The organism is Chitinophaga pinensis (genome assembly GCF_007896845.1).
GTDB classification, from domain to species: domain Bacteria; phylum Bacteroidota; class Bacteroidia; order Chitinophagales; family Chitinophagaceae; genus Chitinophaga; species Chitinophaga pinensis_C.
On the sequence record NZ_VOHS01000028.1, the window covers coordinates 1 to 57,671 of the forward strand.

The following is a 57,671-nucleotide window of genomic DNA, read 5'->3' on the forward strand; positions in this document are numbered from 1 at the left end:
TCTGCGCAGACTCAAACTGGAGCAGATAGCACTGTATCAGCTTCACCGTATCGACCCTAAAGTACCTGCAGAGATCAGCTTTGACTTCCTGGCGAAAGCACGCAACAAGGTAAAATAAACACCTCGGATTATCTGAAGTGTCCGTGGATGAATTAAACTCGCTCAGCAACATTTTAAGGTAGTTTCTGTACAGAACCGCTATAGTGTACTGGATCGTCAATGGGAATCAGTATTAGAATATTGTAAGTCGAGAACATCGCTTTCATTCCATGGTTCCCGATAGGTGGCGGTATGGTGCAGCTGGAGAAAAACTGCAGAAAATAGCTGACCGTAAACAGATACGATGCATCAGCTGGCATTAGCGTGGTTATTACATCATGCAGATAATATTCTGTTGATACCGGTACATCCCATGTTGCTCACCTTGAGAGAACGTAAAGGCAGCTACTATAGAATTAACGGCTGATGATATGAAGGAAACGGTCTGGTTTAGTAAATAATATTACAAACTGATCAGACAATAAAGCTGTCATTACTGACAGCTTTATTGTCTGCATATCAAAATGTTATAACTTCTCAAAAATCCGATACTGATTCCTCTGAAACAATCATCTGCGCATCCATCCTCTACATACCCACAACTTGAGATCATCCCGTTATTCTTTGCTTCAAAATAATCTTCACATTATCACGCTTTTTTCAGCCAATCATTCTTTGCGCTACCATAGATATCATCCAATGTGAATAATCCCGCGCCATCAGTATGGGATCCCAGACCAGAAGCATCCTCCTCCCATTGTATACGGACCACCTGCTGAGAACTGCCCCATACGGGTTTCCTTATGCACATGAACGTCCTGTGACACTCCTTCCCGTACAGTAATAATAGTTTCAGATGCCGTACCTGTCCAGCTGCCCGTTGCTACCATATAACGGTAGGAATTACCGGAAGATGCTTTAAAGCTTGTCCAGGCTTTTCACTTTTGGAATAATCGTCTCCATACTCCATGTCTTTCTTACAGGATATAAACAATGAGGCGATTAACAGCAGAATAAGAGGGTAAATGTTGATTTTCATAACAATGCGGGTTTCAAAGTATAACGGGCAGAAGGGTGTAAAGTTACATTTAATGTGTAATCCTGTTTTGTGCCGGATCAGTATATTTTACATATATCGATTCCCCCTTTTTACTATTTTTACAGACAGTTTATTACAAACCAATGAAGAGAGTTCCATATATTCTTATGTATATCATACGGTGGCCGCGTGGTGCATGTTATTCTATCAATTCATGACCCCGGTAAAAGACGGGCTATATTGTCGTTACTCACCAGCTGTGCGTTCTATAGCTTAATCTGGGCGGTAATGGTATCTCTCTTTCAACGCCTGTTCGGATGGAGAGATATGGCATGTTATTGCTTCCTGTGGCAATATGATCATATTTCTGTTGGGAATGGACAAGTCTACATTCTTGTTTATGATCGGACTGATGTTGATCAGTGTGTTGGTCTCGCTGACGAAAATATTTGCGTACAGAAGAAAGAATCCCCGCTAGTCCGCATTCATCTTTTAAACACAAGAGGTCGTCCTGTTCTGGGCGACCTCTTGTGTTTAAAGATAAAAGACATTTACAAACTAAACGCATAGCCCACTACAACTACAGCAGCACCCGTTTTATTGGCGCCGTTCATTTTATCTTTCTGAATATCTATAAATCCGTAATTGCCGCCTCCTTCAATAAACCACTCCCCTTCCCTACCGTACAAGCGACACCTACTGGCCGCTGATACCAGCATTAAATCCACGCAGGTCGTCTTTTATATCCTCTGTATTATCAAATGACTGAGCTCCTCCAGTAGTGCTTGCTGATGCCTTCATCAAGGTACACCGGACTGGATCCTGTAGTTTTATTTTTTGCAGATAACAGGAAGCTGGCAAAAGGTCCTGCCGCCACATAGATATTCCGCGGCATTTATCGGGAAATGATATTTAGCGAGTATAGGTACCATCAGGTAATTAAACTTCGCCTCACTTTTATAATCCGCATACAAATATTGCGGTGCCTGTCCCGGCGGGAATAAAGCTTCCATTTGCGGAGGTACGGTAAAAGCCTGATTCCCATCTTTTTTACCTCCTTGTGAAGAGTATTCCAATTGTGGCTGAATAGAGAAATGTTTAGAAAGATGAATTCAACATGAATAGCTGCATCAGGGCCTAAGCGGGAACCATAACCACTACTGATAGGATTCTCTCCGTCGCCGGAAGTCAGATTGGGGATACTGAGTCCTGCCTTGATACCAATATCAATGCGGCTTTGTGCGAAAGAATGATGCATGATCAGAAAGGTGGTGCTAAACGCAAGCCAGTAGATAGCCTTTTCCATTCTTTAAGTTTTTGGTGTTAATAGTGAACGTTGAGAAAGAACTTATGGGGTTTCCTTTTGGAATTACAAATTATAAGTATCCGAAGATAGCAAAAAAGGGTAAACCGGACAGTACAATACACACTATACGAACCTGGATGTCTTAAAAATTCCTTATAATTTTCATGATCTGACCGGGAAATGTGGTTTTATGTACTTTTCTTTCAGTAATCCAGTATTATGGCAAACAGCAGTAAATCACCACATCCTCAATACGTCCACCAACCTGCTGGGCTTTTGTTTAATTGTGCTGACCTCCATCAAGGTCATGCACTTTAATCATAGTACACTGATTGATGAGTACCGGCATAGCAGCATTCTTTTAATGGCCAGCTGCTTTCTTTCCTTCCTGTCTATGCGTGCGGAAGGCAGCCGTAGCAGCGAGCGTATGGAAAAGATGGCTGATTATGTGTTCCTGATTGCATTGATCTGTGTAAGTGTGACCATTGTACTGGTCTCCTTTAACATTATCTCATAAGATCCTGGCGGTCTTTCTCTATTTATAAGTCTTGAAAAGGCGATCCCATATACTGGTGTAAAAGCCAAAATTGTGCTGTATATCCTGATGGTGATTGTGGTGAAAAGTAGAAGTACCCAGATATTTAATCAGCGGCATCCGCAAGATCCTTTCCGGTAGAGGCTCTATCCCCAGATGACCTGCCAGTCCGAAGATAACGTTGATGGTCAGGTAGATCACAATAGCGTAGATATTGAATGGATAGACTATCAATAATAGCAGCCACAAACTACCAAAACCAAATGTTTCAACAGGATGAAGCACGAACAGGTCTATCGGCTTTGGATCAACAGCTTCATGGTGCAGATGGTGCACCGCTTTATACAGGAATGTTTGTGAATAGCGATATGAAAAACATACATCACAGGTCCATAGCCATAAAGAGCAAAAGAAATCCAACAGTATACCCCATGAAATACCCATGGCAATCTTGATAATCCCATGTTTCCACAACCAGAAACCGACATAGGTGATGATGGTATTGATGATATTGGTAATAACGCAAATACCCCATTCTTTTGCCGTATAGGGGCCTTTATAGAAGAAACGGCCTATTAGCAGGACGCCACAGGTGATCATTACATTTTCCAGCAGGAAAATGAGCCAGACATACCGGTGGGTAATATAGCAGATAGTTGAGTAGTGTTTCGATATTCACAATAATGTAATCTAAACAAAAGCTATCTTTATGTATCCCTTTAACTTTTATTCCTATGAGAGATCTGTTGGCGCTTAGCTTTGGTTATCTCGGATGCCTTTTCACCGGATATGCATTTGCTATTATATTTTGCTGATCGGCGCCCGCCATATTGATTTCCTGCGCAACAATAAGATAAGACTGCTGGAAGCTTCCAATATAACTGCAGCCTTCATAGGTATACTGCTTGTTGTCATACTGATAGCTGAACTGATCTGGCACTATTACTATGATCCGGCTGATGGTCATGTGTTTTTCAGTTATCGCTTCAGAGCCTATCTCCCTGCATGATATTACTAACCGGCACAGCTATGCTGTCGCTCTCTGCCAGAATACGGCAAAGCATAGCGGTCACACTGTTGCTGATTGTGTTGTTCAATATAAGTTGGATGGTAGAAACTATCTGGAAGACAATCACGCGTTTCTACGGCGATCATCTTCCCGGTAGCTGGTCGTATTATGTTGCCCCCTGGTATGAATACGTCCTGTTTTTATTACTATACACTGTTGTATTCCTGATACCAACATTGCTGGTATTTAAAATACGGGAAGCCTGTAAAAAAGGCTGAGGCCTGCTTTATTTCGCAGATAGCGCAGCCAGTAATTTCTCTGCCGTAGGGGCAGCAGAAGCAGGATTCTGTCCGGTAATCAACAGGCCGTCCTGTACTGCAAATGGGCCCCATGGGGTTTCGCTTTTCTCATATTTAGCGCCACGCGCTTTCAACATGTCTTCCAGAGAGAAAGGCACAACGTGGGTCGTCTGACCGGTTTGTTCTTCATTGTTGGAGTAGCCGGTAACTGTTTTACCATTGATAAAGTAAGCGCCGTTCTTTGTTTTGATATTCTTTAAAGCTGCCGGACCATGACAGACAAAAGCAACAGGTTTTTGCTGTGCAATAAATGCCTGAATGAGGGCAATTGATGGTGCATTTTCGGGCAGGTCCCACATAGGCGCATGTCCACCGGGATAGAATACAGCATCGTAGTCTTTCGCGTTAACAGTGCTCAGTTTTACCGTATTATTCAATGCTGCCTGCGCCTGTGCATCCCCCAGAAATTGTTTTGCGGATGGCGTCAGAAAATCAGGTAATATGCTTCGGGGATCTACGGGCGCTTTACCTCCATTGGGAGAAGCAATCGTCAATGCAATATTATTTCTTTTAACAGGTAGTAGGGAGTTGTAAACTCTTCGAGCCAGAGTCCCATTTTAGTACCATCTTTCAGTGCGGAAAATGAGGTCACCACGATGAGTACTTTCTTTGTTTTCTGTGCGAATACGCTTGTTGTGTGTAGTGCCAGTAAGGAGAACAGGGCCATCAATGCTGTGACATATTTTATCTTCGCTTGCATATATTTATTTTTCACAAAGCTACATTTAGGTGCTACCTTGCGACAAGGACCTGCATCACAGATTTGATGTGATGTAGATCACATCAAATCTATTCACCATTGCGTTCAACTGAGCTTATGTATCCGGCGCTGAGAAAACATTTTGCTGAATTAGCGGATCTGACTGATGTCGAATATGAACGTATAGTGGCTTGCTTTAAAGAGAAGCGGTTTAAAAAACACGCCATCATTCTACATCAGGGCGACCCTGTCAATCATGAATACTTTGTAATGAAAGGCTTATTGAAAACTTTTCTGGTAGATGATAACGGCAAAGAGCATATCCTGCAATTCTCCATGGAAAACTGGTGGGTATCAGATTATCAGGCAATGCATACCGGTGCCCCCTCCTCTTTTATTATTCAATGTCTCGAGGATGTTGAGTTGTTGTATATGTCTTATGATGACCGGAAAAGGCTGTGTGACGAGATCCATCAATACGAGCGTTTCTGCAGACTGAAAGTCACTTCCGGCTTTATCAGTATGCAAAACAGAGTGATGGCCCTGTTGAAGAATGATGCGCAGTCGAGATATCAGCAGTTATTGAATCAGTACCCCACTTTAGTCCAGCGTGTGCCTAAAGCAATGATAGCCGCCTACCTCGGCGTAAGCAGAGAAACTTTGAGCAGGTTGCAGGTATAAACACTATTATTCTGCCAGTTGATCTATGGCGTCTTCCGGAATATCGAAATACAGATAGGTGATATTGATGTTCAGCACTTCTTTCATCGGGATGATCAGGTAATCTCCCTTCACAGGCATGGAGTCGCCTGTATGCTGATCATAAAAGCTGGACTTACCGGCTTCCACATGCGGTTTATCTGATCTGAATTCTTTTCGCAGATCTCTTTTCACAGCACGTTGCAACACGATATAATCCAGTTCAGTAGATTTTGGTTTATAGTAGTATTTCACAAGGATCCCCGAATACAAAATACTGGCTTCCTTTGTATTGGCCAGTACATCCAGATATACGAGGTCAATGTTGGATACATTGCTATGTTCACCGGAAATGTTCAGAATATCTCCTTCAAATGCTTCATACCATTCATTCCCCAGACCAAATAAACGGGATACCAGCTTCCATTGCAATTCCAGTTTATTGATGAGAAATCCCAGTACACCACCAAGAAAAATGGCCATCAGGTTATATCCCAAAAATTTGATGATATCCGGACCCAGTATGGCGTTATTCAGATTGAATCTTGAGTTGGAGTAAATGATATTGAGTATCAGGTCAAACTTCACAGTTACATTGAACAGACAGAAGCACAGCAGGATAATAATATGGATTACAATAGGTACCACTGTGAATACCCATATAGAATCAGTAATTGATAAAGTTGACAGCAGTCCTTTCAGATTTTCGAGGCGGTTTACAGCTAGTCTGAAGGATATTGCAGGAAGAAATAACAACGTAAGGATAAAAGCACCTAATGCTAAATTCATTTTTTGAGGCAGATATGGCTAAATATGGATATCGGGTTACATAGAAGTCACTTTGCGTACCCTTACTTCAAGGTCACGCTGAGATCTTCCATCATTGATGGCAACATGAAAAGGAATAGCAACGCCATTGGATAATTGTTTGAAATTATTCACAACAGCTGCAATTAATGCATTAGAAGCCTGTGTACTCTTTAAGAAGGCAGTACCCTTTTTGCTAATTTTTGCTTTCATGATACCCAAATATAAGGGTTTTTCCTGCAAAGCAGCAATCACCCACATAAAACCCTGTTTAACAATCAGATACAATAAATCTTTACCATTTACTATAACGGTATTTCTCCCCTTTTCTGATAGCACGCCACAAAAATAATTTCCTGTTTTATGTCAAACAAACCTATATTTGCGACAACACGTATCCGAATTATCTAAATTAACTCTTTATGAAGCATCTTATCATTATAGGTGGTGGTTTTTCAGGATTCTGGAGTGCCATGAGCGCTGTCAGACAAAGCCGGGAAATGGGAAAAACGGCAGATCTGAAGATCACCGTGATCAACAAAGACAATTACTTAACCAGTCGCCCGAGATTGTACGAAGCACATCTTGATACTGTACGAACCAATATCCAGCCCCTGCTGGAACCATTGGGTGTCTCACTGCTGACCGGTCTGGTAACAGATATTCAGCCGGCACAGCATAGTCTGACTCTGGAACAGGATGGTCAGCAAAAAACATTAACGTATGATTATCTGATCGTTGCAGCAGGTAGCAGATTAAAACGTCCTGATATTCCGGGAGCAGAAAGCATCCATCATATTGACGATTTTCAGGGTGCTACGCGGTTACACACGCATATTGCCCAACTGGCAGCAGGTGGTTTTAAAGAAAATGGCGCTGATACTGTTGTGGTAGTTGGTGGTGGATTAACCGGACTGGAGATTGTGACAGGTGTGCAGGATATTGTCAATAAATATGCTGACCGGCAGATAAAGGTCGTATTGATTGACCGGCAGGGTAATGTGGGCGGCGCCTATTCTCCTGAAGCCCGGACTTATATTAACGAGGTGCTGCTGCATCAAAATATTGAATTACGTCTCGGTACGCTACCCGTAAAGGTTGACAAAAACATCGTCTATCTGGCTAACGGAGAGCAGATCCCTGCGGGCACCGTGGTATGGACTGCCGGTCTGGAAGCGAGTCCGCTACATGCTTTCTTCAATGGCGACAAAGACAATATGAACAGACTTGCCGTTGACGAATACTTCAAATTACCGGGTTACAACAATATCATGGTAACAGGAGATGCGGCCCTCTCCAAACCAGATGGTGTGAACCATGCACTGATGTCTTGTCAGTATTCCCTGTTTCAGGGCAAGTGGTCTGGCCATAATGCAGTTGCTGATCTGTTTGGTGGAGAGAAACTACCTTATGTACAATCCTCTTATGTAACCTGCGTAGACCTCGGACCGGAGAAGGCATTATTTACGAGAGGATTCGAAAGAAAAATGGAAGCTAACGAAGCAGCGGGTAAGCAGATCAAAATGGAAATTAACACTGTATGGATCGTACCATCTCCTGACCCTGAGGCAAACGTTGCGGCTGCAATCCCGGCAGATCCTGCTTTTTAGCTATCTTTGGGGGATAACCAGCTTAAAATTGTATGCCATTACTGGGAAAAGGTGTTGAATACGCGATTCATTCAATGTATTATCTGGTGGACGCGTCCAGGGATAGTGCCATGACGATTGCGGATATGGCTACATTTCAGAATATCTCGGAAAGCTATCTCGCAAAGATCTTTACCCGTCTGCAGAAAGGAGGGCTTGTACGCTCAGCCCTCGGGGTGAAAGGAGGGTATGTACTGGCCAGACCAGCTGAGGATATCTCGTTCTGGGATATAGCCGTAGCAGTGGAAGGCAGAGTATCTCTCTTCGAATGCCATGATGTACGTTCCGGTTGTGTGATTGGTATGACCAATGGAGGTCAGACAGGTGTATGTACCGTACATGCGGTTTTTCTGGAAGCCAGTCAGAAACTAGAAGCCTTCCTGAAAACAAGGAACCTGCGCTGGCTGCATACAACACTTCAGGGTATCATACCAGACGAAACGAGAGCAGAAGCAGAGAACTGGTTTAATCTTCAAAAGCTCAGAAAGTAAGTTTACCTGCCATATAAAGGCTCTCCTCCCGGAGGGCCTTTTTTATTACCCCAGACGCTGTTAAAAAATTTCTTCCGCTCACATCAAAGTATACCTCCTCTCTGATTGTCATAATAGCAAAACCCTCATTTTTCCTTAAAGTAAACCATTAACTATGCACAAGTTCACGATGCTGATTGCTATCCTGGCTATATTCAGCAGCTGCGCCAAAGACGCGGCATCCACGACTGGTACAGATCCGGCCAACACAGTAAATACCGGAGACCGTAAACCCGCCGCAGAAGCAACCTATATCAGTTTCAGCGGCTATACCTGGGAAGTAAGGAATGAAGCCGGCACTTCCGGCCCGGGCCCCAACTACTGGAGCAGCGCCTCCAGCAACGTATGGGTGGACAGCGATGGCCACCTGCACCTGAAAATAAGAAAAGACCCTGCTACAGGCAGATGGCTTTGCGCTGAAGTAACCACTACCCAGTCTTTCGGCTATGGTACCTATGTATGGAAAGTAGAAGGCGCTGTAGACAAACTGGATAGAAACATCGTACTGGGTCTGTTCAATTACAAATCCGGTGATGACGGTCATCATGAAGTAGACATCGAATTTGCCCGCTGGGGAAATAACGCATGGCCTAATTATAACTATACAGTGTACCCTGCCACTGGTTCAGGTAATGTATCCCAGACTTATGAGCTGGCCCTGAATGGCACCTACACTTCGTATAAGTTCACCAGGACTGCGACGTCCGTAGCCTACAAAGGTTACCATGGACACAACCTTGTTGAAGCAAACTCATTCTTCCCATGGACGACGCCTGCAGGATATAATGTGAGTACGTTATCCCTGCCGGTGCACATGAATCTCTGGTTGTTCCAGGGTAGTGCTCCGTCCAATAATCAGGAAGTTGAAATCATTATACACTCATTCACATTTACGGCAGCGTAAGTGTTTTAAGTCTTGTAATGGAGAGGGTTACGCCTGGAAGGTTTCCACCTTCTGGTTAACCCTTTTCTTATTAAATTAAGTTAGATTTACGGCCAGCAAAGTTTACCCCAAAAACACCACATTATGGCCGCCCACACTATTAATGAAGTCATCCGGCAACTGGAAGACATTATCACTACCTCCACAGATACCAATAGCAGACTTGGTTTCTTCGCCGCCCTCTATCACAAAGTAACCGTCAGAGTACAGGAGGGCATCCTCAATAATGAGTTTGAAGACGGTCCCAGAATGGAAAAACTGGACGTCACATTTGCCAACCGGTACATTGAAGCCGTTCGCCAATATAAAAATGGTCAGACGCCTACCGGTTCCTGGCTGGTTGCCTTTGAAGGTGCCGAGCAATCGTCCGTGTTAGTTTTACAACACCTGCTGCTGGGCATGAATGCCCATATCAATCTGGATCTGGGTATTGCCGCTGTTGAAACATCCGGAGCGCAGGACATACGGCTTATCCGCAGAGATTTTAATGCCATTAATGATATTCTGGGTGCACTGACAGGAGAAGTACTGACAGAAATCAACCGCATCTCCCCTTTTCTCTCCCTACTTGGCCTGAATGCCGGCAACAATGAATCTATTCTGATACAATTTAGTCTGACCAATGCCCGTGACGGCGCATGGCGGTTTGCCGAAGAACTGTCGGAGAAAAAAGGAGCCGACTATACTGCCTGTATCGCAGCAAGAGATACCAGTATCCGGAAACTGGCAGTTGGATTATTACAGCCTGCCGGAAAACTGATCAAATTCACTATGTGGATCATCCGCCTGTTCGAATGGAAAAGTCCCCGCAGGATCATACAGGCGCTTTATACGGCTAAAAGAGCTTATATCCGCGTCTCTGCTCTGCCTGCCGTCTAATATAAAATATAGTTAGTACTGCTATTCTGACCAGTCAACATATCCATTGAAATTATTTTCAAAAAGATTATATAATTTAAGCGCTCAATAAGGATGTTTATAAATTATATCTCACTTATGGATGGCAAGGCTAAAATTATTTTTTTAGCAGATGATGACCCGGAGGACCAGGAGATCCTGAAAGACGCAATTTTAAAACAGGACCCGGCTGCAAATATCTACTCTGTTATGAATGGGCAACAGGCAATTGACTATCTGGTCAATTGTCCGGATAACTGTTTGCCCTCATTACTTATACTTGACTACAAAATGCCAATTTTCAATGCGGTAGAAGTATTGGAAAAGATAGCCAGCGTCCCGCAGCTACAGGATATCCCTAAAGTTGTATGGAGCACTTCTAATCAGGCTGATCACGTCCGGCATTGCCTCGACAATGGTGCAGATCTCTATTTTGTAAAACCTACCAAAACGGAAGACCTGAATAATATGGCCCGCAAAATGCTCAGTATCAGCAAAGACTAATATTTATTCGCAGGGAATATAGATGTCGAAGGTGGCGCCGATTCCGGGTATGCCATGTGCCTTGATCTGCCCGCGATGATTCAGTACGATTTTTTTGCAGATGGCCAGTCCGATACCTGTTCCGGTTATGTCCGGTAGTGTATGCAAACGCTGGAATACATCGAAGATCTTTTCTGCATGGTCAGGTTTGAAACCAATGCCATTATCTGCTACAGACAGCTTATAAGCATTTAGCTCCGGGCCGTTGATAACAAGGTCCTCAACTGGCATCTTCGTTTTTATAGCAGTGATAGTGATCTGAAGATTACGTTCCGGATGATGATATTTGAGCGCATTACTTATCAGGTTATCAAATAGCTGGCTGAACTGGAATGGAATGACGCGCATCACCGGCAATGGATCCAGATGGATAACCGCTTTCAATTTGTCTATAGTAGGCTGGTGAGCCTGCAATACCTCATCTACGATAATATTCAGATCCACTTCCTCCGGTTCTTTAGAAAACGAAGACGCCTTCGAATACATCAGCAGATCATCTATGAGTCCCTGCATACGGGAAGCTGCATTGATCGATCGGGTCAGGTATTCCCTTGCCTTTTCCGGCAATACATCTGCTGCATTATCATTGATATAATTATTGTAAAACTGCACCTTCCGGAGCGGCTCTTTCATATCGTGTGCGGCGGCGTAGGCAAACTGCTCCAGCTCTCTGTTTTGAAATTCCAGATCACTTGCATACTGTCTGATTCTGTCTTCTGCCAGTTTTCTTTCTGTAAGGTCGCGGGTAACTTTTGAAAAGCCAATGATCTGCTGATCCGCGTCATGTAGTGCCGTTATCACGATGCTCCCCCAGAAACGTGTTCCGTCTTTACGCATCCGCCATCCTTCATGTGCAGCTTTTCCGCTCCTCATCGCTTCCGCAATCAATTTATCAGGTAATTGTTGTTTACGGTCCTCCGGCAGATAGAAAACACTAAAATGCCGGCCGACAATTTCAGATTCGTGGTATCCTTTGATCTTTTCAGCACCTTTGTTCCAGTTCTGAATGATTCCTGATTTATCCATAGAGAGGATGGCGTAATCTTCGACCTCCTCAATCATCTTATAATATCTCTCCTCACTCTGTTGCAGCTGTTCATTCAGTTCTGCAAGATGACCAGCACGTATTTCCGCACCTGGCACGATGGTTACAGCCACTTCCTCAAAACAATGTATCAGTCCGATCACTGATCCATCCTGATCTTTTAGCGGAGCGATATTGCCTCTGACAATTACAGAGGTATCATCCGCATGATTGATCGTTGATTTCCAGTCATCTAAGGGTAATCCTTCCTGTAATACTGCTGCAATTACTGTACTATCATGGAATAGGGTCTCACCTGGCGAAGGAGTTCCTCCCCACAATTTTATGGCGCGTGCATTACAACAGATAATGCCACCATTCACATCACACATATAAGCTGCTACTGGTAATTGCTCCAGTAGTCCGGCAGACGAGATGCCGGCTTCACTCAGCAACCTGTTTGCCATTGCAGCGTTAAATCCTTGTTCCATGTCTTGAAAATATACAATCCTATGTTAATTTTAGTTGTGTCGGGAGAGCAATACCTATTTAAATAAACAGTAAGCGGGCCTATCAGTATAACTCGTTAACTTTGCGCCGTTTTTTCCATATAAAATACAAATACTCAAATACTATCACATGAGATTCAACATTGCAACAATGATCGCCCCTGTAGCCATTGCATGCTGCATGGCTGCCTGTAACAATCCGCAGGCTGGTTCTGAACACACTGCTGACAGCACAATTACCAAACCAACTATTACTGAAGAAGCTGTTACTATTCAGGCTGACAGCGTAACCCTCAACAGTGTAGTCGCTTTCAGCAGCGATACAACCGTTAAAAAACCAATCGTACTGATTGTACCTGAGTGGTGGGGACTGGACGATTATGTAAAAGGTCGTGCAAAACAGCTGGCTGAGCTGGGTTATCTGGCCATTGGTATTGACTTTTATGGCGGTGGTAAACATGCAGAAAATCCTGATCAGGCAAAAGCATATGCTACTCCATTTTATATGAACCCTCAGCTGGGCTTCAGCAGATTACAGGCAGCACTGGCAAAGGCAAAAACCTTCCCACAGGCTGATACTACCCGTATTGCTGCGATCGGTTATTGTTTCGGTGGTTCCATGGTGCTGAATGGTGCTAAACTGGGCCTTCCGGTAAATGGCGTAGTAAGCTTCCATGGCGGTCTGCAGACCGTTCCTCCACAACAGGGACTGACAAAAGCGCAGATTCTGGTATGTCATGGTGCTGCTGATCCATTTGTACCGGCACAGGATGTAGCTATTTTCAAAAAACAACTGGATTCCCTGAGCATTCCTTATACCTTTAAGGAATATGCAGGTGCGACCCATGCATTTACTAACCCGGCGTCTACTGCCAATGGCAAGAAATTCAATATGCCAATTGAATACAATGCTGCTGCTGACACCGCTTCATGGAATGACATGCGTGCTTTCTTCGGAGTGATCTTCAAATAAGCGTATTTAAGCACATTTTAATGGAGCGTCTTCAAAAGAGACGCTCCATTTGTTTTTCATGCCCTAACTTTGCAGCGTCAAAAACAAGGGAATGCTATGCGTAAGAAGATTATTCAGTTCAATTATGTAAAACTTTTTGTTGCTTCTGTTATGGCCGGTTTATTATCAGCTTTGCTGGCAAGCGTACTGAAGCATATTACTGAACATTACGAAGAGCATTTCTTTAAGACAATTTCTGCTTCCTCCTACCTTTTCCTCATATTTCCACTGATTGGTCTGGTACTGATACATGTACTTCGCAAATATGCTTTCCGGAAGAAGCCCAATAAAGGCATCAAGGAGATTTATCTGACCCTTGACACCCGCCGCAATGAATTACCCAGCTATAAAATACCATCTCACTTTATCAATGGTTTTCTGACAGTTATCTTCGGTGGTTCAACCGGTGTAGAGGTTTCTACGGTTGTATCTACTGCTACAATCGGGGCTATGACCAGACAAAAGGCATCCATTGCCAACCGCTATAAAACGGAGCTGATATGTGCCGGTGTAGCTGGAGGTCTGACAACACTGTTTGGCAGTCCATTGGTAGGTTTATTGTTCGCTGTTGAGGTAATTGCCCGTAAAGTAACCAAAACCATCCTGCTCAGCAGTATCTCTGCGGTACTGGCGGGATGGGGTTTATTGCAACTGTTACATGAAGAGCCCTTCTTAAAACTTAGCATTACTCACTGGCAGGTGAGCGCGATTCCTTATATCATCGGATTGAGTGTGATAGCTGGTATCATCTCTGTATTCTTCACCCGGACCGTGATTGGTATTAAACACCGTTTTGGTACGATAAAAAAAGATTCAACCCGTATTATTGTTGGTGCAACTATTATTGGCGTGGGTATTTTCATTCTACCGGCTTTATTTGGAGATAGTTATAGCGCTGTTACTGAAATGGTTGGACGTTCTCAACATGAAGTATTTACTATTCCTTTTGGGGTGACTCTACTGGCAATCGTGTTACTAAAACCTATTATTTCTTCTGTCACATTGGGGGCCGGTGGAGATGGTGGCGTATTCGCGCCAAGCATTGTAATGGGTGCTTTATTAGGATTATTACTGGCTACAGTCTGCAATCACTATTTCAATAGCCAGCTGATCGTCGCCAATTTCATTATCATGGGTATTGCCGCAGTATTAAGTGGCAGTATACATGCACCACTGACTTCAACTTCTCTCGCCTGCCGTTTATCCGGCGGCTTTATTCTCGCTGTGCCGGTACTGATCGCCAGTACAGTGGCCAGGTATACTGCCAAAAAGATCTATCCTTATACAGTGTACAGTTATAAAGAGCAACCGGCTCAATAACCGTATCCGAGATCATCGGAACGTCTGGTACCTAACACTTTATAATTCATTTCATCGAGTGCTTTTACCACTTTGGCCCTGTCTTTATACAGAGATCTGTGCTGGTAATTGAAAACACCCAGTCCGATGTGGAACAACACGCCACAGATGACAATGATTTTCAACAACTTGAGCACAAACGCTTTTTTCGTAATCAGCCATTCGTAGCAATAGAATGAATAAATCATTGGCAGCGGCAGCAGCATACAGAAAGTATGTGAAGACGGACCTTTGATAGAAAAGAAGAAGCTTGCGAATACCAGCAGATACGTAAAAAGGTTCAGCCATCTCATTTTCTTCCACTCTTCATTGTCAGTTTTAAAGAAATAAGACAGTATAAACAGGCCTACCTGTGCAAATCCCACCAGCAGCAGGAACAGGAAGAATGGCGCGATCCACATCTGTTCTTTCAGCAATTGCCATTTCTCTTCTGAATTACCCACTACATAAGGTATTTCGAACGCTGCAAATGACCAGTACCTTGTCAGAATGGTCACAGCGTTGCCTATATTTTTCCAGTTAAATACAATGTTAGCGCCCACATTACCCGCCTGCGGATCCGGATGCAGCCATGTCGGTATCAGGGTAAGGGTACCTATCAGTAGTCCTGCTATATAAGGCATCAGACACAACGCGGTTTTCTTAAATCCTGCTGTGCGCAGATAGAACAGAAACCCTATACCTGCATATGGCAGCAGGAGTATCCATGACATGTGCAGCTGCATAATCAGAGTAGTAACCAGTCCCATTACGCCAAAAGCGACCCATGGAGCGATGAATTTATCTTTTGTGATAGGTAATACCTCCAGCAGACAGATAAAGAAAGGAATGGCCAGCGCAATCGCATAGGAAGGGTTTACCACTCTGGTACTGTAGTACAAGGTCCAGGGAGTTGTCATACAGAGTACCCAGATAATCCATGCAGGTACCCCTTTGATACGGCGGGTGATATAATAAGCCAGCAGGGAAAGGCTGGCAAAAGAAAAGATATTCAGGACAATGGCCGGCATTTCCGGCAGTTTAGCAATATAAAAGCCGATACTTACCAACAGTCCCTGAAGCGCACCCGGGATTTGTGTATTGGTATACACGACATCCGGACCGTAAGTAGGCCAGGTACCGGTGGTATAAGATTTCAATCCAATCAGATAGATCTGGAGTTCGTCAGCGAACCAGAATTCGGAGCATAACCCATAAATCACGCGAAAGACAAATAGTGCAAGCAGGAGCAGAAACAGCTGTTTCCTATTCATAATTAGTTGTTTGTTGTAGTTGCGGAGGGGCCAAATTACACAACTTTCCCAATTGTTGTCATGAGAGCAGTCAGGTTACCGGCTAAAACGTTACTGGATCAGGAAGGTAATTTATAGATAAGCCGTATATATTCCGTAGATAAGCCGTATATGATCCATTCTTATAGATACGGATTATCTACGGCTTATCTACGGGGCATCTACGGGAGAAATATGAATTATGGAGCCTTTCCAGTCATTATAAAGACATAAAAAAGGCATGACTGATGGTCATGCCTTTCAATATGATGCTTTGGACGGATTTTATTCTCCGAGCAGGAGGTCGTACAGTTCTTTTGCCATTTTCTGATAGCCAGGGGCGTTATCAGGTTTAATGAAGTGTTTCAGTGCTCCCATTTGCGCGCACTTTTTCTCGTCATTACCGGTTGCTGAGGCGGAAAAGGTTACGACAGGAATTTCCCTGAAAGCGTCACTTGTTTTCAGATAGTACAGGATATCATACCCATGTCCTGCAGCGGAGAGAATTACATCCGGGAACAGGATATCTGATTCTTCCATGATCGTTTTAAGGATCTGGCCGTCTTCTGCGATGGCTAATACATTGAACAAACCGGTATCTGCAAAGGATTCCTGAATCAGTACTTTACCATCTGCATCGTTTTCTGCTATAAGTATGTTTAATTTTCCCATAGTTGTACAAAGGTGATATTTTCTGACCTTTTTGAAAATATTTTAAAAAAGATTTTGTGAATTGAAGTTTTTGCCTACCTTTGCAATCCCAAACGCGACACGCCGCGTTGGTCAATCGGCTAAGACGCCTCCCTTTCACGGAGGAATGACGGGTTCGACTCCCGTACGCGGTACGACTAAAAGAAAAGGGAACATCTGATGATGTTCCCTTTTTCTATTTGCATTATTATATCTTGCGCAGATTAATATAAATCCCTATCTACCCATGAATAAGTGGAAAATTTATGCAATAGTTATGGGCTTCCTGACATTTGGAGCGTTGAAAGAAACATTTCGGATACTTACTTCAAACGCTCCCTATATCGTCAATAACAGGATGTCAATACTACCATTTGCTACCTGTATGTCTATAGTTTTTCTGGCCCTTGCTATTCGGTTCTGGAGAAAGTCTTCAAAACTTATGTAATCTGCTTTTTAGCATAATGATATTTAACAGGCTTGTGAAAGCTTCAATGTAATAGTTCGACACTTGTCCGCTCCGCGGTACGAAGAAAACGGCAACGATACGAAAGTATTGTTGCCGTTTTTTCTTTTGAGCTAATGTGTGGGTAGTTATAGTGACTGCTGCCTGCTTTAGCCGGTTATTTGCCCGTTTCCCGCTCATTTTCCTATCAAGCCCCGATGATTGCAGCTTTATTTGCCTGACAAACAGCAATCATTTTTCCGATCGTCCTAAAATGGCTGAATAAACTATACGCATGTTGTCAGAAGAAAAAATTGAGATAGCAGAAGAAACAATGTCCATTAAAGCGTCAACAGCAACTGAAAGTTCTACTAAACAGCTTTTTAATAAAAGCATGATTCTTAAAGGAGCTATGTGGCTGGGTCTATTAACCATAGCGTCAGTAGCTGTTGTGTTCTTTTATTCACATACCGGAGATACCATCAGAGCGTTCAGCAGCATTCAGCTTAAATATATGCCGATATGTCTGGGTATGGTGTTTATCGACCTGATGCTGGGCAGCTGGCGCAACCATATTTTCATACAAAAACTTAAACCGGGTTTATCACACTGGGCAAGTTTTAAAGCCAATGTCGCTAATATGTTTATGGGCGCTATAACGCCATTTCATAGTGGTGCAGGTCCGGCTCAGTTGTATGTATACAACCGGCATGGAGTGAAAGTACTGGATGGATTTATTGTCAGTCTGATTAACATGGGAGCAACGCTGCTTTTTATGCCTTTGGCTGGCTTATTGGCTATATGGGCAATGAATAACCAGCTGGAAAGCGGCCTGATAACGATATTACTCAAATATGGCTTCTCGGTATTTTTCATTTTCGGGGCTGTTTTCATTCTTGCTTTCTGGAAGCCGCTATGGATCGGATCTGTTCTGATGAAAATAACCGCGGCGATCAGCAGGATATGGCCTGCGAAGAAAGATGGGATAACAAAATGGGCTGACACTTCTTATGCTAACATTCTTCATTACCAACAAATTTGTAAAAAATTACTAACGCACCATCCTTTGCTATTTCCTCTGAGTCTGCTGATTACCACCTTGCTTTATTTAAATAAATACTGCATGCAGTATGTAATATTACTGGGTCTGGGTATTCATGCTGATATTTTACAGGTAATAAGCATTCAGATCCTGATTCAGTTTATGATCTATTTTGCACCAAGTCCGGGCGGGAGTGGATTTGCCGAAGCTGGTATCGCAGTATTGTTTTCACGGATTGTACCTACGTCAATATTGCCGGTATTTACATTATTACAACGATCTTTTCTTCTCTTTTTCCCGGCACTGATAGGTGCATTTGTGGTATTGAATCTACTTAAAACGCATACCATAAAAGTGCATACCAGCAATCACGGATAGTAAGTGATGGTAGCATTCACCGCTAAGGGGTTGTTAGCATAATACTTATTTGCAATTATGTGTTGATAATCTGCCGCTCGTTTGGTAAGCCTGCTCAATCAGCTCAATATCGCGTCTGGCCATTTGCAGGTTAAAGGCGGCATCTTCGCCGGTTTGCAGCGCATGTATAAAATCGGTTAGCATCCCTTTTGCACCGCTGATATCTCTGATACCGGGAAATATCAGCTTCCATTTTTCACCACGGACAAATATGTATAAACCGTTCGATTCAAATTTTATAGACCCTTTACTACCGAAAATACGGGAATGGCGTAAGCCTCTGAACAAGGCGTTGACTTCCCATGAATACAACAAGGTGCCAATAGGTCCTTCTGCATATTGGGCTACCACCTGCATACTGCGCTCAGGCTTACTGGTATTTGATGGCTGAAAACCTGTTACAGATTGTACGGTCAGTCCCAGGTTTGACATGTAGTTGATCCAGTGGATACCACCCTCGAATAAAGCCCCCCCAGCTTTACCGGCATCCGCACGCCAATCGGTTACTTTCTGGCTTTTGGTGGCGTTAAAGAACAGGAACTTTATGTCGCCTATCAGGTTCATGGCCAAAACTTCGCGTAGTCTTTTTAAGGCCGGTTTGTAAAAATAATTTTCGGCCACAAACAGCTGCACACCTTTTTCCTGCCGGAGCTTATCAATAATATCAAAATCTGTTGAACGGAAAAACGATGGTTTTTCACATATAACATGTTTGCCTGCGGCCATTGCTTCTATGGATAATGACAGGTGGCTATCCGGTGGAGTACAGATAAACACTACGGATACATCTGGCGATTGGATGGCCGCGGTATATGAAGCAAAAAAACCCTTACCCCTGTATTTATCGGCATATTCGCTGGCCTTGCTTTCAGCGCGGCTGGCAAAGTACAGATCGACATCTGCAAAGCGGTTGAGTCTTCCGGCATGTTTACCGGCTATCACTCCACAGCCTAAAAAAGCTATTCGTACCCGCCCTTCTACCTTCTTATAGGTTGACATAAATTGTCAATTTAATTTAGTGATAAGTTCTCCAACCCGCAGTGCGTTTGCGGCAATGGTAAGACTTGGGTTTAGCGCTGCCGATGTTGGCATTACGCTACCATCGGTAACATATAAATTATCTATCCCTCTGAAACGACAATGCTCGTTAAGGGCAGATGTATTTTCGTTCAGACCCATACGTACAGTGCCCACCGCGTGCGAAAATGTGCGGATCTTGTGTACATAATGGGTTAGTGCCCCCGCTCCTTTCATGATCTTTTTACCCTCTTCAGTTAAAACTTTCATTGCGGCGTTGTCCCTGTCACTATAGCTGTGGTTGATAATAACACGCGGTAAACCAAATTCATCGGAAAAAGCAGTATTAATAGTCAGCGCATTATTGTATTGCGGCTGGTCTTCAACTATGGCCAGTAAACCACTTAACAACTTTACCGCCGGACTAAGCATTTTTCCCAATACGCCCTTTAACTCATTTTCAACCACACTTCCGGGAGGGGTAGACATTTGCTGTAAACTGCCTAGTTTATTAAATGCCGGGGCCTTGGGATGACCAAAATAATAATCCAATATAGCCAACTGTTTATGAAAACGCCCTTCCTTATCGGCAACGCCGGGGAAAACACCAAATATGATAGCATTTAAATGACGCATGAGATAACGCCCCACTACATGACCACCGGCATTGTAGTGCTGCAGGCCCGATGATAACAGGATATGCGGTGTGCCTAATGAACCCGCAGCCAGTATAAATTTATCGGCCTTAAATATATGCTGTTGTTTTGTTGTTTTCGATACGCACTCAACGCTTACAATACGGCGGTTTACAACGTTTAGTCTGGTTACCACCATATTGTGCCGTAACTCCATACCTTTTGCCATCAGCTGAGGGATTACAGTTGTAGCCAGATCATTCTTAGCACTTACGGCACACGCAAAAGTATCGCAGGTTTTGCAGCTAAGACAGGTTTGGCGGTTTGTATCTTCATAATTAATAGCTAAAGGTAGCTGAAAAGGATGCAGCCCTAATTTTTGCGCGCTTGCTTTTACCTTTTGAGATATATTAGCCAAAGGAGGTGCACGTTGTGGCAGTGGCGCACTACGGCGTGGTTCGGTTGGATCAGTATCCGTTTCGCCCGATATATTTAATATACCCTCAGCCTGCGTGTAATAGCTTTCCAGATCATTATACTTAATGGGCCAGCCTTGTGCGTCTTTACCTTCAATCTGCTCATTCTTTTCAAAGTCGGCCTCACGAAAACGAAAAGATACACCGCCATAAAAAGCCGATGGTCCGCCTACGCAGGAATATAGCCCCATGGTGGGTTTATTACCGCCAACGGGTACATGCAACAGGGAGGATTTATCATAATAAGGTGAAAGATCAATCGAACCCCTTGATCCCCAGTTTTCTTCAACACTGCGTTTTACCCAGTCGCCCCGTTCCAGCATAAGCACTTTCATTCCGGCATCAACCAGCGGTTTCGCAGCCATCGCGCCGCCAAAACCACTTCCAATTATAATCACATCGTAGCTTTTCATAAATAAGGGTTTGGTACGGGCTTCGCGTCAGCATTATATGGGCACGGAGGATTTTGAGCAGAGATGGTAAACTGCTTCAGATAAAAATTCATTTAATCAGATTTATGATGCAAATCAAGCTGCAATCATCAAGGGCGGATGGGAAAATCAGGGGGAAACGGGCAAATAACCGGCTAAAGCAGGCAGCCTTTAAAATGGCAATAACAGAGGAATTAAATTAGCCAGCCAATCTGTAAATAGAAAAAAAGGGGAAGTGGAGTAAAGTGTAGGAGAATCCGCTATAGCCAACAACAAACGTCAGTTATAGTCTAAAGAGGCATAAACGTAGCTGCTTACACGCTATAAGCAAAAGGCGCTTCAGTTGAATACCGGGCGCCTTTTGTTTATAACATGATTTATATGTCTTAGAAATGATATAGAAACACTACGTCTCCTGTATAGGCAGGTTTTGCTTTCCCTTAATACTGAGCGTAGCGCCAATTACTACTTTCGTAACACCTCTTAAGTCAACGATAGAATTAAGTTTCGCCTTCAGTTGCACCTCATCATTCACCAGCACCGGCTGACCAAACTTAAACTGCTCTATCCCGTAATTGATTTCCATTTTAACATTGCGGATATCTGCAATTTGCTTCCACAGATAAGGAATTAATGACAGGGTCAGATAACCATGGGCAATGGTTGATTTGAATGGTCCTTCATTTTTGCTTTTTCCTCATCACAATGAATCCATTGATGATCCAGGGTTGCATCTGCAAATTTATTGATCTGATCCTGATCAATTGTATGCCATTCAGAAACCCCGATTTCTTTGCCCTCGAATGCTTGATACTCTGCGAAACTATTGACGATTACCACAACTTTTTCGTTTATAATTTAATAATTACAGGCGCCTGGCGACACCTGACATGTTACCAGACAAGCGAATTTATAACCTATTTTTACATGTATCCCAAATATTTTCCATTTTCATTTAATTAAGATTCATTGTTATGTATCAGACCCGAAGTTCTTTTCACCGGACACAACAAGTTGAAACACCAATATAACTGATTGTAAGCCAAAATGTTTTGCAATATTCCATACTACCCACTGCCTTCCGGCTATAAAATGTCGGATCTTTTTTGCATCTGAGATGCATTCAATTGATAAATGGGGAAAATGCATAACACAAGCCTAAATTTGCAATACAATCCCTATCAGAAATGAAAAAAATAATCCCTTGCCTGCTGTTTATCAGTACAATTTTAAGGTCATCAACGGACAACTGACCTTTGTAACCACTTTCATGGCCGGATAACTTTTCGTACATAGTTCCTAATTCAATAACCTGTTAATAGCCGTCGCCAGCTCCTTTGTGTCAGTTGGCCTCGGCGCATTGACATGGGTAATAGTGCCATTTTTGTCTATCAGGAGATATCTGGGGAATGCCGGCACACTGATCCTTCTGTTGAGCCGGTCAAACTCTTTATCTGTTAAGCGATAGTGTTCTCCCTGTATCTGTTCTCTTTTGATCATTTTCTCCCACGCATCCTGTTCAGAATGTACCGCGAGATAAAGAAATACAACAGGCTGTCCTTCGAAGATCTTCTTTACAGCAGGCACCACTTTCATCTCTTCCAGACAAGGGACACACCAGGTACCCCAGAAGTCTACATACACCACCTTCCCTTTATATTTCTCTCCCAACTGCTGCAGGATATCTGAACTCGTATCCGCATTCGCAGCAAGCAACGTCGCCTTATCAGGCATCGCGTTGCTCATTGAGTGCGTCAGCGCACTGTTAAGGACTGACAAACGTTTGGTAAGCGGACCATTCCCCCGTAACTGACTGAGATAACATAAAGTAGCCGGATGTAACGGCAGTCCGCGTTTTATACTATCCTGCGCTTCATTATCCAGCAACAGGTTCTGCCCTGTTCCTTCAGGCACCTGACTGGCAATGTAGGCCAGCTGATGCACATCCTCTCTTTTCATTGCTTTCCCTTTTACCTGCAGATACACTAAATAGTTGTTGATAAATTCATAGTATTCTGCCGTCTGTACCGCCGCCTCGTCATTGTTAACTGGCAGGGAAGAAATAAACGCTTTATAAGAAGGCGGCAGGTCATGCTGCTGCTGATCTTTTTCAAACCAATAAGCCAATACATCCGCACCGGCATTATAACGGATAAAATGTAAGGTACGTGTATAGAACAACGGCAGTAGCTGTTTCCGCAATTGTTGCAGGCTATCCAGTTGTTCCTGCATTTTTCGCACTCTCCAGCCAAGGTACTCCTCTATCGGCTGCTGATTCGCCTCATAATTCGTCATTGGATTAACCACCATATTCAATCGGTACATATAGTCATGATAGTCTCTGTTAACACGCGCCGCATCACCGGAAAAAGCGATCACCTGCTGATTAACGTGAAAGGCGGCCATATCCTGTATGGTTTTCACCTGATTGATATCTTTTGCGGACAGCGTAAACGAAAGGCTCTTTCCCGGTACCCCATATAACATAATCATTGCATCTTCCATAAACAGCATCAGCTCCTGCGGATTGAATAACGGTATTGACACCTTGAAATGCCCGGAGTTATCCAGCTTTGCTACCGTCTGTTCCTGACTGCCATAAGGCATATTATAAACGATCTTCAGGGTATAATCGGAGGTGTTCACACCCTGTATATAACCACTAAGCCGAAAAGTATCGGCTTTGAACAGTGATCTGCGTTGTGCAAATACAAAACAGGTACAAAACAGAAAAAAGAGGCAGAGAAAATACCTTGGCATAACTGTCATTTATTGTTAATTAGCAGTATAGGTTTGTCTTGTTGGTGGAATGATGTTGGTTGACCGGGTTGCTCACGGGCTGATCCTGATTGATGACTGAATTTAAAAATTATTCCCGGTTACTGATGTTAATGGATGTTAAATGTCTCTCCTCTTCCTCTCATCAAAAAATCCCTCACTCCCATTTAAATTTTTATACATTAGGTCACCTATCATAAAATCCATTTTAAACAGAAAACAGGTTCAACGTTATGGAAAGAAGAGACTTTATTAAAACAGGCGGTCTGGCCGGCCTCGGTGCTGGTCTGACGATACTCAACTTCCCCGTATTCGGCAAAAATGCGCCCAGTAACAAACTGGTATTAGGTGTTATGGGCATCAATTCCAGAGGTAACTGGCTGGCACAATGTGCGGCTAAGCTTCCCGGTGCGGAGATCGGCTATGTATGCGATGTGGAGGATGGTGCGATTGCCAGAGGATTGAAAGCAATATCCGGCTCACAGGAGAAGAAACCGACTGTCATTAAAGATATCCGGCAACTGCTGGAAAAGAAAGATCTGGATGCCCTTTTTGTGGCTACGCCGGATCACTGGCATGCGCCAGCTGCTATTATGGCCACCGCTGCCGGTAAACACGTCTATGTAGAAAAGCCCTGTGCCCACAATCCCGCTGAAGGGGAAATGCTGGTCGCTGCTGCGAAGAAATTCAATCGTCTGGTGCAGATGGGTAGCCAGCGTCGCTCCTGGCCCAACATGCAACAGGCTGTCCGGGAAATAAAAGAACAACAGGTATTAGGGAAGATCTATTATGGCAAAAGCTGGTACCTGAATAACCGTAAGCCTATCGGTACCGGTAAGAAAATTCCTGTGCCGGATACCCTCAACTGGGATCTGTGGCAAGGCCCTGCGCCCCGTCGTGATTACCTTGACAATATCGTACACTACGACTGGCACTGGCGCTGGCATTGGGGTACTTCTGAAACCTGTAACAACGCCACACACGAACTGGATTGCCTGCGCTGGTTCATGGACCTTGAATTCCCTACAAAAGTTACTTCTGCCGGCGGACGTTATGCCTATCCGAAAGACGACTGGGAAACACCGGATACCCAGACCCTGAATTTTGAGTTTGAAGGCGGTAAAGCCATCTCATGGGAAGGCAGAAGCTGTAGTAATTATAAAGTGGAAGGCAGTGACCGCGGTTTCGCCATATTCGGAGAAAACGGTACTCTTTATGTGCCGGGTAATGACAGCTATAAGATCATCGACAATCAGGGAAAAACAGTCAAAGAGGTAAAACAGGCAGCCCCTGCTGAGCAAAAAGCCACCAATGTGGTAAGTCCGGCTGGTGAGTACTATGATGCCATCCATATTAATAACTTCCTTGAAAGCATCCGCGGAAACGCTACGCTCAACGCAGAAATCAATATCGGTTACCGCAGCACCTTATTGCCACTGCTGGGCAATATCGCACAACGTACCGGCACCATCCTGCATACAGACCCGTCCAATGGACATATCCTCAATAATCCGGAAGCAACAAAACTCTGGAAAAGAGAGTATGAAAAAGGCTGGGCACCAAAAATCTAAACGATCATCAATATCTTAAACGGCATAAGGGTATAAGTCTGACCATCCTGTTGGATTGTACCCCTATGCCCATACCTCATCAGATACCCCTGTTTTATTGGAAGCCGAAACCGAACATTTGTTCCTATATGCTGTTAAGATAAGAACACGTCCCCGTCGCCAGCTTAACACTGTACCATATTAACGACTACAACATTCATGGCCATACACAGAGTTCGGGTAGAAGAATTGCGCCCCTATAGACATGTCTTCTGGAACCATTAAACACTATTTTATGACCAACGACGCTTTTTTGACATCCTTGACTATCACAAAATTTGAACAAAACACAACCGCTGCCAGCCATCCTGTCCGTGCTGCCGGCCAAACAATGGGTTTTGAGATCATCTGGGTGGAAAAAGGTGCAGGATATTGCCAGATTGACCAGAAAAGATACGCCATCAGCAACAATGTGCTCATCTGCGTACAACCCGGACAAAAATGGAAACTACATCCTACGGCCCCCTGTCAGGGCCTGCAGATCTTCCTCTCAGATGTAGACCCGGGAAATAATATGAATGGCTGGGAAATGACATGGATGGGCAATCTGGTACACCTGCTGGCCGTTTGTCCGGTGATGGAAGCAGAAGAGCCCTTCGCCCACAATTTCCGCACCGTCATGGCCCAGATCTCAAGGGAATACGACAATCAGCAGACGTCCAGCATGCCCATCATTCAGCGCTATCTTGACATCATCCTGTTGTATGTGTCCCGTCAACTCGGTTCTTTCAGGACCACTCATTTATCAGGAAAATCGAAACTGGTAAGGGAATTCAGCATGCTGGTAGACAGTAAGTTCCGGGATTTGAAACTGGTAACCCAATATGCGTCCCGCCTGCGGATCTCACCTAATTATCTGAATGAAGCTGTCAAGAGCATCCTTGGATACCCCGCCAGTCATTACATCCGTAACAGGATTATCCTTGAGGCCAAGCGCAAAGCGATCTATTCCAATGAGAGCATGAAGGAAATTGCTTATTCGCTGGGGTTTGACAATACCGCCCATTTCAGTAAATACTTCAAAAATTCAAGTGGTATGTGTTTTTCTACATTCAAGAAAGAAGGGAATAACATTTTTGAACCGGCGTAAAACAGCGGCTGCCGTCCGCCGGAGGCGGAACGGCAGCCGCCTCACCAGTTTTGCAGACTAGCTTCTGTTGTAATTATAATATTTAGTGCCATACTCACCGGGCAGTTCCTTTTCGCGTCCCTGACGCATGCGTCAAATTCCTCCGGATTCATACCCCACACCTTTCCTACTACAACCAACCGGGATGCTGTAATGACGCCATTTTCAAAGTTTACGTAGGCGGTGGTTTCCAACGCTTCAGGAAAGTAGCCCGCTTCATCGAGTACAAAGCTCAGCTTCATGGTAAAACAACCTGCATGCGCAGCTGCCAGCAATTCTTCGGGATTGGTGCCCCCTTCACTGGTAAACCTGCTGCTGAAAGAATAAACATGCTTGTCAAGTGCTTCACTTTGTGTAGTCATATGTCCTCTGCCATCTTTCCCGGAACCATGCCATATGGCTTTCGCATATCGTTTCATGGATCGGGTCGCTTTAAGAATGTATTCAATGCTGTGCTATCCATTGCAGGATCTCGTCCGCATCTTCTTTCCAGGTGGGCAGACCCAATACATAGTGGTTACGCTTTTTCAGTTTAAAATCGACGACAGAACCGTTTTGATAACGTGCATATACCCGTTCACATAAACCCGGCGGAATACATTGATCTTCCGAACCTGCCAGTATCAGCAAAGGTCCCTGTGGCTTTTTAAAATCCACTTTTGCTTCACTACTCAATGCACCTCTGATCGCCCTTCTGGATTCAGGGATAGTCAGCTGTTCGTAACTGGTCTGTTGCTCAGCCAGAGACATCCCATTGGTAAATGCAAACTGCCATGTTTTAAAAGGCATCAGATAAGTGGTGTTTACCGTAGAAAAGAAACCCAAAGCTGCCGTATTGGATTTGAGGAAATTGATCTCATAAGGGAAAACACCTTTGGGTGGTACCGCGTGTATAGCAACGCCGGCGACACCATAACCTTTATTCAGAAGAACCTGTGTCATCATTCCGCCAAATGAATGTCCGATCAGAATAGGCTTTTCAGGCAACTTTTTGATAGCGCTGATATAAGTGTCCAGTACCTGCGCCAGATCGACTGCTGCCAGCGCCATATCAGGCTGACGTCCACGCAGGGCAGCGGGATCTCCTTCTTTCTGCGGCCACGCAGGTGCTACCGTGGTATAACCCTGACTCTGAAAATAGCGGCCCCAGTCGTCCCAACAACGGTTACTTACATATGCTCCGGTGATGAATACAATGGTTTTTGATTTGATCTTTTCCATAGCGGTTGATAATTTAAGGTCTACCAAAGCTACCTTAGTGCCGGAGCTGTATCAATGTAAAATCAGGTGATTCATCTGTATATTTTACCCCGGCATACGTAGCTCTTCCTTTTTGATGCCCAGCTTTCTGATCCGGTAATTCAGGGTAGAGACATTCATAGACAACAGCTCTGCCGCTCCCCCTTTTCCAAAGATCTTCCCATTGCAATGCCTGAGCACATCAATGATATGCTCTCTTTCATTTTCCTGCATCGTCTTGACCCGCTCCTCCTGTACAACAGGTGCATAATCTATCTTTTCCGGCAGGGCGATCTGGGTAATGACCGTTCCCTCACACAACAATACCGCCCGTTCGATCAGGTGTTCCAGTTCCCGGATGTTTCCCGGCCACGCGTGCAGTATGAGGGTATCCATTACCCGGGGAGAAACAGTCAGTAATGGCCGGCCAATATTCTGACAGTGCATTTCCAGAAAATAATCTACCAGTGCCGGAATATCCTCCCTCCTCTCTCTCAATGGTGGCAGGTGCAGAGGAAATACATTCAGCCGGTAATAGAAGTCCATACGGAACCGGCCATCCGCTACCTCCTTTTCCAGATTCCTGCTGGTAGCAGAGATAATCCTGACGTCCACTTTCTGCGAACGCATAGCCCCGATACGTTCAATTTCCTTTTCCTGCAGTACACGCAGCAATTTGACCTGCATATCCACCGGCATCTCTCCTATTTCATCCAGAAAAATGGTACCACCATTGGCCTGTTCAAATTTGCCGATACGTCTTTCCACAGCGCCGGAGAATGCGCCTTTTTCATGACCGAATAAGAGCGATTCTATCAGCTCCGCAGGCATAGCTGCACAGTTAACCTTAATCAGGGGCCTGGATGCCCTGCCGGACAACCGATGTATCAGATCGGCCATCTTTTCTTTCCCCGTACCACTTTCCCCCGTAATGAGTACGGATGTGTCAGAAGGCGCCACTATTGTCAGGTGTTGCATTGTTTGCTGCAGTCGCTGACTGTCCCCTATAATGCCATAACGCCGGAGTTCAGGCCGTATTTCTGTTCCTCTTGTATCCTGATTACGCATCATGGCATCCAGACTATTGGCATGCAGATAACGTGCTATTTCCAACGTAATCAGCACTTCTCTTTCCCGGAAAGGTTTTACCAGAAACCCGTAAGGAAAGGTCGCCTTTGCCTCATCGAGGATCTGTTTGGTAGAATAGGCAGAGAGATAGATGAAAGCAATATTTTGCTGCCTTAGCAGTTTAGCCAGGTCTATGCCTGTCAGTTTTCCCTTCAGATAGATATCTATCAGTACAAAATCAGGTCTTTCCTGTCCGATCATCTGCAAGGCGATCTCCGCAGAAGCAGCAATACCGCTTACTGTGTATCCCGCGCGCTCCATGATCATCTGGAGGTTGTTTGCTTCAATAAAAATGTCTTCGACGATCAGTATTTTTTCCGTCATACGTTGTTTCCTTCATTGTGATGCTAATACAGTCTGCTGAGTCAATGCCTGTTCGTCTGTTGAGTAGCTGTGTCTTTTATGGTTTCTTCAGAAAATAGGTATGTTCTTTCTGGATACCCAGCTTTTTGATACGATGATTCAGGGTCGATACATGAAGACCTAATATCTCTGCTGCACCGCCAGGTCCGAATACTTTCCCTTTGCATTTATTCAGTACACCTAAAATGTAATCCCGTTCCATTTCATCCAATGTTCTGGTGAAATCTTCTTCCTGACGGACTTTTGTTTCTGACTTCGGCTGCGAAGACAGATGGATCTCCCGGATGACATTACCCTGTGTCAATAAAATGCTCCTTTCCAATACGTGCTCCAGCTCCCTGACATTGCCCGGCCAGTTGTAGGCGGTCAGCTGTTTCATAGCAGTGCTGGACAATCTGATATTCCTACGTCCGGTGCTTCTGGCAAAACGTTCTATAAAGTGAGCTGCCAGCGGCGATATATCTTCCTTACGATCCCGTAAAGGCGGAAGTACTATGGGAAATACATTCAGACGATAATACAGGTCACTCCGGAAACGCCCTTCTGCGACTTCTTTCTGCAGATTACGATTAGTAGCTGCGATGATCCTTACATCTGTTTTGATCGTACTTTTTCCACCGATACGCTCTATTTCTCTTTCCTGAATGGCCCGCAATAGTTTGACCTGTAAGTCCAGCGGCATCTCTCCTATTTCATCCAGAAACAAAGTACCATGATTAGCCAGTTCGAACTTACCAATCCTTCTTTCTATGGCACCGGTGAAGCTGCCACGCTCGTGACCAAATAATTCACTCTCTATCAGATTAGCCGGTAATGCTGCACAATTCACTTTCACCATCAGTTTGTTCTTACGGGGAGAACCATTATGAATCGCCCGCGCGATCAGCTCTTTACCCGTTCCTGTTTCGCCAAGAATCAACACTGTACTTTGTGCAAAAGAAACCTGTGACAGCATATGAAATACGCGCTGCATTTCCGGTCCTGCGCCGATAATATCTGTATGGGTATACACGCTGCTGATCTCCTGTTGGAGGTACAACTTTTCTTCTTCCAGCTTCTCTTTATAACCGTTAATTTCTTTTAGTTGCTGATCAATCTTTTCGTCTGCCAGTATATTCGCCACTGCTACTGCTACCTGATCGGAGATGCCTTTCAGGAGATACAGATCTTTATGCCGGAAAGAATTTCTTTCTTCGGATAACATGGTTATAAAACCAATGTCTTCATTCTGATTCACCAGCTTTACGCCGGCAATTTCCTTGATTCCTCTTTCGAAGATGAACTGTATCCCGGGATGCCTGCCCGGGTTTTTCATCAATAGATTTTCGATGTAAAAGAGTTCAGGTTTATCAGAATGTAGCAGCATATCATGAATGCCATCAGCAATCGGATATTCGGCAAAAGCAATTTCTTTAAATTCAGGGTGTGAAGTACGACCATCTTCCACATCAGCCACCATCACTCTGAAAGAAGTCTTTTCAGCATTGAAGATGCCGACAGTGATATCATTGAAATGAAAGATGCTTTTCAGACGTTGCCGCATCACCGCGATCAATGCCTCAGCTCCTCTTGTCCTGCCGATATCGGCACTGAAGGATAAGAGGATCTCTTTTTCTTTTCACGTTGCTGGATAGCCTCGTTGGCCAGCATATTGGCTACGAGCCCTGACAGATGGTAGGAGAACCGCTCTATCAGCCGCATATCAGCCGCAGAAAATGAATTAACATTCTCCGCAAGCAGTGTCATGCCACCAAAGGCTTCATTATTATGCAGCAGGCGTACGCCGGCAATTTCTTTAATACCAGCTTCTGCAAGGAAATCGAAGTGTATACCGCCTACTTTTTGCAGTTCTGATACGGATAATAATACGGCGCTTTCTGACGCCATGACACGATTATGTAAACCATCCTGCAGTGGATATTCCCGGAAGGCAATCCCTTCAAAATCCTGATGCTGATTGGCCTTTTCACAGTCTTCCAGAATTACCTTGTACACGCCTTTTGCCACATTGTATTGGACAATAGCGATATCGGAGAAATTGAGACGCGTCTGCAGGATCTTTTTAATGGTAGGCACCAGTTTACTCTTATCAGAAATACTGGCAATAGAATGGCTGATGGACAGCAGCATTTCGTTTTCTGCTTCTCTTGCCTGAATATACTCATGATGATAGATATTCACCATGGCTGTAGCCAGATGGAAAGATACCGCATGGATCAGGTTTTGCACATTGGTATTAAACCAGCCTTTCCCGTCTGCATAAAACAGGATCATACCCAGCGGACGTCGGTTATTATCACGAAGTGTGACACCCACACATTCTCTCAGTCCGGCGTTAAACTGCATGATCATATAATCAGGCGCATTAGCGGCGGTTGCTTCTTTTTCGATATCAATGACCACCGGCACATCAGATGACAGTATGCGATCGATCATACCGTCATTTACTGAATACCAGCGGGAGGCAATCGTTTCGTAATCCGGATGCGAGCGGCTGGTGGAATCCGGATCCAGCAGAAAGGCTGCGCAGGACTGTTCGTCATCACTGAGTCTGATCACCAGACTATAGGTAAAACGGAAAAGTTTCTTCAGTTGGGTGTTGATGAGTTCCAGTAAGCCGGCACGATCTTTTAAGCGGCCGATAGCGTCACTGATGTTCAGCAGGGCTTCTCTTTCCCTGATCTTTTGTTCTATCTCCTCTCTTGCCATGATATTGGCTACTGCCAGAGAAATATGACTGCAAATAGTCCTGACAACAGGAAAAATGGATGGCTGAAAATTATCTGGTGTCTTTGAGAAAAAGGATAACACCCCGATGACTTCATTTTCGAATATCAGTCCGCAGTTAAGTGTTTCTGCCACACCTGCATCAAACACAATCTGCATATTGGCAGTCAGTTCACCGGCGGCTTTCATCTTTGCCAGATGGCAGATAAAAGGCTCACCTTTATCGATAGCGGTCACCATCCAGTCAAGCCCTATTGGCCAGTCGGCCGTGACCAGTTCCTGATATTGAGTGTGATCTTTTATCAGAGAATTTGTATCCAGCATAAAGGCTTTATAATGCTGTGGTCTGCCGGAGGGCACAGAAATAGTACAATGACTGAAAGAGAAAAAGCTGCTGAAGCGCTCTTTCACAAGATTCATCAGGTCGCTTTTTGCCTTCACTCTTGCAATATCCATGGCAAGCGATAATAGCAGTCGGGTAAGTTCAATGTCGTTTTCTACAGAGACGGCGGATGCTACCCTTTGCGTTTCCCGTGTGGCTGATTTTGATCGATGCATGTTTTAGTTGTGGTTTTCGCCGGGGTGGTAAACATATACGGCAAACTTACAGGATATATGGTCAAGCTGTATGCCATGCCTGTAAGTAGCTGGCTATTATAATCTTAAGAAAACAACTCATCTGGTATGATTGTTCATATATGAATAATTAACCAGAAAATTATCGAAATATGAATAGTTGGCTGAAGTGCTTCGCAGTGCCTGCTTTATTGCGTCATAAATCCTGAAATACCAATAATCCAGTGGCTAATTGACGATATATGAATACCAAACAAAACCGAAACCGCCTCTAAATAACTATAAATCAAATACTTAATCAGTGGCACCAGATTAGCATATTATCCCCTGAACTGAAACCACAATATTATGAGCAGTAAAATCCTATACGACACAGGTACAGATGTATTGCCAGAGACCCAAAGTTCGCGAAAACAGAGCAGACCCGAGAAGACCACCCACTTTGAGATCAACAGACTGGAAACAATCAGCGACAAGCATCCCTTACTGGACGGGTTACAGGAAAGATTGCAATACTTTGAGATCGTCTGGATGCAGGAAGGAAACGGTTGTATTTCCATTGACGCCCTTCAGCATCCTTTCAACAACAACATGATCTATTGTCTGACGCCGGGGCAGGTCAGGCATTGTTGTTTTCAGCAAAACCCCAAAGGTTATTACATTTCCTTCTCGCAGGACTTCCTCTATCGCTGGGCTACCTACACGATGGGTACGACCTGGCTGGATACCCAGATCTATGGTGTGGGACTATCTGTCATCTCTCCGGACGAGGATATGCAGCTGGAAATAGAAGACCTGATGACAAAGATGTCCAAAGAGTACATTAACCACTATCTCTTACGGTCAGAAGTGCTGGCAGGTCTGCTGAATATACTGGTGATCTATTTCTCGCGCCGGCAGCAGATAAGGGTCAATGAACTGGCACAATCAAAAGAGATAGAGCTGGTGCAGCGATTCATATCGCTGGTGAAAGTACAATTCAGGACTATGAAATTTGTAGCTGATTATGCCAGTGAACTTTGTGTAACGGCCAATCACCTGAACCGTATTGTAAAGAAGATAACCGGTATGCCCGCAAGTTCGCATATACAGCAACACATCATCATGGAGGCAAAAAGACAGGCCTTACATTCAAATGTCAGCATGAAGGAAATTGCTTATCTGCTGGGCTTTGATGATCATTCGCACTTTAGTAAATACTTCAAGAATAACTCCGGTATGAACTTTACCAGTTTTAAGAAAGGTCTGACAACTGAACTGGTGACAGATAATACACTTTAAGCAAAGATATTCAGCCAACTATTATTTCCTGATCATTACAGACAACAACAGTTAACCTTAAATGTACAAATGAGCGCACTATTCTGCCATTGATGCCCGCACTGTCATATGATAGCTTTGTATACGCCCGATATTATCTAAACATCATAAACGATAGCAATGACAAAGCAATCAATGAAGAACATACTGGCAGCGGGTGCTGTAGCAGCTGCAAGTGTAGTGAATAATGCGGAAGCCCAGACGAAGGTGCTGGACCCGGCCAAAGACCCTGCGATAGAAACCCGTACAAAAGCGTTCCTGAATGTATTGAACAGCGGAGGCGGCAAACCCATGGAACAGACAGCTGCCACTGATGCCCGTAAGGTGCTGGAAGGAGCACAATCTTCTGTGAAAGTCGATCTTTCCGGTATTGACGTAACAGAGAAGACGATTACAGAAGACGGACTAGCGATAAAACTCTTTATCGTACGTCCATCCGGTGTATCAGGCACCTTACCTGCATTTATGTTTTTCCATGGCGGTGGCTGGGTATTAGGAGATTTCCCGACACACCAGCGCTTCGTGAGAGATCTGGTTGTTTATTCCGGTGTTGCAGCCGTATTCGTAGAATACAGCCGTTCTCCCGAAGTAAAATATCCTGTAGCGCTTAATGAAGCTTATGCTGCTACCAAATGGGTGGCTGCACACGGCGCTGAGGTGAACCTTGATGGCAAAAGGCTGGCCGTGGTTGGTAATAGTGCTGGTGGTAACCTGACCGCTGCAACCGCATTAATGGCAAAAAATAAGAAAGGCCCCGAGCTGAAATTTCAGTTGTTGTTCTGGCCGGTAACCGATGCCAACTTTGAAACCGGATCTTATAATCAATATGCCACTTCCCGCTTCCTGACCAAAAACATGATGATCTGGTTCTGGGACAGCTACATCCCAAAATCCCAGCGTAAAGAGATCTATGCAGCGCCCCTGCAGGCCAGTCTGGAAGAGCTGAAAGGCCTGCCGCCAACGCTGGTACAGACCGCAGAAAATGACGTACTTCGTGATGAAGGAGAAGCATATGCCCGCAAGATGGACGAAGCAGGCGTACCTGTTACACTTGTGCGAATTCAGGGCATGATACATGACTACGGGCTGCTGAATCCATTGGCTGATGTACCGGCGGTGCAATCAGCTTTAAGATATGCCGCAAATGAGCTGAAAAATGCCTTAAAATAGTAAGCAACAAGCTTTCTTCTATAGTCATCCTATACTTAACCTACGCTAATGCTACGTTTTTAACGTAGCATTAGCGTAGGTTAAGTATAGGATGACTATTATTAAACTATTCCCGTCTGTTGATCCTGATTGTCAGCTTCCCTTCGAATTATCCTACTTTTACCAGTATCTGTACAATGATAACAGTGAAAATCTAGCTGAATTATAAGTAACTTTCTGCCCAATAATCATCCTTCCATGACTAATATTACTGTTGAGTGGATGCGCTCCATTGAAACGCTTACAGGCGTTCCCGATAACCAGCTCCAGTGGTTTATTGATAACTCAGAACGTAAAGAGTTACCGGCAGGCTCGTATGCTTTTAATGTAGGCGATGCGATGATCGGTACGCATGTACTCTTGTCAGGCAGGATTAAAATATGCCAGATGCAGAATAACGAACTGCGGGAACTGATGATCGCAGAACCCGGCCGCATACTGGGCTACCTGCCATTTTCACGTGGTATGACCTCGTCCGTAGCAGGTGAGGCAATTGATGACGTAACGTTATATACCCTGCCCATGGACAAAATAGAACCCATGATCAGGAATCATTTTGAACTGACACAGGCATTGGTACATATCATGACCAATCGTGTGCGTGATTATACTTCCTTCATCCGCCAGAGTGAGAAGATGATGGCATTGGGTAAGCTTTCCGCCGGACTGGCACATGAGCTGAACAACCCTGCCGCAGCTGTTGTACGTGGTGCACATTCCATGAAGAAACACCTGCAGTTACAGCCGGAGTTCTTTAAAAAGATCATGGAAATACGCATGGACGAAGCGTCTATCAATCTGGTGAAAGAGAAAATGTTTGAGATCCTTTCACAACATAATATCCACAAATCACAGCTGACGCTCGTACAACGTTCGCAACTGGAAGACGAACTGACCGACTGGCTGGACGATCTCGATGTGGAAAACAGTGCAGAACTGGCAGAAAATTTTGTAGAATTCGGCTTTACACTTCAACATCTCGATCAGTTCAGACAAAGACTGGTTGAAAAAGATGTATCTCCGATCTTCAACTGGATCAACAATAACCTGATCACTGAAAAGATCGTTTCTGACATTGAAGAAGCATCCAAACGCATCGCTGATCTTGTTGGATCCGTGAAGTCGTTTACCCATATGGATCAGGGCTATGATAAACAACTGACTAATATTCACGATGGTATCCGTACCACCATCTCTATCCTCCAATATAAAATCCGTAAGGGTAATATTGAGCTGATAGAAGAGTATGATACCAATCTCCCCCCGTTGCGTGCGCTTATCGGAGAACTGAATCAGGTGTGGACAAACATCATCGACAATGCACTCGATGCAATGGAAGTGAATAAAAAGGGGAAATTAGTTATCAGGACGGAACGGGATAAGGATTGCCTGAAAGTCATCATCACAGATGACGGTCCGGGTATTCCGGAGCATGTCCTTGAACGTGTTTTTGATCCCTTCTTTACAACAAAAGAACCGGGAAAAGGTACAGGTCTGGGACTGGACATTGTGTCACAGATCGTACGGCAGCACAAAGGATATCTGAAGGCAGAATCAAAGCCGGGAGAAACGAAGTTTATCGTGTCGCTGCCCATTCTCGGATAAGTTAACTTTGGATTGACTTATGCTACTTTATATTGAGCGTACAGTATCGTAACGCCACGAAGATTAATAGTATTAATATGAATCAGAACTTACCATATATTCTCTGTATTGACGATGATCCGCAGGTATTACGTGCACTTGTGAGAGACCTTAAAAGTCAGTATCGTGAGCAATACAGGATCATCAGCACAACCGTTATCAGTGAAGCACTGGAATCTTTACTGGAACTCAGAAATAAAGGAGAAACCGTGGCAATGTTCATTTCAGACCAGAGGATGCCTGAAATGGAAGGGGTTGACTTTCTCGAAAGAGCCATGGAGTATTATCCGGATGCACGTCGCGTGTTGCTGACCGCCTATTCTGATACAGATGCTGCGATCAAAGCCATCAACTCCGTACAGCTGGATTATTATCTGGTGAAACCATGGAGCCCGCCGGAAGAGCGCTTATATCCGGTACTGGATGATCTGCTGGGCAACTGGCAGAGTGTATACAAACCTGACTTCAGAGGGATCAAAGTGGTAGGTTATCAGTTCTCACCGAAATCGCACTCTGTGAAAGATTTCCTTGCAGGCAACCTGATTCCTTACCAATGGCTGGATGTACAGAATTCGGAGGAAGCAGGCAAATTAATGAACCTGAATAACCTCAGTCAGAAAGATGTACCACTGGTTTTCTTTGAAGATGGTACTTATCTCTCCAATCCATCGATTATCGACATTGCACATAAGGTGGGACTGAATCCACAGGTGAAACTGGACGTATATGACGTGGTAATCATCGGCGCCGGTCCTGCGGGATTAGCAGCAGGTGTATATGGCGCTTCCGAAGGGTTGAAGACATTGCTGATAGAAAGGCGTGCTCCCGGCGGACAGGCAGGTACCAGTTCCCGTATTGAGAACTACCTCGGCTTCCCGAGTGGACTCAGCGGCGCTGAACTTACCAGACGTGCTATTGCACAGGCCACCCGACTAGGCACAGAGTTTATTACGCCACAGTCTGTAAAAGATATCAAACAGAAAGACGGTTATAAGAAAGTGATGCTGGAGGATGGTACTGAGATTAACACCCGCGCGGTGATCATTACTACAGGCGTGGATTACCGTCAACTGGAAACAAAAGGGGTACCCGATTTCACCGGCGCAGGCGTCTATTATGGCGCAGCTATGACGGAGGCTTCTGCCTGTACCGGAATGGAAGTATATATTGTAGGCGGCGGTAACTCAGCCGGACAAGCCGCGATGTACCTTTCCAAATTTGCCAAAAATGTACATATTATCATCCGCCGGGAAGATCTGAGCAGCACGATGTCAGCTTATCTGATAGAGCAGATCTCCGGCGTGCCGAATATCACCCTCCATCCCAAAACGGAAATTGCCGAAGCCAAAGGCAGTGACCGCCTCGGCCAGCTGATCCTTTGTAATATTGATACCAAAGAGCAACAGGAAGTACATGCGGATGCACTGTATATCTTCATCGGTGCCAAACCATTTACTGACTGGATCGCATTGGATATTATCAAAGATGAAAAAGGCTTTATCAAAACAGGCGGCGACCTGCATAACTGCGAAGCTTTCAAACGTATCTGGAAACAGGATCGCGATCCTTATCTGCTGGAAACCAGCTGTCCCGGCATTTTTGCAGCAGGAGATGTGCGTGCACAGGCCATGAACAGAGTGGCGGCAGCAGTTGGGGAAGGATCGATGGCGATCAGCTTTGTGCATAAATACCTGTCAGAAGTTAAGTAGCTTCTTAGGTATTTATACGACATTTGCTTCCCTGTTTTAATTGACTATGAAGGTTTGTATCGCTGAAAAACCAAGTGTAGCCAGAGACATTGCCGAAGTCATTGGCGCTAAAGAACGTAAGGATGGATATTACGAAGGCAACGGGTACCAGGTGACCTGGACCTTCGGGCATTTCTGTACGCTGAAAGAGCCGCATGACTATACGGAACAATGGAAGTTCTGGCGGCTGGAAGATCTACCCATGATCCCCAGCAGTTTCGGTATCAAACTCATAGACAACTCGGGCGTTCAGAAGCAGTTCAAGATCATCGAACAACTGGTACAACATAGTGAAGAAGTGATCAACTGTGGGGATGCCGGGCAGGAAGGGGAGCTTATCCAGCGATGGGTACTGCTCAAAGCACAGTGCACAGCACCCGTAAAAAGGCTGTGGATCTCCTCCCTGACAGAACAGGCGATCCGCGAAGGATTCCAGAAACTTAAAGACGCAGACCAATATAATAATCTGTACGCAGCAGGAAGTGCCAGAGCCATTGGCGACTGGTTACTGGGTATGAATGCCACCCGGCTGTTTACCAAGAAATTTGCTATGGGAAAGACTGTACTCTCCATCGGGAGGGTACAGACTCCTACCCTGGCGATGATCGTCGCCCGACAGAAAGAGATCAACGCCTTCGTGTCCGAAGAATACTGGGAGTTGAAAACAGTATACCGGGAAGTGGAATTTACCGCTACGATTGACCGTATCAAAGTACTGGACCGGGCAGAAAAAGGACTGGCCTATCTGAAAGAGCATCCCTTTGAAGTAACCTCCTTTGAGAAAAAAGAAGGGAAAGAGGGCAATCCCAAGCTGTTTGACCTCACGGCCTTACAGGTGGAAGCGAATAAGAAATACGCTTATTCGGCAGACGATACCCTGAAATACATTCAAAACCTGTATGAAAAGAAGCTGGTGACCTACCCAAGGGTGGATACCACTTACCTCTCTGAAGATCTGCATCCGAAAATTGCGGGTATTATGCAGGACCTGACGCCTTATGCCGCATTAACAGCGCCCATACTGGCTAATCCGATTCCAAAACTTAAGACTGTTTTTGATGATAAAAAGGTGACAGATCACCATGCTATCATTCCTACCGGTATCTATCCATCCAACCTTGGCATGGAAGAAAAGCGTATTTATGACCTCGTAGCCAGACGCTTCATTGCGGCTTTCTATCCGGAGTGTAAAATCTCCAATACGACGATACTTGGTAAGGTAGGTCAGGTAGAATTTAAGGTAACCGGTAAACAGATACTGGAACCGGGCTGGAAGGAGGTGTATGCCAATGATGTAGCACCTAAAAAAGAAGGTGAAGAAGAAGAGAAAATCCTGCCGGTATTTGAGGTAGGTGAAAGCGGCCCGCATACTCCAAGAATCCATCAGGGGAAGACAACCCCACCCAAAGCATTTACAGAAGCCACCTTACTGCGTGCCATGGAAACAGCCGGTAAGCAGGTGGATGATGAGGAAATGCGCGAGTTACTGAAAGATAACGGTATCGGACGTCCGTCTACCCGTGCGAATATCATTGAAACACTCTTTCGCCGCAAGTATATTGAGAAGCGTAAGAAGAATATTTTCGCTACACAAACAGGCATCGATCTCATTGATACTATTCAGACAGAGCTGCTGAAAAGCCCCGAGCTGACAGGTATCTGGGAAGGTAAACTGCGTCAGATAGAGAAGGGAGAATATGCCATGGAGACCTTCAAACAGGAGCTGATCCAGATGGTAATAGACCTGACGATTGAAGTAAAGACCTCTAACTATAAGGTGATCACCGTAAGGCCGGATCAACCGGAAGAAAAAGAAAAAGACAAAGAAGAGAAACCCAAAAAAGAGGCTAAACCCAAGAGCCGAAAAAAGCGGTTGTCATAGCGGAACAGCAATGTCCGAAATGCAAGGCGCATCCATTAAAGAAAGGAAATACCGCTTATGGATGTGCGAACTTCCATGTATGTGGCTTCAAAGTGCCATTTGAAGTCTTTGGTAAGAAACTCACTGATAAACAGATTGCTGATCTGCTGGCTAAAGGAAAGACCGGTAAGATCAAAGGCTGGAAACTACCGGGTGCTGCAGGTGATACAGAAGGTAAACTGATCCTGAATAAAGGATTTGAACTGGAAGTAGAGAAGGCCTGATCATTTTTCCATGATGAGGGTAACGCCTTGTCCGCCGGCAGCGCAGACAGACACCAATCCCCTGCCTGATCCTTTTTCATGCAACAGCTTCGCCATCGTGGCGATAACACGTGCACCGGTAGCCGCGAATGGATGTCCTGCCGCAAGGCTACTCCCATGTACATTCAATTTACTACGGTCAATACTCCCTAATGCTTTGTCATACCCGAACTGTTTCATCAGGTCGGGCTGTTCCCATATTTTCAACAATGCCAGTACCTGTGCGGCGAAAGCTTCATGAATCTCGTAGTAGTCGAAATCCTGCAAGGTGAGTCCTGCCTGTTCCAGCATTTTTACTGATGCGTGTACAGGCGCCAGCAGCAGATTATGCGGACTTTGGAGGTAGTCTATAGCGGATGTTGCTGCGAAGGTAATATAGGCCAGTACCGGTAATCCCTGTTGTCTCGCCCAATCTTCGCTGGCCAGCAATATACAGGAAGCTCCATCCGTTAACGGGGAGGAATTACCGGCAGTCAGAGAACCATTCGTTTTATCGAATGCGGGTTTGAGTCTGGCGAGTTTTTCCAGACTGGTATCTCTTCTGAGGATATTATCCCGGTCCAGTCCTGCGAAAGGCGTCAGCATATCGTTAAAGAAGCCGCTGTCATAGGCGGCGGCCATCTTCTGATGGCTTTCCAGTGAATAGCGGTCCTGCTCTTCGCGAGAGATCTGGTAGTATTTAGCGGTGATCTCTGTATGGCCACCCATGGACAAACCAGTGCGGGGCTCCATATTCATTGGCGCTACCGGTTTCAGATCTTTCCACCTGATCCGGGCAAATGCCTGAATACGCTGCCGGAGTGTCTGGGCTCTACGTACAGCCAACAGACTTGTACGTAATCCCTCACTGAAGACGAGTGGTACATCACTGGCGGAATCTACACCACCGGCTATACCCACTTCTATCTGACCGAGGGCAATCTTATGGGCGATATAAAGGGAAGCGGCAATACCCGTATTACAGGCTTGCTGTATATCACAGGCAGCAGTAGCGTGATCGAGCGCGGAACCTAAGACGCATTCCCGCATCAGATTGATTTCCCGGCTATGTTTGATGACGGCGCCACCGGCGACTTCACCTAAAAGCATACCACTCAGGTGATAACGATCTATCAGACCGTTTAAAGCGGCTGTCATCATAGCCTGATTCCCTTTATCGGCATAAAAAGTATACTGCCTTGCGAAAGGGATACGGTTGTAACCGACAACGGCTACTCTGCGGGATTTCAGATCGGAAAGCATATACTAAATATACGATTATCGTACCCAACTATTCCCTAAATTACATACTCAATTTTTACCCTATATGACAAAAAGTTTTAAGGCCCGCATCTGGGGACTGGTGCGTTGGGCGACCCTGATTTTCGCTGTACTGTTTATTTTCAGATTCATTTACGGCTATGTAGCCACTGATACCCGGCAAACCAACGACTATAGTGTTGACTTTTTTGAGAATATCAGCAATCTGAGGAAGAACTATGCGTCTGAAAAGGTGCAGTATAAGAGCAAAAGCGCCATGTCTCAGCCAGACATGTCAGCACCTGCTGCTGCCACCCCTAGTCAGAAGTATGAAAAGACGGCTTCTATCCGTACAAAGTCTTCCCATTTTGAAGATGACGCCAGACAACTCTCTCAGCAAACCGAGTCTTTCAAAGCGATTGTACAATATGAACAGGCTTTGGGACTAAAAGGAGGCCGCGAATTACACCTGATGATTGGTGTTAATCCGGAGGTATTTGACTCATTCTATCTGGCGATCCAGAAGATCGGTGTGATCAGATCTACCGAGATCACCAAGGTGGATAAAACCAATGAATACCGTCAGCTGAATGCACAAAAAGCATCCCTGCTTAAAACACTGGAATCACTGAACGAATTAAAATCAAAACCGGGCCCTATCACAGATCTGGTGGCATTACATGACAAAATTCTGGAGACAGAAGGTAAGTTGCAGGACCTTGGTATTGAGCTGGGAAATTTTGATACTGAAAATGAATTCTGTACGGTGCGTGTGTCTTTATATGAAGGTGCAACAGAAAAGAAACCGATCAGTTTTATACACAGGGTACGGGTAGCATTGGAATGGACGATACATTACTTTACGTATCTGGTATTTGCTGCTGTAGGCGTACTGTGTGGCGCGTTTGTACTGTTAGTGATCATTGACAAACTGAAGCTGATTAATAAGATTGCGAAAAAACTGGGAGAATGAGGATAGTGTATATATTAACGTTGTTGTTGTTGATTGGAGTAAGTAATCTGTCTGCACAACGTGATTCCCTTTACCTGATCAAAGACGGAATAAAATTCGGGTATGTCAATAAAAAGAAAAAAATAGTGATTACGCCGCGATTTTTCGCGGCGTATAACTTTAGGGAAGGTCTTGCTGCGGTTAGAGAAGCCGGGCTTTATGGCTATATCAATACCAGAGGACATTATGTAATACCGCCGCGCTTTACTCAGGCATTACCATTTCGTGAGGGACTGGCGAGGGTATATGAAAATCACGAGATCTTTTATATTGACAAAACGGGCCGTAAAGCATCTGATAACACAAAAGAACTGGAAGCTGTCCATACCTCCAAAATAGTGATAGAAAGAATTCCGGAGTTAGTTTATTACTATATGGATTCATCGGGCCACCTGACGCGGAATGAACCACATATTGCCCCATATAATAAAAACATAGATTACGAGGCAGATGTCAGATACTTCATTCAGGAAGGAATGTCCTCTGAGATAAGACCGGACGAGTGGAAAAATTATCCGGATGCAGTCTCACCATCTGACACACTATTTCCTAAAGATACATTGGGTATTGTAGCTGTTCCGGAGGCTAAGATTGTAGTCGATAACAGATATAACGGATACAAAGTGTTTGTAGTCAATGCAGGACAAAAGGCGGCCACATTGGTAATGACACACGGCCGTCTTCGGATCTGGCTGGAAGCTCTGAGCGAAGAGAATGAATGGAGAAACGTGGAAATTCCTCCGCGTGGTGACCATCGATTTTCATCTAATTTCTACCGGCGGATATCCCTGCCTGCACAAAGCTATTGGGAGCTGAATAGTCCGGTATATGAAGGTGTATTCAAGACGAAAATGCGATATGCGATGTACTATTTCCCAAGACCGGATAAGATAGAACCAGCGGTCATGGTCTACAGTAATGAGTTTGAGGGAAGTATAAATCCGGGGCAGACGGGTAGTGGTCCCATAGATGAGCCCTGGCTGCAATAGACAGGAAAATGTTATCACACCACTGATCTTTAACAATAAAAAGATCCAATATTCAAAGACAACTGACGAGATAATAATGAACCGTAAGATGAGAATTGTATACGCATTGCTGCTGTTGCTGATTATATCAGGGCATCAGTCGTCTGCGCAAGACAGACGATTGTTCCTGATACAAGAAGGAGGTAAATATGGATTTATTAACAGGGAAGGGAAAATGATAATTCCGCCGAAATTCCATGTAGCGCGTAATTTTTCAGAAGGTCTTGCTGCGGTAAGAGAAGGTGAGTACTATGGATATATCGATACTACGGGAACGTTTATTATACCAGCGCGCTTTGCATATGCGAAGGGATTCAATAAAGGGATAGCACAGGTATATATCGATGGACGTCCTTTTTATATTGATAGAAATGGCAACAAGTTATTTGATGATTATTATGACTATCTGGCACCTGTTGGCAATAACAGGGCTCTTGTTACTACAATGATCTCCATGCATGGCCTGATCGATATGCAGGGTAAAATACTGACTGATCTGAGATATAGGTCCATCAGTGATTTCAATAACGGTTATGCGGTGGCAGAAAGGCATGATGAACAATATCCTTTCCTGATTGATACCCTTGGACAGCGGGTCACATTACCTTATCACTACAGGTGGATACAAGATATAGGCAATGGCTATTATCTTCTGACAGGGCCTGACTCTATCAGGTTGATAGGCCCTGATTTGCGTACGAGATTCGTGAAGGAAAAAACGGCATTGGGAAATCCCTATTTTGGTGGCAAGCTTCAGGAGGGGCTACTGGTCGCTCAACTGACAAAGCAAGGTTTATCCCCGAAAGACAAGATTAACTATCAGGGGTATCTGGATACATGTGGTCATCTGCTGATAGCTATACCGGGCCAGAAAACAGTGATTGATAAAAACTTCAATGGCTTCCGGTTGATACTTGCGAATACCAGCAGAGATACAGTGGAATTTCCTGTCTATGAAGGCAGCCTTGAGATGGAATTACAGGCGCTGACTCCTCAACATGAATGGATGACCATTGAGAAAAATACGCTGTTCGACCTGATGTTGTCTTGTGGTAATAGTTTCTGGAATGTGCCGCTTACCCCACAACAATACTGGCGATTTGACAGTCCTGTTTATGAAGGTGTTTTTAAAACGAAACTTCGCTTCGTAATTGCGGATGTGCTGGTTAACCATAAGGGAAAGACATGCCGGGATACGATCTACAGTAATGAATTTGAAGGCAGTATCAATCCGGCCCAGATTGTAAATCCTTATGCATCCCAAAAGGATCTTCTGATGCCAGCGCATTTAATGAAGGAACTGGTGTATCCTAAAAATTAAAAAAGAATTTCCGTTTTTGATTCACCATCAACCAGCATATCTGCGTAAATTCATATTGTCACCTTTAAAAGAGCGTCTATGTCAATAAATGAAGTACAGGATAAACTGATTGAGGATGTAATGCACCTCGAAGATGAAGAAAGCCGCCAGCAATACATAGATAATATTGCAAAATCGTTGCCTTTGATGGAAGACAAGTACAAACATGAACACTATCAGGTACAGGGCTGGATCTCTGATATCTGGGTACGTGCAGTCTATATCAAAGAAAAAGTGTGGTTTACAGCAGCCGGTAGCGACAAAGCGACCAATGGTCTGCTGGCTATGTTTGCAAGGGTTCTGTCCGGCAATCATCCAAAAGATATCGCTGATGCGGATATCTATTTCATGAACGAGATTTCCGGTCTGTTTCAGCCGTTTCTTACGCTGCAATGGCCGTTGATATTACGGAAAATGAAATCACAGGCAGTAGCGTACCAGATACAGTTATTGCAAGCGCTGTAGTAATAAGAAAGTAGTTATAAGAAAGGCCGCTCAATGTATTGAGCGGCCTTTCTGCTTAAACAATATGATAAGATTAAATCACGGGTTGGTTGACCATAAGCCCGCTTCTTTCACAAAGGTACGTCTGTTTAGCTTCAGCTGCATCACGATGAGCTCGGCAAAATCTTCTGCCTGCATTACTTTCTCCGGATTACCATCTGTCAGTTTCAGGTCGATTGCCATATCTGTTGCGATGGTGCTGGGTGTTAAAGTAGTGACCCTGATATTTGACTTTCGAACTTCCAGCATCAACGATTCAGACATACCGATCAGTCCGAATTTGGAAGCACTATAAGCGCTGGTTACCGGAGCTCCTTTCTGACCAGCGGTAGAAGAGATGTTAACGATATCACCTGTCTGACGGGATAACATACCAGGCAGTACTGTACGTACAACATAATAAGCGCCAAAAAGGTTTACTTTAACCACCTGTTCCCATTCTTCCGGTTCCAGTTCCAGAAACTTTCCAAACTTTCCGATACCGGCATTATTGATCAGAATATCAATACTACCCAGTTCAGCCGTCATTTTTTCAATGGCTGCTTCCACTTCTTTTCTTTCGGCAACATCTGCGGTAGCATATACTACTTTCACTCCTGTACCTTTCAGTTCTTCCGCTACTGCCTGCAGATCTTTCTCTGTACGCGCCAGTAATGCCAGATTCACACCTTCTGCCGCCAGCTGTTTAGCAACCGCCTTCCCGATGCCTTTTCCGGCACCTGTTACGAGTGCGTTTTTTCCTTTTATTGATTCCATATCTGATGTATTTACATTTTCAGGGCTAAATATATGCCTATCCTTTCACACGGCCCATTGCAGGATCACTGAAGCCGGCTTTTCCATTTTCCACGCGACCAGCATATCTTCTCTCGAAAGATGATTGTCCGGTGATACGTACACTGAAGTCGTACCATAAATGACTTTTCTGCAGATCCAGTATTACAGCCGTTTTGCTCCTTGCAGACAGTGTCTTTTGCTGTACAGGCCTGCCATATGCATGGTCGATAATTTCGACTGTAACAGCCTGTGTATGGTGATTATTTAACTGTAATGCGACATTACCGGTGAAGGCTTTTCCTTTACGTTCGTACTCACACCATACTTCCAGTTGCGGCGCCTTATCATTACCGGCAAATTCACGGAAGAAGCCGTTTGGTCCATATACGCGCAGATGATAGATACCATTTTCAAATGATTGCAATGGCCAGTGATCCGCCAGTCTGTCCCCTGCTTTTACTGCATAGGCCCATGTCCTGACTGTTTCAAAAGTGGTGTTATCGGCTGACAGATATTTACCCGGTGCGTACACATGGAAAGGTACACCCGCGGCAGCTTTACCTGCCAGTTCATTACCAGCCTTGAAGGAGATTTCAAAACCACCTTTACTCAGCTGACCGTCCACATACATTTCATACGGCAATGCACAGGCAGGTCGGATGCCTTCTTCCTGTTTAGCCATATAAGGAGCCGTTGCCGGGTTCGTATTGATAGCAGCTATATCTGAAGAGCTCAGTTTCCTGAAACCGGAAGGCACGTCCTTAAATTGCGCTTTATGGATGCTCTCGATAAATGTGTCCTTATCACCAAAAGAAGGGAATGGTATTTTCTCTCCGTTATACGGTGTGAATACAGAGCTGAGGTCACCGCAGATGGTACGACGCCATTCAGTGATATTACTTTCAACGATATTTTTACCCGTCTTATGGTGCAGGAAACGCTCCAGAAATTGTAAGGTAGAAGTATGGTCAAACACTTCGGAGCAGACCATTCCACCACGGCTCCATGGAGAAGCTACAATCAGAGGTACACGGTATCCCAGTCCGATAGGACTTTCCCTGACGTCTTCTTCCTGCATACCGTTCTTACGCAATTCCTGTTCGCGGGTTACATATTCCACACTTGTATCGATACCTTCAGATACCAGACCAGTACCCGGGCCATGCGGAGGAACAAACGGAGGTACATGGTCGAAATCGCCATCATTTTCGTCGTATGCGAGAATGAAGATGGTTTTCTTCCAGACTTCCGGATTCTGTGTAAGGATATCCATTACTTCCGCTACATACCATGCGCCATACCATGGAGCACCCGGATGGTCAGAGAAGTTTTCAGGAGAAACGATCCAGGATACAGTCGGCAGCTGACCATTCTTTACATCTTCGCGGAACTGGTACAGTACATCACCTTTCGGCACCTGCATAGTACGCTCTGTGTTCCCGTCGTGATATTGTAATGTGCTCAGCTGGTGATAATCCGGATCCTTTTCGTTTGTAGTGAATGCTTTTCTATGGATGTTCTTTTCTCTTTCTGATAGCAGTTCAAATTTCTCAGGACGCCATTTTTCTTCCCTTTCCTGCAATTTCAGCAGGAGTTCTTTTTTCTCTCCCAGTTCTTTTTTGGCAGCATCAGCCTGTGCACCGGAGAGTGTCTTCATTTTATCTTCCAGAGCAGCAATACCGGCTTTCTGCTTTTCTATGCTCCGTTGTACATGTTTATGGTGGTTAAGCGAAAATTCCGGTCTGTATTGCGCAAAGAATTCCAGCGGGTTGTCTGTGAAGTTGGCCAGCCATGCATCTTCTTCACCAGTAAAACCAACACCGACACTCAGTTCATTCTGGTATACTTTCCAGCTGATGCCATTTTCTTCCAGACGTTCCGGGAAGGTGGTCCAGCTCGCAGGAACGCCATAATCCACTTCCGAGTTACGGACATTAGGCGCGGCATCCGGGCTTTGTTTTTCACGGATGGTACCTGTCCAGAAATAGAGCCTGTTAGGCGTAGTACCTGTCAGTGAAGAGCAAAAGTTCTGATCACACACGGTGAATGCGTCGGCCAGTGCGTAATAGAACGGAATGTCTTCACGCGTGAAATACCCCATTGTGAGTGGCAGGTCTGCGTAGTCTTTATTACCGGACTGTTTTACATCCAGCCATTTATCGTATTTACCGTTGTTGCGGGCATCTACCTGATTTTCCCATGAGTGCGGCAGTGAACTCATCCAGGTGACTTTTGAATCTTTGATATCAAGGCGGAAGGGAGCATAGGTTTCTCCTTTCGCGTTGGACTGGAGCCATACCAGATTTTTATCAGGCTGAGTGATGGCACGGGGATCGTTAAATCCACGCACACCACGTAGCGTACCAAGACTATGATCGAATGAGCGATTTTCCTGCATGAGCAGTACGACATGTTCTGCATCAAGGAAGGTGGTACCTGCAGCCGGATTGATGGCCATAGCTCTCTGAATGGAGGCTGGCAATACACCTGCCAGACCTGCGCCGCCTGATAGTAGTGCGGCTTTTTTGATAAAGTCTCTCCTTGTATCCATAATGCTGACAAGATACATAACCTGTTGCAAGCTGAAGCCATATATGCTCAATCTTCAATGTAATTTAATACCACATTAATGTGAGGCTCCGAGGTATTATTATTATCTTTCGCCCAATTAAACCGATACTATATGAATAAGAGACTGTTGTTTTACCCGCTGATTATCGGCTTTTTCGGATGTCTGATCTGGTTTATTATCAATAAAGGCAGCCATCTTACAACTGATGGCAGTACGCCTGCGAGTACTGTAGCTGCGGCAGCACCTGCTACAGCGACTATTGCACCTGTTTCTACGGCGGAGAGCGTCTGGAATTCCATGGTGCAAAATGTACATCATCCTTTAGCCTTATTGCTTTTGCAGATTATTTTGATATTAATCACTGCGAGGATATTTGGCTGGCTTGCCAATAAGATTGGACAGCCTTCTGTAGTAGGAGAGATTCTGGCAGGTATCTGCCTCGGACCATCTCTTTTTGGCATGTTATGGCCGTCAGGAAGTGCATTTATCTTCCCTGCGGAAGGTTTTAAAAATCTGCAGTTTTTGAGTCAGATAGGTCTTGCTTTCTTCATGTTTGTGGTGGGTATGGAACTGGATACTGACAAAATGAAAAACAAAGCGCATGATGCGGTAATGATCAGTCATGCTAGCATTGTATTTCCATTCTTTCTGGGAGTAGGATTAGCGTATCATATGTATGCACGCTTTGCACCTGCGAATGTAAGTTTCCTCTCTTTTGCGCTGTTTATGGGTATTGCGATGAGTATCACTGCGTTTCCTGTTTTAGCACGTATTGTACAGGAGAGAAAGCTGAGCAGTACGCCATTGGGGTTATTGGCTATTACCTGTGCTGCGGCTGATGATGTGACTGCATGGTGTATTCTTGCAGTAGTTATAGCGATCGTAAAAGCGGTTACGTTGTGGACGGCTGCATTGACGCTGGCATTATCACTGATTTTTGTCGGTTTCATGTTGTATGTTTTAAAACCGTGGTTAGCCAAAAAAATCACGCGGTTTCAGGAGCAGCATAAAGAGAAATCTATTGTCGCCCTTGCATTTATGACGCTGTTATTTTCGGCGTGGGCTGCGGAGGTAATCGGTATACATGCATTATTTGGCGCTTTTCTGGCAGGTGTGATCATGCCATCAGAAGTGTCTGTACAGAAACTGCTGACAGATAAACTGGAAGACGTGAGTGTGCTGTTATTGCTGCCGATCTTCTTTGTTTTCACCGGACTGCGTACACAGATCGGATTATTGGGTCAGGGCAATCTCTGGGCGGTATTTGGTCTGATTATGTTGGTAGCAGTAGGTGGTAAATTGGGAGGCAGTGCGCTTACGGCTAAATTAATGGGACAATCATGGACAGATTCTCTTGGCATTGGTGCACTGATGAACACAAGAGGATTAATGGAGCTGGTAGTACTGAATATTGGTTATGATCTGGGTATTCTTTCACCGGAGGTTTTTGCGATGTTGGTACTGATGGCACTGGCAACAACTTTTATGACGGGGCCGTTGCTGGATGTGGTGAAGAAGGTAGAAGAGAACAGATTACAGGCGAGTCAGATCGGGTAACTTCAATCAGGATCAGGAATTAACATTAAGAATGGGGCTGCTTAAAATGCCGCTCTTCAAGATAAAACGCTGCGGAGATTATCTCCGCAGCGTTTTGCTTTATAAAGAACATGTAAGTATAACATTGGTCTGCTTAGTCAACTGTAGACTCGCTGAATCAGCCTACAGCTCATAAATAAGGCAATTCCCGATTCTCTTTAATAAACACAGTCGATTATAAAACAGAAAGGCCTGATCGATGATCAGGCCTTTTGTATTAGTTCAGTATGATTAATGCAGCGTTGTTTTCTTCAAAGTTGGCTTCTTAGCTGTTACCGGTTTTTTAGCAGTTGTTTTCTTTGCAACTGTCTTCTTTTTCGCGGTTGGTGCTTTTGCCTTTCCTTTTGCTGTTGTTTTCGCTTTAGCAGAAGTCTTTGAAGTTTTTGAGGTCTTCGCTGTTGTAGTAGTGGTCACTGGTTTCTTTGCTTTCGCCTCAGCTGGAGCAGCTACTTTTGCCGGAGCAGGGAAGCGGGATTTATCGAAGGCGGTTGCTTTGTCATCCAGCATCATCTGTAATGATTCCTTCAGTATTTCCTCTTTCTCTGTTTGGAATTCCTTCATTTTCTCTTTTGGAATTCTCAGGTCGTAGCTGTTTTCAGGTCCTGACATCATTTTAGTGAAATCAGGGTTGAGGTGTTCCAGATCGGAAAGTTCCATATTCAGTTTCTTCGCAATAGCATCCAGACGATATTTACCGGAGATATTGAATTCAACTGTGTTGAACATTTCTTCTTCTGAAAGTTCAGTTGTAGCGTAGGCTGCGGCGGTAGGGGCAGGAGCTGCAACAACTGTGTTGCTCATATCGTTACCTACACCGAAGAAGTTGTTAAATCTGTCGAGGATGTAACCGGTAGCGATGAATTTGTAAACGTGATTGCGGGACTCAGCGGGCAGGAAGTATTGCATACCCCAGAAATCGCTGCGACCGCTTGCGTTCATGGCACGTTGTACGCCACCAGGACCGCAGTTATAAGCAGCTACTACGAGTAACCAGTCACCGAACTGATTGTACAGTTCGTTCAGGAACTTGGCAGCAGCTACAGTAGACTTATAGAAGTCTTTTCTTTCGTCCACTTTTTTACCCACACTGAGACCGAAGATACGCGCAGTACCTGACATGAACTGCCAGGCTCCTACAGCACCTACACGGGATCGTGCATTGGTATTAAAGGAGGATTCGATTACGGCGAGATACTTCATTTCCTCGGGAATCCCGTGTTCTCTGAAGATTTTCTCCACCATTACGAAGTAAGGTTGCCCTCTGGAGACCATTACCTGCAGGTGTTGGCTATACCTGCTGGCAAAGTTATTGATGTATCCAGCTACAATGTTGTTGTTGATCTGTTCATAGACCTTCGGGCTGCTGATGCTGGACGGAAGGCTTTGCGCATTTTTTCGCACAGCCTGTGACGTTGCGGAAGGCACGACAATTGTGTCCTTAGGCAGACGTACTTTGTGGTTCAGTACCGTAGTATCCGGTCCCCCATATGGAGTAACCATCTCTTTAGGTACACTATTGCCACCAATCGCTCTCATTTGCACTGCACCCAGCGATGGCAACAGCAGTAGTAAAAAGATTTTCCTCATACACATATTTATTTTAAACAGGAGTAACCTGTCGTAATTGCATGGCGTGTTCCGCAATGCTTAACAGGTTTGCTTCGCTAAATTGCTTTGTGATGATCTGTACACCGTATGGCATCCCATTTGAATGCCGCTGCAAAGGTACGGAAATTGCCGGAACCCCTGCCAGATTTGCCAGTACCGTATAAATATCGGCCAGGTACATGGCTATCGGATCATTTGTTTTTTCTCCAATTTTAAATGCTGTAGACGGTACAGTTGGCATTACGATGGCATCATATTCAGATAAAATTTCATCCAATTTATCCACCACCATTCGTCTAACTTGTTGAGCTTTAGCAAAGTAGGCATCATAATAACCCGCACTAAGTACAAAAGTCCCAAGTAAGATACGCCGTTTTACTTCTTTTCCAAACCCTTCGGACCGACTTTTCTTGTAAAAGTCAGCGAGTTCAAGATTATTTAATGAAGTTCTGTGTCCGTATTTAACTCCATCAAACCGTGAAAGGTTAGAGGAAGCTTCTGCAGTGGTCAACACATAATATGCGGGCACTACATAATCGAGGTAAGCGAAATCAGCTGCTGTAACGGTATCACCTGCAGCTTCCAACTCTTCAAAAAAGCGGGTATAGCCTTCCTTCATTTCTTCATCCAGGCCGGGGTGAAACAACGCATCTCTTAAATACGCTATTTTCCAGGATTTATTGTGTACGATCTGGTAATCAGGTACTTCTTCATTAGAAGCCGTACTATCATACTCATCGGGCCCTGCAATAAACTGCAGCACCCTTGCCACATCTGCAATATTCCTGCCAAAAATCCCTATCTGGTCAAAAGAAGAGGCGTATGCAATTAACCCATAGCGGGAAATCCTGCCATAAGTTGGTTTTAATCCTACAATACCACAGAAATCAGCGGGTTGTCTCACCGAGCCACCGGTATCACTACCGAGGCTAACCATACAAAGATCTGCCTGCACTGCTACTGCCGACCCTCCGGAGGACCCTCCCGGTACACGGGAATTGTCCAGTGCGTTCAACACCGGACCGTAGGCGGAGTTCTCATTTGTGGATCCCATTGCGAACTCGTCGCAATTAAGATTACCAATAATAATGGCGTCTTCTGCCAGAAGTCTTTCGACAGCTGTAGCAGAATACAGGGAAGTAAATCCCTCCAGTATGCGAGAAGCGGCGCTTACTTTATGTCCTTTATAACAGATAACATCCTTAATGCCTATCACAATGCCTGCAAGCGCTCCCACAGACTCTCCGTTTTTTATACGGTTATCCAGTGCATGCGCTTTCGCAAGGGCTTCCTCTTCAAAAACTTCCAGATAAGCATTCAGGTGTTTTGTCTGTCCGATACGGTCAAGGTAATACCGTACCATCTCCGTACAGGTTGTTCTGCCGGCGTATAATGCTTCATGAAAAGCCGATATACTGCTGTATTCAGACAAAGCCAAACCAGTTAATTGCTTAAAAAATAATGTAAATCAAACTTGAAAAACTGCTACTGAAAAGGTTTTCAGTTGGCATATGGTATATAGCAATTTCATACAGTGGTTACTGCATCTCCCTTCACAGGCATACTACTCCCCTATTCACGTCTGAATCAAATAAAAAGAAAAACCTGATTCCTTTAACAGGAACTAATTAGGCATTCTTGTGGTCAGTCGTAGCCGGCTGATCTTTCATACCGTCTTCGATCTCTTTACGCACGTTGTTCTTTGCATCGTTGAACTCACGGATACCTTTACCCAGGCCACGCATCAGTTCAGGGATTTTCTTACCACCAAACAGCAGCAATACAACCAGAGCGATCAAGAGTAATTCTGTCATACCTAATTCCTGAAATAATAAAAACGGTGATTTAAAAGCGGCAGTCATTTTCTCAGTTTTAAACGTTAAGCAAACAAAGATAGGTAAATATATTCGGGAATTATCCTCGGGTGGATTGGGCGGCAAAGTTTTAATACTATTTTAAGAGCATTCTTTATTGCAGCGTCCGGTCCCTATAGACATGAAAAAACGGGGAGCCAAACGGTCCCCGTTATCACTAATTTCCCTGTATTTATACTAAACCCTTTTCTCTTTGATACGGGCAGCTTTACCAGCACGTTCGCGCAGGTAGAACAGTCTTGCCCTTCTAACTTTACCAACCTTATTCAGCACGATTCCGTCGATGTGCGGAGACAGCAAAGGGAATATCCTTTCTACACCTACTCCATCAGAAATCTTTCTTACTGTAAAAGTAACAGTAGCACCAGTACCCTGGATTTTCAATACATCACCTTTGAAGGACTGGATTCTTTCCTTGCTACCTTCAACAATTTTATAGTTTACAGTGACGTTATCACCGGCTTTAAACTTCGGGTATGATTTCTTACCTGACAGTTGCTCGTGAACAAAAGAAATAGCGTTCATCTTTCAAATATTTATCGGAGTGCAAAGGTAGCTTAGAAATATACAACTTCCAAATAAGAACCCCGTTTATTAAACAATAATTTTACAAGCGGTTGAGAATCAACCAAAATTTATAACAGATCCGGACGACGTGCCTTTGTGCGCTCCAGCGCCTGGTCATGTCTCCAGTTATCGATCTTCTTATGATCACCGCTCATCAACACGTCTGGTACCTTCCAGCCCCTGAATTCTTCCGGGCGGGTATACACAGGCGGTGCGAGCAGATTGTCCTGAAAAGAGTCCAGCAATGCGGACGTTTCATCGTTCAGTACACCGGGTATGAGTCTGCCGATCGCATCTACCAGCACAGCGGCTGCCAGTTCTCCGCCAGACAGGACATAATCTCCGATAGAGATCTCCTTTGTAACGAAGTGCGTACGGATGCGTTCATCAATACCTTTATAGTGACCGCAGAGCATCAGGAGATTGCCTTTCAGGGACAGCTGATTAGCCATTTGCTGGTTCAGCGTTTCTCCGTCAGGAGTCAGGTAGATCACCTCGTCGTATTGCACTTTTGCCTGCAGCGTTTCGATGGCATTTACTACGGGTTCCAACATCATTACCATACCTGCACCTCCGCCAAACTGGTAGTCATCTACCTGTTTGTGCTTCAGCGTGGAATAATCCCGCAGATTATGGGTATGTACTTCCAGTAATCCTTTTGTCTGGGCTCTTTTCATGATTGAATGTGAAAAAGGCCCTTCCAGTAATCCCGGCTGTACTGTAATGATATCTATTCTCATAATTAATGCTGCATCCAACCTGTCAGTGCAGGTCCCAGTGAATAATAAATGTCCTGCTATTCCAGATAAAGGTCCAGTAATCCATCAGGAAGATCAACGTGCACGATCTGCTGCTTTTTATCCACTTTTATGAGCGATTGCTCATTGAGTGGCAGCAGTGCCTCTTTCTCCTTATACATCACTTTTACCAGCACCTGCATGGGCATTTCAATTACTTCTTCGATAACACCCAGTTCTCCCTGCTGCTTGTCTTTCACCATAAAGCCCAGCATAGAAAGCGGGGCTGATGCGGACGTCTGTTTTTTGAAATCATCCTCCAGCAGGTATACAGGCGTTTGTACCAGTCTGCGGGCGTCTTCTTTAGTGTCTATCCCTTCCAGCTTGACGAACATATGTTCATGATCTTTCACGCTGGCTTTCTGTATGAAATAAGGGATAAAACTGTTCTTACGCTCTTCCAGAAAGATGGCGTCCACTCCCTGCAGGGCTGTTCTTTTTCCCAAACTATGTTTGAGAATGAATTCCCCCTGTAAACCAAATACGGATACCAGTTTTCCTATGCTGAAGTAATTATTCATAATACGATGCCCTTCCGGCTAAGAAAAAGGGAAATATTTGCGTACAAATATTTCCCTTTCAATATTTATTCAAAAGCTAGATTATGCTTCGCCACCTTCTGGCTGAGCTGGAGTATCTTCTACTCTTCTCACGATTGGAGCAGCAACTCTTGCTTTCTTGTGACTGTCACGACGTGCAGCAACTTTCTGCTCGTGTTCAGCCTGCCATTGTTCGAATTTGGTGAAAGCTGTAGGCTCATCGAACAGACCCAGTTTCACACCTCTCAGTAAGTGTTTCAGATAGAGAACACCTTTGAAAGACAGGATTCTTCTTACTGTATCTGTAGGCTGAGCACCTTTCTGTAACCAACGCAGTGCTTTGTCTGTATCGATGTTGATAGAAGCAGGCACAGTCAGTGGATTGTAAGTACCGATTTTCTGGATGAATTTACCATCTCTTGGCGCGCGAGCATCGGCTACTACTATAAAATAAAAAGGTCTCTTCTTAGCGCCATGACGTTGCAGTCTGATTTTTACTGGCATAAATAATTCGAGTTATTTTTTTGCGAGTTATGAAAAAGTATTTAATTGGGGCAGCAAAGGTATTCTTTAAAACGAATAGTTCAAAATATTTTATGTTAAAAATCCACAGGTTGTGGATTTTTTTTTCAAACTACCGGCCTAAAGCTCTTAAGCCTTTACCACCAGCTCCGAATTTGTTCATCATCTTCATCATCTGACGCATCTGGTCAAACTGCTTCATGAACTGGTTCACATCCTGAATATCTTTACCGGAGCCTTTAGCAATACGCTTACGGCGGCTACCGTCGATACTATCCGGATTGTTACGCTCATATGGCGTCATAGAACCGATCATTGCTTCAATGCCTTTAAATGCGTCGTCGCTGATGTCTATATCTTTAATGGCCTTACCGACCCCCGGGATCATCGCCATGAGGTCTTTCAGGTTACCCATTTTCTTGATCTGCTGCAGCTGTTCGCGGAAGTCTTCGAAATCAAACTGGTTCTGACGGATCTTCTTCTCCAGTTTTTTCGCCTGTTCTTCATCGAACTGCGCCTGTGCACGTTCCACGAGGGTAGTGATATCACCCATCCCGAGGATACGCTGTGCCATACGTTCAGGGTAGAATACGTCCAGCGTGTCGAGCTTTTCGCCCATGCTCACGAACTTGATCGGC

Annotated in this window: 55 protein-coding genes, 1 tRNA gene and 1 pseudogene (1 of these 57 running past the window's edge); 26 read left to right on the plus strand and 31 right to left on the minus strand. The window is 44.6% G+C overall.

Annotation, left to right across the window (positions count from 1 at the left end):
* Positions 1-688: 688 nt before the first annotated feature.
* Together FEF09_RS30875 and FEF09_RS21520 are read right to left on the minus strand one after the other, a co-directional pair.
* Positions 689-850, minus strand: a complete 162-nt coding sequence (locus FEF09_RS30875) for a hypothetical protein (protein WP_186774447.1) — start codon at positions 848-850, stop codon at positions 689-691.
* 1,159 nt (positions 851-2,009) lie between these two features.
* Entirely contained in the window at positions 2,010-2,384 is a 375-nt protein-coding gene (locus tag FEF09_RS21520) for a hypothetical protein (RefSeq protein WP_146307022.1), read from the minus strand.
* Positions 2,385-2,574: 190 nt separating this feature from the next.
* Between FEF09_RS21520 and FEF09_RS21525 the strand changes: the two genes are divergently transcribed.
* Complete coding sequence (locus FEF09_RS21525) at positions 2,575-2,901, plus strand: hypothetical protein (protein WP_146307023.1); 327 nt, start codon at positions 2,575-2,577, stop codon at positions 2,899-2,901.
* Between the two features lie 18 nt (positions 2,902-2,919).
* Here the strand turns inward: FEF09_RS21525 and FEF09_RS21530 are convergent, their stop codons facing one another.
* Positions 2,920-3,519: a sterol desaturase family protein gene (locus FEF09_RS21530; RefSeq protein ID WP_146307024.1), complete on the minus strand. Its 600-nt coding sequence runs from the start codon at positions 3,517-3,519 to the stop codon at positions 2,920-2,922.
* A 208-nt stretch (positions 3,520-3,727) separates the two neighbouring features.
* On the opposite strand from FEF09_RS21530, the gene FEF09_RS21535 reads away from it, so the two are divergent.
* Both FEF09_RS21535 and FEF09_RS21540 read left to right on the plus strand, forming a co-directional pair.
* Positions 3,728-3,928 (plus strand): hypothetical protein, encoded by a 201-nt coding sequence (locus tag FEF09_RS21535; protein ID WP_146307025.1) that lies wholly within the window; start codon positions 3,728-3,730, stop codon positions 3,926-3,928.
* A gap of 98 nt (positions 3,929-4,026) precedes the next feature.
* Positions 4,027-4,206: a hypothetical protein gene (locus tag FEF09_RS21540; RefSeq protein WP_146307026.1), complete on the plus strand. Its 180-nt coding sequence runs from the start codon at positions 4,027-4,029 to the stop codon at positions 4,204-4,206.
* Between the two features lie 8 nt (positions 4,207-4,214).
* Here the strand turns inward: FEF09_RS21540 and FEF09_RS21545 are convergent, their stop codons facing one another.
* Together FEF09_RS21545 and FEF09_RS33385 are read right to left on the minus strand one after the other, a co-directional pair.
* On the minus strand, positions 4,215-4,781 hold the full coding sequence (locus FEF09_RS21545) for a type 1 glutamine amidotransferase domain-containing protein (protein WP_261387649.1): 567 nt from the start codon (positions 4,779-4,781) through the stop codon (positions 4,215-4,217).
* Positions 4,778-4,987, minus strand: coding sequence for a hypothetical protein (locus FEF09_RS33385; RefSeq protein ID WP_261387650.1), 210 nt, complete (start codon positions 4,985-4,987; stop codon positions 4,778-4,780). The genes FEF09_RS21545 and FEF09_RS33385 overlap by 4 nt, the downstream gene beginning before the upstream one ends.
* Before the next feature lie 99 nt (positions 4,988-5,086).
* Here FEF09_RS33385 and FEF09_RS21550 point away from each other — a divergent pair, with 99 nt between their 5' ends.
* The gene (locus FEF09_RS21550) at positions 5,087-5,668 is read left to right on the plus strand and encodes a Crp/Fnr family transcriptional regulator (RefSeq protein ID WP_261387651.1); all 582 of its coding nucleotides are present in this window, start codon (positions 5,087-5,089) and stop codon (positions 5,666-5,668) included.
* Positions 5,669-5,674: 6 nt separating this feature from the next.
* Here the strand turns inward: FEF09_RS21550 and FEF09_RS21555 are convergent, their stop codons facing one another.
* On the minus strand, positions 5,675-6,475 hold the full coding sequence (locus FEF09_RS21555; protein ID WP_146307027.1) for a hypothetical protein: 801 nt from the start codon (positions 6,473-6,475) through the stop codon (positions 5,675-5,677).
* 36 nt (positions 6,476-6,511) lie between these two features.
* A complete protein-coding gene (locus FEF09_RS21560; protein ID WP_143087732.1) occupies positions 6,512-6,706 on the minus strand; it encodes a hypothetical protein in 195 nt (64 codons plus the stop codon).
* Between the two features lie 209 nt (positions 6,707-6,915).
* Here FEF09_RS21560 and FEF09_RS21565 point away from each other — a divergent pair, with 209 nt between their 5' ends.
* From FEF09_RS21565 to FEF09_RS21585, 5 genes are all read left to right on the plus strand, one after another.
* Positions 6,916-8,103, plus strand: coding sequence for an NAD(P)/FAD-dependent oxidoreductase (locus tag FEF09_RS21565; protein ID WP_146307028.1), 1,188 nt, complete (start codon positions 6,916-6,918; stop codon positions 8,101-8,103).
* A 32-nt stretch (positions 8,104-8,135) separates the two neighbouring features.
* Entirely contained in the window at positions 8,136-8,633 is a 498-nt protein-coding gene (locus tag FEF09_RS21570; protein ID WP_146307029.1) for an RrF2 family transcriptional regulator, read from the plus strand.
* Between the two features lie 154 nt (positions 8,634-8,787).
* Positions 8,788-9,576: a glycoside hydrolase family 16 protein gene (locus FEF09_RS21575; RefSeq protein WP_146307030.1), complete on the plus strand. Its 789-nt coding sequence runs from the start codon at positions 8,788-8,790 to the stop codon at positions 9,574-9,576.
* Positions 9,577-9,699: 123 nt separating this feature from the next.
* Positions 9,700-10,494 (plus strand): DUF5995 family protein, encoded by a 795-nt coding sequence (locus FEF09_RS21580; RefSeq protein ID WP_146307031.1) that lies wholly within the window; start codon positions 9,700-9,702, stop codon positions 10,492-10,494.
* Positions 10,495-10,611: 117 nt separating this feature from the next.
* Positions 10,612-11,016 carry a response regulator gene (locus FEF09_RS21585; RefSeq protein ID WP_186774448.1) on the plus strand — a complete coding sequence of 135 codons (405 nt, stop codon included), beginning with the start codon at positions 10,612-10,614 and terminating at the stop codon, positions 11,014-11,016.
* 3 nt (positions 11,017-11,019) lie between these two features.
* Here FEF09_RS21585 and FEF09_RS21590 read toward each other — a convergent pair whose 3' ends face one another.
* Positions 11,020-12,570 carry a sensor histidine kinase gene (locus FEF09_RS21590; protein WP_146307033.1) on the minus strand — a complete coding sequence of 517 codons (1,551 nt, stop codon included), beginning with the start codon at positions 12,568-12,570 and terminating at the stop codon, positions 11,020-11,022.
* A gap of 148 nt (positions 12,571-12,718) precedes the next feature.
* Here FEF09_RS21590 and FEF09_RS21595 point away from each other — a divergent pair, with 148 nt between their 5' ends.
* Together FEF09_RS21595 and FEF09_RS21600 are read left to right on the plus strand one after the other, a co-directional pair.
* A complete protein-coding gene (locus FEF09_RS21595) occupies positions 12,719-13,561 on the plus strand; it encodes a dienelactone hydrolase family protein (RefSeq protein WP_146307034.1) in 843 nt (280 codons plus the stop codon).
* Between the two features lie 96 nt (positions 13,562-13,657).
* Positions 13,658-14,920 carry a chloride channel protein gene (locus tag FEF09_RS21600; protein WP_146307035.1) on the plus strand — a complete coding sequence of 421 codons (1,263 nt, stop codon included), beginning with the start codon at positions 13,658-13,660 and terminating at the stop codon, positions 14,918-14,920.
* Here the strand turns inward: FEF09_RS21600 and FEF09_RS21605 are convergent.
* Together FEF09_RS21605 and FEF09_RS21610 are read right to left on the minus strand one after the other, a co-directional pair.
* Positions 14,914-16,212, minus strand: a complete 1,299-nt coding sequence (locus FEF09_RS21605) for a hypothetical protein (protein WP_146307036.1) — start codon at positions 16,210-16,212, stop codon at positions 14,914-14,916. The two genes, FEF09_RS21600 and FEF09_RS21605, sit on opposite strands and share 7 nt — an antisense overlap.
* Positions 16,213-16,515: 303 nt before the next feature.
* Complete coding sequence (locus FEF09_RS21610) at positions 16,516-16,902, minus strand: response regulator (protein WP_146307037.1); 387 nt, start codon at positions 16,900-16,902, stop codon at positions 16,516-16,518.
* A gap of 101 nt (positions 16,903-17,003) precedes the next feature.
* Here FEF09_RS21610 and FEF09_RS21615 point away from each other — a divergent pair.
* A tRNA-Glu gene (locus tag FEF09_RS21615) sits at positions 17,004-17,075 on the plus strand.
* A gap of 585 nt (positions 17,076-17,660) precedes the next feature.
* Positions 17,661-18,785 carry a YbhN family protein gene (locus tag FEF09_RS21620; RefSeq protein WP_146307038.1) on the plus strand — a complete coding sequence of 375 codons (1,125 nt, stop codon included), beginning with the start codon at positions 17,661-17,663 and terminating at the stop codon, positions 18,783-18,785.
* Between the two features lie 45 nt (positions 18,786-18,830).
* Here FEF09_RS21620 and FEF09_RS21625 read toward each other — a convergent pair whose 3' ends face one another.
* The 5 genes from FEF09_RS21625 to FEF09_RS21640 all read right to left on the minus strand — a co-directional run bounded on the left by FEF09_RS21625 (position 18,831) and on the right by FEF09_RS21640 (position 24,143).
* A complete protein-coding gene (locus FEF09_RS21625) occupies positions 18,831-19,823 on the minus strand; it encodes a Gfo/Idh/MocA family protein (protein ID WP_146307039.1) in 993 nt (330 codons plus the stop codon).
* A 6-nt stretch (positions 19,824-19,829) separates the two neighbouring features.
* A complete protein-coding gene (locus FEF09_RS21630) occupies positions 19,830-21,365 on the minus strand; it encodes a GMC family oxidoreductase (protein ID WP_146307040.1) in 1,536 nt (511 codons plus the stop codon).
* Positions 21,366-21,789: 424 nt separating this feature from the next.
* Positions 21,790-22,044 (minus strand): MaoC/PaaZ C-terminal domain-containing protein, encoded by a 255-nt coding sequence (locus tag FEF09_RS33390; RefSeq protein WP_315898176.1) that lies wholly within the window; start codon positions 22,042-22,044, stop codon positions 21,790-21,792.
* Positions 22,026-22,223: a MaoC/PaaZ C-terminal domain-containing protein gene (locus FEF09_RS33395; RefSeq protein WP_261387652.1), complete on the minus strand. Its 198-nt coding sequence runs from the start codon at positions 22,221-22,223 to the stop codon at positions 22,026-22,028. Before FEF09_RS33395 ends, FEF09_RS33390 begins: the two co-directional genes overlap by 19 nt.
* A 459-nt stretch (positions 22,224-22,682) precedes the next feature.
* The gene (locus FEF09_RS21640; protein WP_186774449.1) at positions 22,683-24,143 is read right to left on the minus strand and encodes a TlpA family protein disulfide reductase; all 1,461 of its coding nucleotides are present in this window, start codon (positions 24,141-24,143) and stop codon (positions 22,683-22,685) included.
* Between the two features lie 251 nt (positions 24,144-24,394).
* Between FEF09_RS21640 and FEF09_RS21645 the strand changes: the two genes are divergently transcribed.
* Positions 24,395-25,732, plus strand: a complete 1,338-nt coding sequence (locus FEF09_RS21645; RefSeq protein WP_146307042.1) for a Gfo/Idh/MocA family protein — start codon at positions 24,395-24,397, stop codon at positions 25,730-25,732.
* Positions 25,733-26,006: 274 nt separating this feature from the next.
* Positions 26,007-26,861 carry a helix-turn-helix domain-containing protein gene (locus FEF09_RS21650; RefSeq protein WP_186774450.1) on the plus strand — a complete coding sequence of 285 codons (855 nt, stop codon included), beginning with the start codon at positions 26,007-26,009 and terminating at the stop codon, positions 26,859-26,861.
* Between the two features lie 41 nt (positions 26,862-26,902).
* Here the strand turns inward: FEF09_RS21650 and FEF09_RS21655 are convergent, their stop codons facing one another.
* The 5 genes from FEF09_RS21655 to FEF09_RS21675 all read right to left on the minus strand — a co-directional run bounded on the left by FEF09_RS21655 (position 26,903) and on the right by FEF09_RS21675 (position 32,915).
* On the minus strand, positions 26,903-27,319 hold the full coding sequence (locus FEF09_RS21655; protein ID WP_146307044.1) for an OsmC family peroxiredoxin: 417 nt from the start codon (positions 27,317-27,319) through the stop codon (positions 26,903-26,905).
* Positions 27,320-27,344: 25 nt separating this feature from the next.
* The gene (locus FEF09_RS21660) at positions 27,345-28,121 is read right to left on the minus strand and encodes an alpha/beta hydrolase (protein WP_146307045.1); all 777 of its coding nucleotides are present in this window, start codon (positions 28,119-28,121) and stop codon (positions 27,345-27,347) included.
* An 84-nt stretch (positions 28,122-28,205) separates the two neighbouring features.
* Positions 28,206-29,591 (minus strand): sigma-54-dependent transcriptional regulator, encoded by a 1,386-nt coding sequence (locus FEF09_RS21665; RefSeq protein ID WP_146307046.1) that lies wholly within the window; start codon positions 29,589-29,591, stop codon positions 28,206-28,208.
* 76 nt (positions 29,592-29,667) lie between these two features.
* The gene (locus tag FEF09_RS21670; protein ID WP_146307047.1) at positions 29,668-31,173 is read right to left on the minus strand and encodes a sigma 54-interacting transcriptional regulator; all 1,506 of its coding nucleotides are present in this window, start codon (positions 31,171-31,173) and stop codon (positions 29,668-29,670) included.
* 8 nt (positions 31,174-31,181) lie between these two features.
* A complete protein-coding gene (locus FEF09_RS21675; RefSeq protein ID WP_146307048.1) occupies positions 31,182-32,915 on the minus strand; it encodes a GAF domain-containing protein in 1,734 nt (577 codons plus the stop codon).
* Between the two features lie 366 nt (positions 32,916-33,281).
* Between FEF09_RS21675 and FEF09_RS21680 the strand changes: the two genes are divergently transcribed.
* From FEF09_RS21680 to FEF09_RS33400, 6 genes are all read left to right on the plus strand, one after another.
* Complete coding sequence (locus FEF09_RS21680) at positions 33,282-34,214, plus strand: helix-turn-helix domain-containing protein (protein ID WP_146307049.1); 933 nt, start codon at positions 33,282-33,284, stop codon at positions 34,212-34,214.
* A gap of 159 nt (positions 34,215-34,373) precedes the next feature.
* Positions 34,374-35,423, plus strand: a complete 1,050-nt coding sequence (locus tag FEF09_RS21685) for an alpha/beta hydrolase (RefSeq protein WP_146307050.1) — start codon at positions 34,374-34,376, stop codon at positions 35,421-35,423.
* Positions 35,424-35,660: 237 nt separating this feature from the next.
* The gene (locus FEF09_RS21690) at positions 35,661-37,067 is read left to right on the plus strand and encodes an ATP-binding protein (RefSeq protein ID WP_146307051.1); all 1,407 of its coding nucleotides are present in this window, start codon (positions 35,661-35,663) and stop codon (positions 37,065-37,067) included.
* A gap of 77 nt (positions 37,068-37,144) precedes the next feature.
* On the plus strand, positions 37,145-38,815 hold the full coding sequence (locus FEF09_RS21695; RefSeq protein WP_146307052.1) for an FAD-dependent oxidoreductase: 1,671 nt from the start codon (positions 37,145-37,147) through the stop codon (positions 38,813-38,815).
* A gap of 46 nt (positions 38,816-38,861) precedes the next feature.
* On the plus strand, positions 38,862-40,736 hold the full coding sequence (locus FEF09_RS21700; protein ID WP_261387653.1) for a DNA topoisomerase 3: 1,875 nt from the start codon (positions 38,862-38,864) through the stop codon (positions 40,734-40,736).
* 92 nt (positions 40,737-40,828) lie between these two features.
* Complete coding sequence (locus FEF09_RS33400; protein ID WP_261387654.1) at positions 40,829-40,999, plus strand: hypothetical protein; 171 nt, start codon at positions 40,829-40,831, stop codon at positions 40,997-40,999.
* Here the strand turns inward: FEF09_RS33400 and FEF09_RS21705 are convergent, their stop codons facing one another.
* Positions 41,000-42,280, minus strand: coding sequence for an acetyl-CoA C-acetyltransferase (locus FEF09_RS21705; RefSeq protein WP_146307053.1), 1,281 nt, complete (start codon positions 42,278-42,280; stop codon positions 41,000-41,002).
* A gap of 64 nt (positions 42,281-42,344) precedes the next feature.
* Between FEF09_RS21705 and FEF09_RS21710 the strand changes: the two genes are divergently transcribed.
* The 4 genes from FEF09_RS21710 to FEF09_RS21725 all read left to right on the plus strand — a co-directional run bounded on the left by FEF09_RS21710 (position 42,345) and on the right by FEF09_RS21725 (position 46,142).
* Positions 42,345-43,250 (plus strand): DUF4349 domain-containing protein, encoded by a 906-nt coding sequence (locus FEF09_RS21710; protein WP_146307054.1) that lies wholly within the window; start codon positions 42,345-42,347, stop codon positions 43,248-43,250.
* The gene (locus FEF09_RS21715; protein ID WP_146307055.1) at positions 43,247-44,278 is read left to right on the plus strand and encodes a WG repeat-containing protein; all 1,032 of its coding nucleotides are present in this window, start codon (positions 43,247-43,249) and stop codon (positions 44,276-44,278) included. The genes FEF09_RS21710 and FEF09_RS21715 overlap by 4 nt, the downstream gene beginning before the upstream one ends.
* An 88-nt stretch (positions 44,279-44,366) precedes the next feature.
* Positions 44,367-45,638: a WG repeat-containing protein gene (locus FEF09_RS21720; protein WP_186774451.1), complete on the plus strand. Its 1,272-nt coding sequence runs from the start codon at positions 44,367-44,369 to the stop codon at positions 45,636-45,638.
* A gap of 78 nt (positions 45,639-45,716) precedes the next feature.
* Positions 45,717-46,142 (plus strand): SufE family protein, encoded by a 426-nt coding sequence (locus tag FEF09_RS21725; protein WP_146307057.1) that lies wholly within the window; start codon positions 45,717-45,719, stop codon positions 46,140-46,142.
* Between the two features lie 78 nt (positions 46,143-46,220).
* On the opposite strand, the gene FEF09_RS21730 is transcribed toward FEF09_RS21725, so the two are convergent.
* Positions 46,221-46,937 carry a 3-ketoacyl-ACP reductase gene (locus FEF09_RS21730; RefSeq protein ID WP_146307058.1) on the minus strand — a complete coding sequence of 239 codons (717 nt, stop codon included), beginning with the start codon at positions 46,935-46,937 and terminating at the stop codon, positions 46,221-46,223.
* Positions 46,938-46,974: 37 nt separating this feature from the next.
* Entirely contained in the window at positions 46,975-49,509 is a 2,535-nt protein-coding gene (locus FEF09_RS21735; protein WP_146307059.1) for a phosphocholine-specific phospholipase C, read from the minus strand.
* 132 nt (positions 49,510-49,641) lie between these two features.
* Between FEF09_RS21735 and FEF09_RS21740 the strand changes: the two genes are divergently transcribed.
* Positions 49,642-51,087, plus strand: a complete 1,446-nt coding sequence (locus FEF09_RS21740) for a cation:proton antiporter (protein ID WP_146307060.1) — start codon at positions 49,642-49,644, stop codon at positions 51,085-51,087.
* Positions 51,088-51,357: 270 nt separating this feature from the next.
* On the opposite strand, the gene FEF09_RS21745 is transcribed toward FEF09_RS21740, so the two are convergent.
* From FEF09_RS21745 to ffh, 8 genes and pseudogenes are all read right to left on the minus strand, one after another.
* Positions 51,358-52,713, minus strand: coding sequence for a lytic transglycosylase domain-containing protein (locus FEF09_RS21745; protein ID WP_186774452.1), 1,356 nt, complete (start codon positions 52,711-52,713; stop codon positions 51,358-51,360).
* Positions 52,714-52,726: 13 nt separating this feature from the next.
* Positions 52,727-54,166 carry an Asp-tRNA(Asn)/Glu-tRNA(Gln) amidotransferase subunit GatA gene (gene gatA, locus FEF09_RS21750; RefSeq protein ID WP_146307062.1) on the minus strand — a complete coding sequence of 480 codons (1,440 nt, stop codon included), beginning with the start codon at positions 54,164-54,166 and terminating at the stop codon, positions 52,727-52,729.
* Between the two features lie 196 nt (positions 54,167-54,362).
* The gene (locus FEF09_RS21755) at positions 54,363-54,548 is read right to left on the minus strand and encodes a twin-arginine translocase TatA/TatE family subunit (RefSeq protein WP_044220993.1); all 186 of its coding nucleotides are present in this window, start codon (positions 54,546-54,548) and stop codon (positions 54,363-54,365) included.
* 237 nt (positions 54,549-54,785) lie between these two features.
* On the minus strand, positions 54,786-55,133 hold the full coding sequence (rplS, locus tag FEF09_RS21760) for a 50S ribosomal protein L19 (RefSeq protein ID WP_012789005.1): 348 nt from the start codon (positions 55,131-55,133) through the stop codon (positions 54,786-54,788).
* A gap of 110 nt (positions 55,134-55,243) precedes the next feature.
* Positions 55,244-55,915, minus strand: coding sequence for a tRNA (guanosine(37)-N1)-methyltransferase TrmD (gene trmD / locus FEF09_RS21765; RefSeq protein ID WP_146307063.1), 672 nt, complete (start codon positions 55,913-55,915; stop codon positions 55,244-55,246).
* A gap of 56 nt (positions 55,916-55,971) precedes the next feature.
* A complete protein-coding gene (gene rimM, locus FEF09_RS21770) occupies positions 55,972-56,493 on the minus strand; it encodes a ribosome maturation factor RimM (RefSeq protein ID WP_146307064.1) in 522 nt (173 codons plus the stop codon).
* Positions 56,494-56,763: 270 nt separating this feature from the next.
* Positions 56,764-57,015, minus strand: a pseudogene (rpsP, locus tag FEF09_RS33405) (30S ribosomal protein S16); the annotation flags it as partial.
* A gap of 130 nt (positions 57,016-57,145) precedes the next feature.
* On the minus strand, positions 57,146-57,671 hold the 3' end of the coding sequence (ffh, locus tag FEF09_RS21780; RefSeq protein ID WP_146307065.1) for a signal recognition particle protein. Its footprint extends 800 nt past the window's final position; 526 of the gene's 1,326 nt are visible here — the last part of the coding sequence; its start codon lies beyond the right edge, outside the window; the stop codon is at positions 57,146-57,148.

Bases quoted from the DNA above. Each gene is read 5' to 3' on its own strand.
- FEF09_RS30875 (WP_186774447.1), bottom strand. From the start codon at position 850: ATGTGCATAAGGAAACCCGTATGGGGCAGTTCTCAGCAGGTGGTCCGT.
- FEF09_RS21520 (WP_146307022.1), bottom strand. From the start codon at position 2,384: ATGGAAAAGGCTATCTACTGGCTTGCGTTTAGCACCACCTTTCTGATC.
- FEF09_RS21525 (WP_146307023.1), top strand. From the start codon at position 2,575: ATGTACTTTTCTTTCAGTAATCCAGTATTATGGCAAACAGCAGTAAAT.
- FEF09_RS21530 (WP_146307024.1), bottom strand. From the start codon at position 3,519: ATGATCACCTGTGGCGTCCTGCTAATAGGCCGTTTCTTCTATAAAGGC.
- FEF09_RS21540 (WP_146307026.1), top strand. From the start codon at position 4,027: ATGGTAGAAACTATCTGGAAGACAATCACGCGTTTCTACGGCGATCAT.
- FEF09_RS33385 (WP_261387650.1), bottom strand. From the start codon at position 4,987: ATGCAAGCGAAGATAAAATATGTCACAGCATTGATGGCCCTGTTCTCC.
- FEF09_RS21555 (WP_146307027.1), bottom strand. From the start codon at position 6,475: ATGAATTTAGCATTAGGTGCTTTTATCCTTACGTTGTTATTTCTTCCT.
- FEF09_RS21560 (WP_143087732.1), bottom strand. From the start codon at position 6,706: ATGAAAGCAAAAATTAGCAAAAAGGGTACTGCCTTCTTAAAGAGTACA.
- FEF09_RS21565 (WP_146307028.1), top strand. From the start codon at position 6,916: ATGAAGCATCTTATCATTATAGGTGGTGGTTTTTCAGGATTCTGGAGT.
- FEF09_RS21570 (WP_146307029.1), top strand. From the start codon at position 8,136: ATGCCATTACTGGGAAAAGGTGTTGAATACGCGATTCATTCAATGTAT.
- FEF09_RS21575 (WP_146307030.1), top strand. From the start codon at position 8,788: ATGCACAAGTTCACGATGCTGATTGCTATCCTGGCTATATTCAGCAGC.
- FEF09_RS21580 (WP_146307031.1), top strand. From the start codon at position 9,700: ATGGCCGCCCACACTATTAATGAAGTCATCCGGCAACTGGAAGACATT.
- FEF09_RS21585 (WP_186774448.1), top strand. From the start codon at position 10,612: ATGGATGGCAAGGCTAAAATTATTTTTTTAGCAGATGATGACCCGGAG.
- FEF09_RS21590 (WP_146307033.1), bottom strand. From the start codon at position 12,570: ATGGAACAAGGATTTAACGCTGCAATGGCAAACAGGTTGCTGAGTGAA.
- FEF09_RS21595 (WP_146307034.1), top strand. From the start codon at position 12,719: ATGAGATTCAACATTGCAACAATGATCGCCCCTGTAGCCATTGCATGC.
- FEF09_RS21600 (WP_146307035.1), top strand. From the start codon at position 13,658: ATGCGTAAGAAGATTATTCAGTTCAATTATGTAAAACTTTTTGTTGCT.
- FEF09_RS21605 (WP_146307036.1), bottom strand. From the start codon at position 16,212: ATGAATAGGAAACAGCTGTTTCTGCTCCTGCTTGCACTATTTGTCTTT.
- FEF09_RS21610 (WP_146307037.1), bottom strand. From the start codon at position 16,902: ATGGGAAAATTAAACATACTTATAGCAGAAAACGATGCAGATGGTAAA.
- FEF09_RS21620 (WP_146307038.1), top strand. From the start codon at position 17,661: ATGTTGTCAGAAGAAAAAATTGAGATAGCAGAAGAAACAATGTCCATT.
- FEF09_RS21625 (WP_146307039.1), bottom strand. From the start codon at position 19,823: ATGTCAACCTATAAGAAGGTAGAAGGGCGGGTACGAATAGCTTTTTTA.
- FEF09_RS21630 (WP_146307040.1), bottom strand. From the start codon at position 21,365: ATGAAAAGCTACGATGTGATTATAATTGGAAGTGGTTTTGGCGGCGCG.
- FEF09_RS21640 (WP_186774449.1), bottom strand. From the start codon at position 24,143: ATGCCAAGGTATTTTCTCTGCCTCTTTTTTCTGTTTTGTACCTGTTTT.
- FEF09_RS21645 (WP_146307042.1), top strand. From the start codon at position 24,395: ATGGAAAGAAGAGACTTTATTAAAACAGGCGGTCTGGCCGGCCTCGGT.
- FEF09_RS21650 (WP_186774450.1), top strand. From the start codon at position 26,007: ATGACCAACGACGCTTTTTTGACATCCTTGACTATCACAAAATTTGAA.
- FEF09_RS21655 (WP_146307044.1), bottom strand. From the start codon at position 27,319: ATGAAACGATATGCGAAAGCCATATGGCATGGTTCCGGGAAAGATGGC.
- FEF09_RS21660 (WP_146307045.1), bottom strand. From the start codon at position 28,121: ATGGAAAAGATCAAATCAAAAACCATTGTATTCATCACCGGAGCATAT.
- FEF09_RS21665 (WP_146307046.1), bottom strand. From the start codon at position 29,591: ATGACGGAAAAAATACTGATCGTCGAAGACATTTTTATTGAAGCAAAC.
- FEF09_RS21670 (WP_146307047.1), bottom strand. From the start codon at position 31,173: ATGCGGCAACGTCTGAAAAGCATCTTTCATTTCAATGATATCACTGTC.
- FEF09_RS21675 (WP_146307048.1), bottom strand. From the start codon at position 32,915: ATGCATCGATCAAAATCAGCCACACGGGAAACGCAAAGGGTAGCATCC.
- FEF09_RS21680 (WP_146307049.1), top strand. From the start codon at position 33,282: ATGAGCAGTAAAATCCTATACGACACAGGTACAGATGTATTGCCAGAG.
- FEF09_RS21685 (WP_146307050.1), top strand. From the start codon at position 34,374: ATGACAAAGCAATCAATGAAGAACATACTGGCAGCGGGTGCTGTAGCA.
- FEF09_RS21690 (WP_146307051.1), top strand. From the start codon at position 35,661: ATGACTAATATTACTGTTGAGTGGATGCGCTCCATTGAAACGCTTACA.
- FEF09_RS21695 (WP_146307052.1), top strand. From the start codon at position 37,145: ATGAATCAGAACTTACCATATATTCTCTGTATTGACGATGATCCGCAG.
- FEF09_RS21700 (WP_261387653.1), top strand. From the start codon at position 38,862: ATGAAGGTTTGTATCGCTGAAAAACCAAGTGTAGCCAGAGACATTGCC.
- FEF09_RS21705 (WP_146307053.1), bottom strand. From the start codon at position 42,280: ATGCTTTCCGATCTGAAATCCCGCAGAGTAGCCGTTGTCGGTTACAAC.
- FEF09_RS21710 (WP_146307054.1), top strand. From the start codon at position 42,345: ATGACAAAAAGTTTTAAGGCCCGCATCTGGGGACTGGTGCGTTGGGCG.
- FEF09_RS21715 (WP_146307055.1), top strand. From the start codon at position 43,247: ATGAGGATAGTGTATATATTAACGTTGTTGTTGTTGATTGGAGTAAGT.
- FEF09_RS21720 (WP_186774451.1), top strand. From the start codon at position 44,367: ATGAGAATTGTATACGCATTGCTGCTGTTGCTGATTATATCAGGGCAT.
- FEF09_RS21725 (WP_146307057.1), top strand. From the start codon at position 45,717: ATGTCAATAAATGAAGTACAGGATAAACTGATTGAGGATGTAATGCAC.
- FEF09_RS21730 (WP_146307058.1), bottom strand. From the start codon at position 46,937: ATGGAATCAATAAAAGGAAAAAACGCACTCGTAACAGGTGCCGGAAAA.
- FEF09_RS21735 (WP_146307059.1), bottom strand. From the start codon at position 49,509: ATGGATACAAGGAGAGACTTTATCAAAAAAGCCGCACTACTATCAGGC.
- FEF09_RS21740 (WP_146307060.1), top strand. From the start codon at position 49,642: ATGAATAAGAGACTGTTGTTTTACCCGCTGATTATCGGCTTTTTCGGA.
- FEF09_RS21745 (WP_186774452.1), bottom strand. From the start codon at position 52,713: ATGAGGAAAATCTTTTTACTACTGCTGTTGCCATCGCTGGGTGCAGTG.
- FEF09_RS21755 (WP_044220993.1), bottom strand. From the start codon at position 54,548: ATGACAGAATTACTCTTGATCGCTCTGGTTGTATTGCTGCTGTTTGGT.
- rplS (WP_012789005.1), bottom strand. From the start codon at position 55,133: ATGAACGCTATTTCTTTTGTTCACGAGCAACTGTCAGGTAAGAAATCA.
- trmD (WP_146307063.1), bottom strand. From the start codon at position 55,915: ATGAGAATAGATATCATTACAGTACAGCCGGGATTACTGGAAGGGCCT.
- rimM (WP_146307064.1), bottom strand. From the start codon at position 56,493: ATGAATAATTACTTCAGCATAGGAAAACTGGTATCCGTATTTGGTTTA.